General features: G+C 70.6%; 57 protein-coding genes and 2 pseudogenes (1 of these 59 cut by a window edge). 22 read left to right on the forward strand and 37 right to left on the reverse strand.

Going from position 1 to position 56,093, the window contains the following annotated elements; all coding sequences use genetic code 11:
* The 4 genes in view from asnB to AMK27_RS38415 are tightly spaced (at most 31 nt apart) and all read right to left on the reverse strand, a layout consistent with a single transcriptional unit that may run on beyond the window.
* On the reverse strand, positions 1-145 hold the 5' end (the start) of the coding sequence (asnB, locus tag AMK27_RS38400) for an asparagine synthase (glutamine-hydrolyzing) (protein WP_073918853.1). The gene continues 1,697 nt to the left of window position 1, outside the view; the window shows 145 of its 1,842 coding nt (coding positions 1-145); it begins with the start codon at positions 143-145; its stop codon lies off the left edge, out of view.
* Positions 146-176: 31 nt separating this feature from the next.
* On the reverse strand, positions 177-1,133 hold the full coding sequence (locus tag AMK27_RS38405; protein ID WP_073918855.1) for a PLP-dependent cysteine synthase family protein: 957 nt from the start codon (positions 1,131-1,133) through the stop codon (positions 177-179).
* Between the two features lie 26 nt (positions 1,134-1,159).
* Positions 1,160-1,954, reverse strand: coding sequence for an HpcH/HpaI aldolase family protein (locus AMK27_RS38410; protein WP_073918858.1), 795 nt, complete (start codon positions 1,952-1,954; stop codon positions 1,160-1,162).
* Between the two features lie 2 nt (positions 1,955-1,956).
* Entirely contained in the window at positions 1,957-2,817 is an 861-nt protein-coding gene (locus tag AMK27_RS38415) for a TauD/TfdA dioxygenase family protein (protein ID WP_073918860.1), read from the reverse strand.
* 357 nt (positions 2,818-3,174) lie between these two features.
* Here AMK27_RS38415 and AMK27_RS38420 point away from each other — a divergent pair, with 357 nt between their 5' ends.
* The 4 genes from AMK27_RS38420 (at position 3,175) to AMK27_RS38435 (ending at position 6,351) form a co-directional block, all read left to right on the forward strand.
* Positions 3,175-3,381, forward strand: coding sequence for a tautomerase family protein (locus AMK27_RS38420; RefSeq protein WP_073918862.1), 207 nt, complete (start codon positions 3,175-3,177; stop codon positions 3,379-3,381).
* Entirely contained in the window at positions 3,378-4,640 is a 1,263-nt protein-coding gene (locus AMK27_RS38425; RefSeq protein ID WP_073918864.1) for an MFS transporter, read from the forward strand. The genes AMK27_RS38420 and AMK27_RS38425 overlap by 4 nt, the downstream gene beginning before the upstream one ends.
* Positions 4,641-4,731: 91 nt before the next feature.
* Positions 4,732-5,943: a methionine adenosyltransferase gene (metK, locus tag AMK27_RS38430; RefSeq protein WP_073919009.1), complete on the forward strand. Its 1,212-nt coding sequence runs from the start codon at positions 4,732-4,734 to the stop codon at positions 5,941-5,943.
* Positions 5,944-5,970: 27 nt separating this feature from the next.
* Entirely contained in the window at positions 5,971-6,351 is a 381-nt protein-coding gene (locus AMK27_RS38435; RefSeq protein ID WP_073918866.1) for a hypothetical protein, read from the forward strand.
* 67 nt (positions 6,352-6,418) lie between these two features.
* On the opposite strand, the gene AMK27_RS38440 is transcribed toward AMK27_RS38435, so the two are convergent.
* From AMK27_RS38440 to AMK27_RS38460, 5 genes are all read right to left on the reverse strand, one after another.
* Entirely contained in the window at positions 6,419-7,417 is a 999-nt protein-coding gene (locus tag AMK27_RS38440) for a hypothetical protein (RefSeq protein WP_073918868.1), read from the reverse strand.
* Between the two features lie 134 nt (positions 7,418-7,551).
* Positions 7,552-7,776 (reverse strand): hypothetical protein, encoded by a 225-nt coding sequence (locus tag AMK27_RS38445; RefSeq protein ID WP_241847750.1) that lies wholly within the window; start codon positions 7,774-7,776, stop codon positions 7,552-7,554.
* Positions 7,773-8,738 carry an oxidoreductase gene (locus AMK27_RS38450; protein WP_073918872.1) on the reverse strand — a complete coding sequence of 322 codons (966 nt, stop codon included), beginning with the start codon at positions 8,736-8,738 and terminating at the stop codon, positions 7,773-7,775. Before AMK27_RS38450 ends, AMK27_RS38445 begins: the two co-directional genes overlap by 4 nt.
* Positions 8,739-8,781: 43 nt before the next feature.
* Positions 8,782-9,324 carry a carboxymuconolactone decarboxylase family protein gene (locus AMK27_RS38455; RefSeq protein WP_073918874.1) on the reverse strand — a complete coding sequence of 181 codons (543 nt, stop codon included), beginning with the start codon at positions 9,322-9,324 and terminating at the stop codon, positions 8,782-8,784.
* 239 nt (positions 9,325-9,563) lie between these two features.
* Positions 9,564-9,839, reverse strand: coding sequence for a hypothetical protein (locus AMK27_RS38460; RefSeq protein WP_073918876.1), 276 nt, complete (start codon positions 9,837-9,839; stop codon positions 9,564-9,566).
* Between the two features lie 110 nt (positions 9,840-9,949).
* On the opposite strand from AMK27_RS38460, the gene AMK27_RS38465 reads away from it, so the two are divergent.
* The 8 genes from AMK27_RS38465 (at position 9,950) to AMK27_RS38500 (ending at position 18,554) form a co-directional block, all read left to right on the forward strand.
* Entirely contained in the window at positions 9,950-10,945 is a 996-nt protein-coding gene (locus tag AMK27_RS38465; RefSeq protein ID WP_073918878.1) for a hypothetical protein, read from the forward strand.
* Between the two features lie 382 nt (positions 10,946-11,327).
* Complete coding sequence (locus AMK27_RS38470) at positions 11,328-12,551, forward strand: hypothetical protein (RefSeq protein WP_079188778.1); 1,224 nt, start codon at positions 11,328-11,330, stop codon at positions 12,549-12,551.
* On the forward strand, positions 12,548-13,618 hold the full coding sequence (locus AMK27_RS38475; RefSeq protein ID WP_073918880.1) for a JmjC domain-containing protein: 1,071 nt from the start codon (positions 12,548-12,550) through the stop codon (positions 13,616-13,618). Before AMK27_RS38470 ends, AMK27_RS38475 begins: the two co-directional genes overlap by 4 nt.
* 8 nt (positions 13,619-13,626) lie before the next feature.
* Complete coding sequence (locus tag AMK27_RS38480) at positions 13,627-14,913, forward strand: MFS transporter (RefSeq protein WP_073918882.1); 1,287 nt, start codon at positions 13,627-13,629, stop codon at positions 14,911-14,913.
* The gene (locus AMK27_RS38485; RefSeq protein WP_073918884.1) at positions 14,910-15,578 is read left to right on the forward strand and encodes a 2OG-Fe(II) oxygenase; all 669 of its coding nucleotides are present in this window, start codon (positions 14,910-14,912) and stop codon (positions 15,576-15,578) included. The genes AMK27_RS38480 and AMK27_RS38485 overlap by 4 nt, the downstream gene beginning before the upstream one ends.
* The gene (gene rsgA / locus AMK27_RS38490; RefSeq protein WP_073918886.1) at positions 15,575-16,615 is read left to right on the forward strand and encodes a ribosome small subunit-dependent GTPase A; all 1,041 of its coding nucleotides are present in this window, start codon (positions 15,575-15,577) and stop codon (positions 16,613-16,615) included. Before AMK27_RS38485 ends, rsgA begins: the two co-directional genes overlap by 4 nt.
* Before the next feature lie 92 nt (positions 16,616-16,707).
* Positions 16,708-17,247 carry a carboxymuconolactone decarboxylase family protein gene (locus AMK27_RS38495; protein ID WP_073918888.1) on the forward strand — a complete coding sequence of 180 codons (540 nt, stop codon included), beginning with the start codon at positions 16,708-16,710 and terminating at the stop codon, positions 17,245-17,247.
* 17 nt (positions 17,248-17,264) lie between these two features.
* The gene (locus tag AMK27_RS38500) at positions 17,265-18,554 is read left to right on the forward strand and encodes an MFS transporter (RefSeq protein ID WP_073918890.1); all 1,290 of its coding nucleotides are present in this window, start codon (positions 17,265-17,267) and stop codon (positions 18,552-18,554) included.
* A 67-nt stretch (positions 18,555-18,621) separates the two neighbouring features.
* Here AMK27_RS38500 and AMK27_RS38505 read toward each other — a convergent pair whose 3' ends face one another.
* The 4 genes from AMK27_RS38505 to AMK27_RS38520 form a co-directional block, all read right to left on the reverse strand.
* Positions 18,622-18,909, reverse strand: a complete 288-nt coding sequence (locus AMK27_RS38505) for a DUF4287 domain-containing protein (protein WP_073819553.1) — start codon at positions 18,907-18,909, stop codon at positions 18,622-18,624.
* Positions 18,910-19,021: 112 nt separating this feature from the next.
* On the reverse strand, positions 19,022-19,576 hold the full coding sequence (locus AMK27_RS38510) for a carboxymuconolactone decarboxylase family protein (protein WP_073918892.1): 555 nt from the start codon (positions 19,574-19,576) through the stop codon (positions 19,022-19,024).
* Positions 19,577-19,593: 17 nt separating this feature from the next.
* Positions 19,594-20,595: a hypothetical protein gene (locus AMK27_RS38515; RefSeq protein WP_073918894.1), complete on the reverse strand. Its 1,002-nt coding sequence runs from the start codon at positions 20,593-20,595 to the stop codon at positions 19,594-19,596.
* 711 nt (positions 20,596-21,306) lie between these two features.
* On the reverse strand, positions 21,307-21,753 hold the full coding sequence (locus AMK27_RS38520; protein WP_073918896.1) for a hypothetical protein: 447 nt from the start codon (positions 21,751-21,753) through the stop codon (positions 21,307-21,309).
* A gap of 443 nt (positions 21,754-22,196) precedes the next feature.
* Between AMK27_RS38520 and AMK27_RS38525 the strand changes: the two genes are divergently transcribed.
* On the forward strand, positions 22,197-23,132 hold the full coding sequence (locus tag AMK27_RS38525; RefSeq protein WP_241847751.1) for an FG-GAP repeat domain-containing protein: 936 nt from the start codon (positions 22,197-22,199) through the stop codon (positions 23,130-23,132).
* 619 nt (positions 23,133-23,751) lie between these two features.
* Positions 23,752-24,018 (forward strand): annotated as a pseudogene (locus AMK27_RS43905) (hypothetical protein); the annotation flags it as partial.
* 563 nt (positions 24,019-24,581) lie between these two features.
* On the opposite strand, the gene AMK27_RS42145 reads toward AMK27_RS43905, so the two are convergent.
* The 19 genes from AMK27_RS42145 to AMK27_RS38620 form a co-directional block, all read right to left on the reverse strand.
* Positions 24,582-25,385, reverse strand: a complete 804-nt coding sequence (locus AMK27_RS42145; RefSeq protein ID WP_241847753.1) for a RapZ C-terminal domain-containing protein — start codon at positions 25,383-25,385, stop codon at positions 24,582-24,584.
* A gap of 9 nt (positions 25,386-25,394) precedes the next feature.
* Positions 25,395-25,904, reverse strand: a complete 510-nt coding sequence (locus tag AMK27_RS38540) for a WhiB family transcriptional regulator (protein WP_073918900.1) — start codon at positions 25,902-25,904, stop codon at positions 25,395-25,397.
* Positions 25,901-26,362 (reverse strand): hypothetical protein, encoded by a 462-nt coding sequence (locus AMK27_RS38545; RefSeq protein WP_073918902.1) that lies wholly within the window; start codon positions 26,360-26,362, stop codon positions 25,901-25,903. The genes AMK27_RS38540 and AMK27_RS38545 overlap by 4 nt, the downstream gene beginning before the upstream one ends.
* Positions 26,359-27,030, reverse strand: a complete 672-nt coding sequence (locus AMK27_RS38550; RefSeq protein ID WP_241847754.1) for a GGDEF domain-containing protein — start codon at positions 27,028-27,030, stop codon at positions 26,359-26,361. The genes AMK27_RS38545 and AMK27_RS38550 overlap by 4 nt, the downstream gene beginning before the upstream one ends.
* A gap of 322 nt (positions 27,031-27,352) precedes the next feature.
* Complete coding sequence (locus tag AMK27_RS38555; protein WP_241847755.1) at positions 27,353-27,775, reverse strand: hypothetical protein; 423 nt, start codon at positions 27,773-27,775, stop codon at positions 27,353-27,355.
* Between the two features lie 17 nt (positions 27,776-27,792).
* On the reverse strand, positions 27,793-28,101 hold the full coding sequence (locus tag AMK27_RS44415; protein WP_338014371.1) for an RRQRL motif-containing zinc-binding protein: 309 nt from the start codon (positions 28,099-28,101) through the stop codon (positions 27,793-27,795).
* A 392-nt stretch (positions 28,102-28,493) separates the two neighbouring features.
* Entirely contained in the window at positions 28,494-28,829 is a 336-nt protein-coding gene (locus AMK27_RS38565; RefSeq protein WP_073918906.1) for a hypothetical protein, read from the reverse strand.
* A gap of 127 nt (positions 28,830-28,956) precedes the next feature.
* The gene (locus tag AMK27_RS44265; RefSeq protein ID WP_274535764.1) at positions 28,957-29,091 is read right to left on the reverse strand and encodes a hypothetical protein; all 135 of its coding nucleotides are present in this window, start codon (positions 29,089-29,091) and stop codon (positions 28,957-28,959) included.
* Between the two features lie 4 nt (positions 29,092-29,095).
* Entirely contained in the window at positions 29,096-29,572 is a 477-nt protein-coding gene (locus AMK27_RS38570; RefSeq protein WP_241847757.1) for a DUF6197 family protein, read from the reverse strand.
* Positions 29,569-31,788 (reverse strand): type IV secretory system conjugative DNA transfer family protein, encoded by a 2,220-nt coding sequence (locus tag AMK27_RS38575; RefSeq protein WP_073918910.1) that lies wholly within the window; start codon positions 31,786-31,788, stop codon positions 29,569-29,571. Before AMK27_RS38575 ends, AMK27_RS38570 begins: the two co-directional genes overlap by 4 nt.
* A gap of 15 nt (positions 31,789-31,803) precedes the next feature.
* Complete coding sequence (locus AMK27_RS38580; RefSeq protein ID WP_012477055.1) at positions 31,804-32,196, reverse strand: hypothetical protein; 393 nt, start codon at positions 32,194-32,196, stop codon at positions 31,804-31,806.
* A gap of 17 nt (positions 32,197-32,213) precedes the next feature.
* Positions 32,214-32,792, reverse strand: a complete 579-nt coding sequence (locus AMK27_RS38585; RefSeq protein ID WP_241847758.1) for a hypothetical protein — start codon at positions 32,790-32,792, stop codon at positions 32,214-32,216.
* A gap of 720 nt (positions 32,793-33,512) precedes the next feature.
* Entirely contained in the window at positions 33,513-33,731 is a 219-nt protein-coding gene (locus AMK27_RS38595) for a hypothetical protein (RefSeq protein WP_012477053.1), read from the reverse strand.
* Position 33,732: 1 nt separating this feature from the next.
* Positions 33,733-34,380 (reverse strand): hypothetical protein, encoded by a 648-nt coding sequence (locus AMK27_RS38600; protein WP_073918916.1) that lies wholly within the window; start codon positions 34,378-34,380, stop codon positions 33,733-33,735.
* 201 nt (positions 34,381-34,581) lie between these two features.
* A complete protein-coding gene (locus AMK27_RS38605; RefSeq protein WP_073918918.1) occupies positions 34,582-36,795 on the reverse strand; it encodes a DUF2637 domain-containing protein in 2,214 nt (737 codons plus the stop codon).
* 138 nt (positions 36,796-36,933) lie between these two features.
* A complete protein-coding gene (locus AMK27_RS42850) occupies positions 36,934-37,095 on the reverse strand; it encodes a hypothetical protein (protein ID WP_158076962.1) in 162 nt (53 codons plus the stop codon).
* A 287-nt stretch (positions 37,096-37,382) separates the two neighbouring features.
* A complete protein-coding gene (locus AMK27_RS38610) occupies positions 37,383-37,652 on the reverse strand; it encodes a WhiB family transcriptional regulator (protein ID WP_073919018.1) in 270 nt (89 codons plus the stop codon).
* Positions 37,653-37,891: 239 nt separating this feature from the next.
* Positions 37,892-38,380, reverse strand: coding sequence for a hypothetical protein (locus tag AMK27_RS38615; RefSeq protein ID WP_073918920.1), 489 nt, complete (start codon positions 38,378-38,380; stop codon positions 37,892-37,894).
* 108 nt (positions 38,381-38,488) lie between these two features.
* Positions 38,489-39,349 (reverse strand): hypothetical protein, encoded by an 861-nt coding sequence (locus AMK27_RS38620; RefSeq protein ID WP_241847759.1) that lies wholly within the window; start codon positions 39,347-39,349, stop codon positions 38,489-38,491.
* A 403-nt stretch (positions 39,350-39,752) separates the two neighbouring features.
* Here AMK27_RS38620 and AMK27_RS38625 point away from each other — a divergent pair, with 403 nt between their 5' ends.
* The 6 genes and pseudogenes from AMK27_RS38625 to AMK27_RS38650 all read left to right on the forward strand — a co-directional run bounded on the left by AMK27_RS38625 (position 39,753) and on the right by AMK27_RS38650 (position 47,360).
* Positions 39,753-40,085: a GntR family transcriptional regulator gene (locus AMK27_RS38625; protein ID WP_158076963.1), complete on the forward strand. Its 333-nt coding sequence runs from the start codon at positions 39,753-39,755 to the stop codon at positions 40,083-40,085.
* A gap of 131 nt (positions 40,086-40,216) precedes the next feature.
* Entirely contained in the window at positions 40,217-41,638 is a 1,422-nt protein-coding gene (locus AMK27_RS41445) for a helix-turn-helix domain-containing protein (RefSeq protein ID WP_079188780.1), read from the forward strand.
* A 29-nt stretch (positions 41,639-41,667) separates the two neighbouring features.
* Positions 41,668-42,875, forward strand: a pseudogene (locus AMK27_RS38635) (dihydrofolate reductase family protein).
* 124 nt (positions 42,876-42,999) lie between these two features.
* On the forward strand, positions 43,000-43,296 hold the full coding sequence (locus tag AMK27_RS38640) for a helix-turn-helix domain-containing protein (RefSeq protein ID WP_073918924.1): 297 nt from the start codon (positions 43,000-43,002) through the stop codon (positions 43,294-43,296).
* A gap of 939 nt (positions 43,297-44,235) precedes the next feature.
* On the forward strand, positions 44,236-46,719 hold the full coding sequence (locus AMK27_RS43165; RefSeq protein ID WP_241847760.1) for a hypothetical protein: 2,484 nt from the start codon (positions 44,236-44,238) through the stop codon (positions 46,717-46,719).
* Positions 46,716-47,360 (forward strand): DciA family protein, encoded by a 645-nt coding sequence (locus AMK27_RS38650; RefSeq protein ID WP_241847761.1) that lies wholly within the window; start codon positions 46,716-46,718, stop codon positions 47,358-47,360. Before AMK27_RS43165 ends, AMK27_RS38650 begins: the two co-directional genes overlap by 4 nt.
* A 216-nt stretch (positions 47,361-47,576) precedes the next feature.
* Here AMK27_RS38650 and AMK27_RS42155 read toward each other — a convergent pair whose 3' ends face one another.
* The 3 genes from AMK27_RS42155 to AMK27_RS38665 all read right to left on the reverse strand — a co-directional run bounded on the left by AMK27_RS42155 (position 47,577) and on the right by AMK27_RS38665 (position 50,612).
* On the reverse strand, positions 47,577-49,478 hold the full coding sequence (locus tag AMK27_RS42155) for a hypothetical protein (protein WP_073918926.1): 1,902 nt from the start codon (positions 49,476-49,478) through the stop codon (positions 47,577-47,579).
* 151 nt (positions 49,479-49,629) lie between these two features.
* The gene (locus AMK27_RS38660; RefSeq protein WP_073918928.1) at positions 49,630-50,043 is read right to left on the reverse strand and encodes a hypothetical protein; all 414 of its coding nucleotides are present in this window, start codon (positions 50,041-50,043) and stop codon (positions 49,630-49,632) included.
* Between the two features lie 113 nt (positions 50,044-50,156).
* A complete protein-coding gene (locus AMK27_RS38665) occupies positions 50,157-50,612 on the reverse strand; it encodes a hypothetical protein (protein ID WP_073918930.1) in 456 nt (151 codons plus the stop codon).
* A 393-nt stretch (positions 50,613-51,005) separates the two neighbouring features.
* Between AMK27_RS38665 and AMK27_RS38670 the strand changes: the two genes are divergently transcribed.
* Both AMK27_RS38670 and AMK27_RS43915 read left to right on the forward strand, forming a co-directional pair.
* Positions 51,006-52,910 carry a pentapeptide repeat-containing protein gene (locus AMK27_RS38670; protein WP_073918932.1) on the forward strand — a complete coding sequence of 635 codons (1,905 nt, stop codon included), beginning with the start codon at positions 51,006-51,008 and terminating at the stop codon, positions 52,908-52,910.
* A 695-nt stretch (positions 52,911-53,605) separates the two neighbouring features.
* Positions 53,606-54,187 (forward strand): hypothetical protein, encoded by a 582-nt coding sequence (locus tag AMK27_RS43915; RefSeq protein WP_241847762.1) that lies wholly within the window; start codon positions 53,606-53,608, stop codon positions 54,185-54,187.
* A 225-nt stretch (positions 54,188-54,412) separates the two neighbouring features.
* Here the strand turns inward: AMK27_RS43915 and AMK27_RS38685 are convergent, their stop codons facing one another.
* Both AMK27_RS38685 and AMK27_RS38690 read right to left on the reverse strand, forming a co-directional pair.
* Entirely contained in the window at positions 54,413-55,093 is a 681-nt protein-coding gene (locus AMK27_RS38685; protein ID WP_073919026.1) for an HNH endonuclease family protein, read from the reverse strand.
* A 218-nt stretch (positions 55,094-55,311) separates the two neighbouring features.
* The gene (locus AMK27_RS38690; protein ID WP_073918936.1) at positions 55,312-55,446 is read right to left on the reverse strand and encodes an acetyltransferase; all 135 of its coding nucleotides are present in this window, start codon (positions 55,444-55,446) and stop codon (positions 55,312-55,314) included.
* Positions 55,447-56,093 lie beyond the last annotated feature (647 nt).

The following is a 56,093-nucleotide window of genomic DNA, read 5'->3' on the forward strand; positions in this document are numbered from 1 at the left end:
CCGCGAGCCTGTTGTTGCCCAGGCCCCAGCCGGGCACCTGGACCATGCCCGTCGCGTCCGGGCCCCCGTGCCTCTGGAGGGCGGCGACGGTCCGCATCTCGTGCGGCGTCGCCACCGCGTTGAAGTAGCCGAAGATCCGGCACATGGCTGCCTGTCTTTCGTGAGGAGGCGACGGATCAGCGGGCCGTCGAGAGATAGCGCTCCCCGCTGTCGGGGAAGACGGTGACGACCGTGGCGCCCGCCCAGCGCGGGTCGGAGGCCACGGTGCGGCTGGCCCAGGCGGCGGCTCCCGAGGAGAGTCCGACGGAGAGGCCGGTGACCCGGGTGATCTCCCGGGTGGTGGTGGCCGCGGCTTCATCCGGAACCGCGACGACCTGGTCCATCAGAGAGAGGTCGGTGATGTCGGAGACGTAGCCGGCACCGATGCCGGGGATGCCGTGCGGGCCGGGTTCGCCCCCGGACATCACGGCGCTGCGGGCGGGTTCGACGGCCACTACGTGCAGGGCCGTGCGTTCCTTCAGATAGCGGGCCGTGCCCGTCAGCGTCCCGCCGGTGCCGACCCCGCACACCAGGACGTCGACGCGGCCCCGCGTGGCCTCCCAGATCTCCGGGCCCGTGGTCTCGTAGTGCGCCCGTACGTTGGCTGGGTTGCGGTCCTGATGCGGAACCCACGAGCCGGGCAGGGTGCGCTGGAGTTCCTCCGCGTACGCCCATGCGGCCATGAGACCGTCCTGGGCCGGCACGAGATGCACCTCTGCGCCCAGCTCACGGAGGATCAGACGGCGTTCCTCGGTGGCGTTGTCGGGCATCACGATGACGCAACGGTGGCCGCGGCGGGCGCACAGCGCGGCCAGCGAGATGCCAGTGCTGCCGGAGGAGCACTCTATGACCGTGCCTCCCGTAGTCGGGAGCAGCCCCGCCTCCTCCGCGGCCCGCACCATGAACAGCGCGGCCCGGTCCTTCACGCTCGAGAGAGGATTGGCCATTTCCACCTTGGCGAGCAGGCGCACCGAGCCGGGCAGTCCCGACAGCGGGACCTCCAGCAGCGGCGTACGCCCGACCAGGTCTTCAAGCGATCGGGCCGGCGGCGCCACGGTGGCGCCCCCGGGCCGGGTACCCAGGTCTGTCGTCACGGTTCCCCTCCTCGTCCAGTTCCCGCTCACGCGGGGCCGGATCCCCGGGCCGCCGACAGATGCTCGGCGGCGATCTGCTGCAGGTGGGTGATGTCGCTGGAGACGGTGGCGAAGGTGAACCCCTCGGCGAGCCGCTTGGCGGCGCTCGCCCCGTCCAGCACGTGGATGCCGCAGGCGATGCCGTGCCTGCGGGCGGCTTCCGTGATCCGGACCAGAGCGGCCTCCAGCGCGTCGGCGGTGGCCGGGTCGCCGAACCAGCGCGCGCCGAGCGCGGCCGACAGGTCGGCGGGTCCGACGTACACCGCGTCGAGGCCCTCCGTTGCGCAGATGGCCTCCAGATCGTCCAGCGCGGCGGCCGTCTCGATCATCACGACGCATGCCACCCGGTCGTCGATCTCGGCGGGCACCGAGCCCACGCGGATCTCGGCCCGGACCGGACCGCCGAGGCTGCGCGTCCCCGCCGGATGGTGCCGGCAGGCCCGCACCATGGTCCGCGCCTGCTCGGCGCTCTCGACCATCGGGACGACGACGCCGCGCGCCCCTGTGTCGAGCGCGATCCCGATCGCGACGGGATCCGGCGAGGGCACCCGGATGATTCCGGCGGAGCGGCCGCGGGCATCCACTGCGAGCATCGCCGCCTGCCAGCCGGGCTGGTGCAACACGCCGTGCTGACCGTCCACTCCGATGTAGTCGTAGCCGAGTCCGGCGATCCGCTCGGTCCCGGCAGGGTTGTCCAGGGCTATCCAGTAGCCGATCAGGTGCTCACGACCGCGCAGTCGCGCGGCGAACGCGTCCGGGTCGTGGGGCGAGGAGTTCTCCATGCTCACTCGCCCGTCTTCAGCGCGTAGCTCTGCTTGCCGTCGAGGCCGACGGGCACGTCGCCGGTGATGGACACCCGGTGCAGCACCCTCTGGTGCTGCCCGTAGTCGTTGACCGCGTAGTGCTGCGTGCTGCGGTTGTCGAAGATGAGGACGTCGCCGGGCCGCCAGGTCCAGCGCGCGGTGTTCTCCGGCCGGCGCACGTACGACTGGAGCACGTCGATGATCGGCCTGGACTCGCGCGGCTCCAGGCCCACGAGCCACTGCGCGAAACCGCCGAGGAACAGGCTCGGCTCGCCGGACTCCGGGTGCACCCGCACCACAGGGTGCGCGGCCTCGAACCGGCGGGCCAGGAAAGCCTCGCGGACCTTGTCCCCGCGGTCGGTCCCCAGCCGCGGCTGCTCCGCGTGATTGGTGTGCACGGCCCAGAGCCGGTCGGCTATCTCACGGAGTTCGGCTGGCAGGTCCTTGTAGCCGGCGGCCGCGTTCGCGACCAGTGTGTCGCCGCCGTACGGGGGCAGCACCATGCTGCGGAGGGTCGTGCCCAGCGACGGGGTGGTGGTGAAGCTGATGTCGGTGTGCCAGTGGTCGGCACGCTGGTCCTCTCCGTCGACCGGGATGACCTGGGGAGTTCCGTCGACCGTCCGCATCATCGGGTGCGGCTGGGTGAGCGGGCCGAACCGTGCGGCGAAGGCGAGCTGGTGCTCGTCGTTGATGTCCTGGTCCCGGAAGAACAGGACCTTGTGCTCCAGGAACGCCGCGTGGATCTGCCCGAAGACGGATTCCGACAACTCTGTCGAGAGGTCGACGCCTGTCACCTCCGCGCCGATCTTTCCGCCGATTCTGCGTATGTCGAAGAGGGACACCGGCATTCCTTCCGAACCTGTCAGGAGACCTGTGCTCCCGTGATGGGCGGGCCGCGCGGGTATCGGGCGCGAGACGCCCGGCACGGGAGAAGTACCCGGCAGTCGGACGGGACCGGCCGGGCAGGACGGCGCCGATCACATCACGGCCGGAAAACGACGGCAACAGGACAGGGAATTGCGTCGCTACTTCACCAACTCGCTTCCGGCACGTGAGAAAGAGGGGCCGGGGGACCGGCTGACTTGTTCAAGTCGTTCTCCTTCCGCTGCCCCCGCTTGCCTGTCCTTCGGCGTTCCGGGGATTCTCGTACCGCCGCGCTCGCGCCCTTGAATCGTCATCTGCAGAAAAGGACCGCCGACATGCCGGTGATCACCGTCAACTGGTGGCAGGGCAATGACCGAGAAGCCCGGAGAGAGCTGGTGGCGGGCATCACCGATGTCGTCACACGCGTCTCCGGCTGCCCGGACGACGCCGTCACCGTCATCGTCCGTGACGTGGCCCCGGACCACTGGGGCAAGGGCGGTCGACTCGTCGACGAGTCCCATATCCCGAGGGGCCTGCGATGACGCTGAGCTCCCTGCACCCGAACATCCGGCTGCGGATCGCCGTCGGCTTCGTCCAGCGGCTGCTGTCCGTCATGCTTATGCCGCTCCTCGTCATCCACCTGGCGAACCTGTACGGGCCGGCGGTAGCCGGTGTGCTGACCGTCTGTGTCGCGGCGGCCGGCATCGCCTCCAACTTCCTCGGCGGGCACTTCGCCGACGTGTACGGCCGCCGTCCCGTCATGGTGGCGGGCGAGCTGGGCGCCACCCTCACCTTCGGGCTGCTCGCGCTGGCGAACTCGCCCTGGTGGACGTCCGGCACCGCCACGTTCGCCCTGTTCCTGCTCAACACGTGCTGCTCACAACTCGCCACCCCGGCCGCCGACGCGATGATGGTCGACGTCTCCACCCCCGAGAACCGGCCGCTCGTCTACACGATCAACTACTGGTCGATCAACCTCGCCTTCACCGGCGGCGCGCTGCTCGGCGGCTTCCTCTACGACGGCCACTTTCTCCAGCTGCTGACCGGCGCGGCCGCGCTGTGTCTGGTGACCACTGCGGTGATGTGGCGCTGGATCAGCGAGACCGCCCCGACCAGCGGCAAGGCGGTCGCGACCGGGCCGGCCGCGATGCTGCGCGGCTACCTCGGCGTCGCCCGGGACCGGGTCTTCCTGCGCCAGCTGGTCGCCGCCGCGCTGATCGCGGCCGTCGAGATGCAGATCGGCTACTACATCGCCGTCCGCCTCGCCCGTGAGTTCCCCGAACAGACGCTTCTGGCTGTGGGCGACTGGTCCGTGGACGTCGACGGTGTGGCGATCCTCGGAGTCCTGCGGGCCGTCAACGCGGCCTTGGTCGTCGCCCTCATCCTCGTCGCCAAGACGCTGCTGGCGCGCGTGTCCGAGCGCGTCAGGCTGTACGGCGGCATCGCGGTCTTCACCGTCGGATACATGGTCTGGGCCGTGAGCGACGTGGGCTGGATCCTCATTGCCGCTGCGGTCCTGCTCACCTTCGGCGAGATCGCCAGTGTCCCGGTGCGCCAGGCGCTCCTGGCCGACCTGATCGACGCAGAGGCCCGTACCAAGTACATGGCGGCGTACGCGCTCAACGCCCGGATCGGCCTGCTCGTCGCCGCTCTGTGCGTCACCCTCGGCGCGTTTGTCCCCTCCCTCGCCATGGGGCTGCTGTACGGGACGGCCGGGCTCGCCGCGATCCTGCTCTACCAGTCCCTGGTCGGCGAACGCGCTGTCCGCGAAGCCGAGAAGGTCACCGTCCCGGCGGCCTGAGATGACCAAGCAGCGCCGGATCCGCGGCACCTCCGGTGACTCGGCCAAGTCCGCTTGCGAGGCGGGAGCGGACGCGGATCTGATGCGCTCCATGACGAAACGGCTGTTCACCTCGGAGTCGGTGACCGAGGGCCATCCTGACAAGATCGCTGACCAGATCAGCGACACCATCCTCGACGCGCTGCTGGGCAAGGATCCGGCAGCCCGTGTGGCCGTGGAGACGCTGATCACGACCGGTCAGGTCCACGTCGCGGGCGAGGTCACCACGTCCGCGTACGCGCCGATCGCCCAACTGGTGCGGGACAAGATCCTGGAGATCGGTTACGACTCCTCGATGAAGGGCTTCGACGGCGCCTCCTGCGGCGTGTCGGTTTCCATCGGGTCTCAGTCCCCGGACATCGCCCAGGGCGTGGACACCGCGTACGAGCAGCGGGTCGAGGGCGACGAGGACGAGCTGGACAAGCAGGGCGCCGGCGACCAGGGCCTGATGTTCGGCTACGCCTCGGACGAGACCCCCGAGCTGATGCCGCTGCCGATCCACATCGCGCACCGGCTCTCCCGCCGGCTGACCGAGGTCCGCAAGAACGGCACCATCCCGTACCTGCGCCCCGACGGCAAGACCCAGGTCACCATCGAGTACGACGGCGACAAGGCCGTCCGCCTCGACACGGTCGTCGTCTCCTCGCAGCACGCCTCCGACATCGACCTGGAGTCGCTGCTCGCGCCCGACATCCGCGAGTTCGTCGTCGAGCACGTGCTCAAGCAGCTCGTCGAGGACGGCATCAAGCTCGACACCGACGGCTACCGCCTCCTGGTGAACCCGACCGGCCGCTTCGAGATCGGCGGCCCGATGGGCGACGCCGGCCTCACCGGCCGCAAGATCATCATCGACACCTACGGCGGCATGGCCCGCCACGGTGGCGGCGCGTTCTCCGGCAAGGACCCGTCCAAGGTCGACCGCTCGGCCGCCTACGCCATGCGCTGGGTCGCCAAGAACGTCGTCGCCGCCGGCCTCGCCGCGCGCTGCGAGGTCCAGGTCGCCTACGCGATCGGCAAGGCCGAGCCCGTGGGTCTCTTCGTCGAGACCTTCGGCACCGAGGAGATCCCCCTCGACCTCATCGAGCAGGCCATCGCCGAGGTCTTCGACCTCCGCCCAGCCGCGATCATCCGTGACCTCGACCTGCTCCGCCCGATCTACTCCCAGACCGCCGCCTACGGCCACTTCGGCCGGGAGCTGCCGGACTTCACCTGGGAACGCACCGACCGCGCCACCGCCCTGCGCGCCGCGGCCGGCCTCGACTGACCACCTATCCCTCCGAGAGGAACCATCGTGTCCACGATCACCACCCCGTCCGAGACCAGCCTCTTCCTGGAGCCCGTCGCCACCGAGCGGGCCCGCCGTCGCGTCGAGGAACTCATGGCCGACTTCCGTAGCGGCACCTGGCGTCCCACTCGGCTCGAGGGCCGTGTCGCCGAGCTGCTTCTCGCTTCGACCGCCGGAGACGGCATGCTCACCCCCCGCCGTATCCGCGCGGCCCTGTGGGAAGGAAACCTCGCGCTGACCTACGAGAACGACGGCCGTTTCGCCCAGGTCCTTGCCGACCTCGTTCCCGTCCTGGACGACCCCCAGCTCACCGCCCTCGACATCGTCGACGCGGCGGGCGAGCTCGTCGGCGCCGTGGCCTCCACCGCCGTCGCCGTCGCAGCCTGACCCCTCTCCACGCGTGTGGCCCGGCCGGAGGAGCTCCGGCCGGGCCACACACGCGTACGGGGCCCGATCAGGCCGCCCAGGGCGCCATCGGGTACCAGATCAGGTCACGGCGGGCCAGGATCCGCAGGTCCCAGTAGAGGACCATGAAGACACCCGCCGCGATGAACGCCGCTGCCATCAGCGCTGCGGCGCGGCTCGGCCGCTTCGTCATCCACCGGTGCAGCCGGTCCCCGAAGAGGCCGGTCACCAGCAGGAACAGAACCGACATGATCAGGATGTTGCCCAGGGTCTGGAGACTGAAGGCCACCGACCCGTACAGCACGTTGTGACTCTCGGCCGTGTCCCGGAACAGCTGACGGAAGAGCGGGAAGGGACGCCCGACGAGGAACGCCCCGATCAGACCGCCCATGAACAGCATCGGCGCGCTCGGGTACTGCTCCGACAACTTCGCCAGCGGGTCGCGCACGATGCCCAGCGCCGCCAGGCCGAGGTACGTCATGACCAAGCCGATGAGGCCGTAGACCACCATCGCCTGGATCAGCCGGCCGGAGAGGCCACCGCCGCCCTGACTTTGGTCGAACTGGGGCATGCCCGTCCCCGACATCGCGACCAGCATGCCGTACACGGCGGACACGACGACCGCACCGGCCGCCAGCTGACCCAGCGGACGCAGCGCGGCGGCCATCCGGCCCCGGCGTGAGAGGGAGCGCCCGCCGGTCAGCGGCGCCAACGCGCTGAAGACGGCGATGTTGCACGCGGTGAACGTACCGGCGATGCCCGTGACCAGGGCGAAGAGGATACCGGCCAGGGCGCCCGGGATCGGGGTTCCCTTGGCGGTGTGGCCCAACAGTGTGTCCGCCACCGTATCGCCGATGGTCTTGTCGACGAACTCCGCCGACCACACCACCGTCAGGGCGAAACCGAACAGCGCGCTCACCGCGAGAACCAGCCCACGGCGGCGAGGCACATGGCCGTTGAAGAAGAAGGAGGGGGTGGGACCTTCGGCGGTCGCGGCCTGGTCCGGCCGTGAACCGGCGGGGGCGGGCCGCTGTGCTGTCTGCGCCATGACATGCCGTCTTCCATGAGGGGGTGGGGGATACGCGGCGACACGCTAGGCGCGACGGCGCACCACCGGGGGCTCCGCCCGTGTGTCCAGCACAGCGGAAGAAGGCCCCGCGTCCACTTCGTGAGGTCCAGCCCTCACCAGGGTCCGTGAACCGTGAAGCGGGCGTACCCCTCCGCCTCCGCCGCCCGCGCGGGCTGAGCCGCGGTGTCCGTCTGCCAGGCAGCGCCCGTCACGTCCGGCAGCACGGCGTCGAAGTTCCGCCACATCCACGCCCAGGCCGCGACCGGCCGGAAACGCTCCTGTCTGTCCCCTCCCGTTCCCACACCGGCGACGACGCCGTCCTCCGGGACGGCGCTCACCCTCGCGCCCCCGTCACCGGACACACCGCGCCGGAAGACTCCGCCTCCGCCCGCGCCGACGGGAAGGCGTAACGCACGCCCGTCAGCCCCTCGGACAGTTGCCAGAGGCGGTGCTGCGCCGCCACGTCCCGTGAGACCCGGCTGGAGCGGGCCGGAGCGGGCGTGCCCCGGCTCTCGAAGAACTGCGACGGGCCGAGGTATGCACCGCCCGGCACGTGCGGGTCCGTCGCCGCGCTTAGTGCCGGCCACGCCGCCCGGTCCGCGGGCTGGGCCAGCCACCGCAGCCCCGCCCCGGCCACCGGCCGCAGCAAACGGGGCACATCGCCCTGCCACAGGCCGGTCGGAGAGAGGCCCGGATGCGCGGCGAACGAGGCAGTGGCCGCACCCGCTGTGGCAAGCCGGTGGTGCAACTCCCGTGCGAACAGCAGGTTGGCGAGCTTGGAACGTCCGTACGCCGTCAGCGACCGTCGCCCGGCCGACGACCGGGCCCCGCCCTCGTCCAAGGCCCCGAGGCCCGCCCGGTGCGTGAGGCTGGCGACGGTGACGATCCGGGAGCCGGGCACCGCTGTCATCAGGTCGAGCAGCAGGCCCGTCAGCGCGAAGTGCCCGAGGTGGTTGACACCGAAGTGCGCCTCGAAGCCGTCCTCGGTGCGCCGGTACGGAGGGAACATCACCCCGGCGTTGTTGACGAGCAGGTCCAGGCGCTCGTGGCGGGCATGCACCCACGCCGACGCCTCCCGTACCGAGTCCAGGCACGCCAGGTCCAGGCGTACGACCTCGGTGCTGCCGCCGATGCGGGCGGCTGCGGCCCTGCCCCGCCCCACGTTGCGGCAGGCGAGGAGGACGTGCGCCCCCCGGTCTGCGAGCACGCGGGCGGTCTCCAGACCGATGCCGCCAGAGGCGCCGGTGATCAGAGCGGTCCTGCCGCTCTGGTCGGGAATGTGTGCGGGGGACCAGGCCATGTCACCCTCCTGAGGAAGACGGGACGCCTGCGGGCGGGGTGCGTCAGTGCGCGGCACCGTAGCCGTGCTGGACGATGAGCTCCGCCGCCACGCCGTAGAAGGCCGGGTCGGACGGGACGTCCGTGGCCAGACCGTTCACGTAGCGGTTGAACATCGCGAACGCGGCCGCGATCAGGACCGTGTCGTGGATGTGGGTGTCCGTGGCGCCCTCGGCTCGGGCGGCGGCGATCGCCTCGTCGGAGACGGGGGCCGCCTCGGCCTGCACCTCGGCGGCCACCTTCAGCAGCGACCGGAGCAGCGGAGTGATCGCCGCCGTGTCGGGGCCGGCGAGCACGGACGCCACGAGCTCGGCGCCACCCTCCAGCTGCGCGGCCGCGAACGCGCTGTGGGAACCGGCGCAGAAAGCGGTGCAGTTCAGGTGCGACACGTACGCGGCGATCAGTTCGCGCTCGCCCCGGCTCAGCGGCGAAGGACCGCTGCGCAGCAGGGTCTCGGCAAGGTCCGACAGTACGCCCGCGGTGTCCGGGCGCTGGGCGAAGAGCCCGCTGATTCCGGGAAGGTCATGGGTGATCTCGATGTGGGGCACCGCTGAGTCCTCGTCTTCGCTTGGGGTACGGACGGGCTCATCGTCGGGACCCGCGGGCCGGCCGGCCAACTTCCAGCGTGCGGACCTCGCCCCGAGCAGTCCCCGTCAGCTCCGCACTCAGAGAGAAGCGTCGCGCCGCCCGCTAGTCCAAGAATGAGGACGTGGCAAGGAACATCTCGCGGTACGAGGAGACTTGGGCAGGTGGTCGCGTCGGTACGGGCACGTACCGCCGCCCGGCGTCATGCCTCCACGGTTCCGGCGAGCTGCCAGCCGCCCAGTGCGGGCGACAGCACCAGGGCCCGCCGACACAGGGCACGGCACCGCCGCACGGCGCTCGCCTCGTCCGGAGCCAGCAGGAAGGCGACCCCCCGGGCACCGGCCCGGCTCGCATGCACGCGTACGTGCTCGACGCCGTCGTCCGGGCGGCATGCCGCCCACAGCTCGGCCAGCAGAACGTCGGAGGACAGATCCGGCGCTTGCGGCGGCTTGGCGAAGGCGAACTCGACGAGGTGCACACACCGAGTCTGCCGCACACCACCGGCCCCGCCCCAGCCCCGGCGAGGCCACGAACATGCCGTGGCACGCATGTGCCCCGGTGCCCACACACGACCGCGGGGGGACGCTGATGCTGCGCGTACTCGGACTCGACTTCAGCACGGAGGCCGTCTACCGGTTGATGCTGGAGCACCCTTCGTGGGGCGTGGACCGCCTCGCGGAGGAGCTGGACACCGACCGTCGCACGGTCGCCCGGGCACTGGACACGCTGGCCGACCTCGCGCTGCTGCGCGCAACGACGACCGCCGACTCCTCCGGCGGCCTGCGATTGGTGCCGCCCCGGGCCGGACTCGGCGCGCTGCTCGAACGACGGCAGAACGAGCTCGCCCGCACTCAGCTGGAGATCGACGCGAGCCGCGCGGCGGTCGCCGACCTCCTCACCGACTACACGGCGCTCGGCCGAGACTCCCTGGGCGGTGCGGTGGAACGCTTCACCGGAGACGAGTCCGTCCGGCGGATCCACACAGACGTCACCGGACAGGCCCGCGGCGAACTCCTCGCCCTCGCCCCCACCACTGCCTCCGGAGGCGGCCCCTGGGAGATCGACGCCCCCCTCCACGTCGACCTGCTCTCCCGGGGAGTGAGGGTCCGCATCCTCCACCTCGACAGCACCGACGGAACACCCGAGCGTCGACGGGCGGTCCGAGAGCTGACACAGGCCGGCGCCGAGATCCGCACCCTGCCCTCCCTCCCTCTGCAGCTGCGGATCGTCGACGGGGCGAGCGCCGTCCTTCCCCTCGATCCGGAAGTCCCTGATGAGGGAGCCGTGCTTCTGCGCGAACCAGGCGCCCTCACGGGCCTGCGCGCCCTGTTCACGCATCTGTGGGACGAGGCGGAACCCCTCCCGGACGGAGGCGTCGAGGACGAGGAGCCCGACGCCTACACGCCGCAGGAACGCGCCCTGCTGAAGTTCCTGGCCGAGGGACTCACCGACGAGGCCGCGGCCCGCAGGCTCGGCATCTCCCTGCGCAGCGAGCGCCGCATGATCTCCGGTCTCTCCGAACGATTCGGTGCCCACAGCCGCTTCCAGCTCGGTCTCCAGGCCGCCCGCATCGGCCTGGTGTGACACAACAATGCCAAGGTCATTCTGTGCCACGGAAAATTGCTGACACGGCTTGTGAGGCCATGTCAGAGTAATTTCCAGAACGGACCGGAAAGCACAAAGAATCCCGAGCCGAACGGACCGCTCAATTCCAACTGAATTGCCCAGGCATAACTCCCGTCGCGCCAGCGGGAGAACACTCATGAATCGATCGGAAAGGAAATACCGACATGGAGAACGAGAAGAACCTCGTCATGGAGATCCTCGAGGACGACAACTACGACTTCGAGGCCGAGTTCAGCCCGCGTCAGGACGTCGGCCACTGAGCCCCGCACCGTAACGCGGCCGGTCGTCCCCACGGACAGCCGGCCGCGTCGGCCGTTTCCCCGAACGAGTGGTGAGTTGGATGAGCATCGACACGCAGACCTGGAAGGCGTTCGCGGCGGACCACGCCCCGGACTTCGCCCGCACCGTGTTCCTCCCCGGCCTCGTCGCCGACCCCGGACACCTCGCCCGGTTGATCGACGACGGCCTGCGCACAGCGACCCGTCAGGCGCCCGGCGACCTGCGCCTGCGTGCCTTCCGCCCCGGCGCCTTCGACTACCGGCTGACCAAGCGCTTCGTGGACACCCCCGTCGCCGACGAAGAGAGCGCCGTTGACTGGCTGGCCCGCACGGCCGACAGCGACGAGGAGTGCCTTGCCGTCAACGACATCTCATCCTGGAACCTCGACCTGGCCACCGAGGTCGCCCGACTCGTAGCGGAGCTCATCGCCGACGGCACCCACGAACTGCCTTCCGGAACCGACGTGTACACCTTCGTCGCCCACTCCGGCTGGACCCCGTTCGGCATCCACAAAGACTCGGAGCCCTCCCTCATCTTCCACCTCGGACCGTCCCCCAAGGAGGTCTGGGTCTGGCACGACAACCCGTTCGACGCATCCGCCATCACGCCCAACCCCTCGTTCGGCCGCATCACCTTCGACGTCGAGGAGCACCTCGCCTCCGCCGAGCGACACCTGCTCCAGCCCGGCGACTTCCTCTGCATCCCCCAGGACACGTACCACGTGTTCCGAAACCTCGGCCCCTCCACGTTCCTCGGACTGACCGTCTACCCGGTCAGGGCCCGGCCACTGATCACGGAAGCCCTGTGGCGCGCCGCCCACCCGGCCGAACCCCTCGCCGCCTACCCGGCCGCCGACCAGGTCACCGATCGCGCCCGCAGAATCCTCACCGACGACACCGCCGGCACCTCGCTCGCCGACCGTGTCGCCCACGAGATCGCCCTCGGGCAGCTCCGCCTGCGCACCAACGGCTACCTCAGCCGACCGCACCAGGCCGCGCTGCCCCGTACGGCCCCCCACCCCCACGCCTCGCTGCGCTGGGCCCGCCCCGGGGTGGTCACCGCCGCCCCCCATCACGGTGGCACCACCCTCGTCGCCCGCGGCCGTACCCTCATCGTCCCCGGCCCCGACCCCACCGACTTCACCGACCTGGAGAAGGCGACAGCCTCGGACTCGCCCTTCACCCTTGACGAGCTCACCGCCGTCCTACCCAAGGGCCTCGCGCCGGAACGCCGCGAGGAGATCGCTCTCAGCCTCTGCGGCGTGGGCGCGGTGGTCGCGCCATGACCGGATACGACGCCTTCGCCCACGCCCAGGCGCTCCTCACCGGCCTCGGCGACCAGGAGCCACCCACCGGCGGTGTCCGACTCCACGAGCCCGCCGCGGGCAGCGAGAACACCGCCCACGAGGCCCTGCTCGCCGGCGTATGGTCCGCCCTCGCACGGCCCGGAGCCCTCGCCACCAACTTCCGGCTCGTCGAGTCCGGCCGGCAGGTCGACCGAAGCCGCTGGATGCGCTCGCGCGTCGGCGATGGAGAGGTCCTGCACACCGCCCTCGTCCCCACCTACCTGCATAGCGCCGTCGAGCGCGGCGCGACCCTTGTCATCAGCCACCTCGAAGCCCTCGACGAGCGAGTCATGCTGCTGTGCGAGGCCCTCGAATACCTGCTGCGCGCCCGCGCCTGGGTCAACTGCTACATCACCGCAGGCGAGAACTCCGCCTTTGATGTTCACAGCGACGACCACGATGCCCTCATCCTGCAACTCCTCGGCCGCAAGCACTGGGAGGTCGACTCCCGCACAGGCGCGCGCTCCCACGACCTGGCCCCGGGCAGTCTCGACCGCGTCCTCACACCTGGCATGTGCCTGTCCGTGCCGCGCGACACCGCCCACCGCGTCTCCGGCACCGGGGAACTCACCGTGCACCTCACAGTCGGGTACGAGCCCTACGCCGACGTGCGCGAGGAGAGCCGCGCCGCCCACGAACTCGTCGGCCGCACCGCACCCGACCCCGACCCCGAATGGCTCACCACCCGCCTGGCCCTGCGCCCCGACCGCCGCGCCGGAGCGTCCCTGCGCAGCGCCCTGACCGGCGAGGTCGGATCCGGCACCCGAATCCGCTGGGCCAGCCGCTTTCCCCCGCACGTTGCCACCGGCGAAGAGCACCTGACGATCACCACCATGGGCCGGCGCATCCGTCTCGACCGCCGCCTGGAGCACCCCATCACCCTTCTCACCAGGGGCGGCGCCCTGACCTACGACGAATTGGCCGCCGACAGCGACCTGCCCGACGCCGACCTGCGCGCCCTGGTCGCCTTCGGCGCCCGCAACGACTTCCTGATCTGCGAAGGATGACTCGCCCCGTGCTCACCGCCACCCTCAAGGACCAGGCCGCGATGTTCCGCGAGCGCCGCTTCGCGACGTTCTTCACGGGCCACGTCGTCTCCAGGCTCGGCGACGCCCCCGTCCCCGTCGCCTTCGCCCTCGCCGCGTACCAGGTCTCCCACTCGGCGGCCGCGCTCACCTGGGTCCTGCTGTCGCTGTGGGGGGCACGCTTCTTCCTCGTCGCCACCGGTGGCCGGCTCGCCGACCGCTACGACCGGGTGAAGGTGATGATCGGCGCCGACCTGCTGAGGCTGCTCGCCCAGGGCGCCCTCGCCGTCATCGTGGTCAGCCCCCTGGCACTGCAGAGCTGGCACCTGTGCCTGTCCGCCGCGCTGTACGGCGCGGGAACCGCCCTGTACAACCCCGCGCAGATCGGTCTGACCCCCGAACTCGTCGCTGAGGACCGTCTCCAGCGGGCCAACGGCCTGCTCTCTCTCGTCGCCGACGTCGGTTTCCTCCTCGGCCCCGTCCTCGCGGGCGTCTTGATGAGCACCGTCGGCTTCTCGTGGATCCTCTGGCTCGACGTGGCTTCCTTCGCCGTCAACCTCGTCTGCCTCCTGCGTCTGGTCCGGCTGCACACCCCCCTCCGCCGCACCGCCCCCTTCCAGGCCGCCGCCCCTTCCACGAGCGGTACCTCCGCAGACGATGCAGCTCCTGCCGCCGACACCGACCACCGCTTCCGCGCCGGATTCGCCGTCATGGCTCGCTATCCGTGGTTCTCCTTCGGCATGGCCCTGTGGTTCGTCGTCTCTCTCGGCATCGGCCTGACCGCTGTCGCCGGGCCCGTCATCGCCGTCGAGTCCCTCGGCGGCGCCGGAGCCTGGTCCGTCCTCGCGACCTGCCTCGCGATCGGCTCCCTCCTCGGCTCGCTCGCCGTCATGTCGACGACCAAGCACCACCCCTGGAAAGCCGCTTCCGTCGTCGTCACCCTCGGCGCCGTCCTGCAGTTCGTCGCCCTGACCCTGCGCGACGAGCTGCCCACCGCCGTCCTCGGCGCGAGCTTCGCCCTGTGCGCCTTGACGACCGCCGCCTGCGGCATCGTGTGGGACACCGCCTACCAGAGCGAGATCCCCGAGCGCTATATATCCCGCCTCGGTTCCGTGGACAACTTCGTCAACGCCGCCGGAATCCCCGCCGGCATGCTCCTCGGCGGCCTGTTCGCCGACCACTACGACACCGTCTTCCTGGGCGTCAGCGTTCTGCTCGTCCTGCTCTGCGTCCCCGCCGCCCGTCTCGCCGGACACGGAAAGAAAGCGACCGCATGAACCTGGCCACCCTCCTCGCCACACCCGCGACCAACCCCGACGCCCGCGTCCACTCCCGCGGCGACCGGTACGTCGTCATCGACGACCTCCTGCCCGAGGCCGACTTCGAGGCCACCGCGGACAGCTTCGCCCACACCCGCCTCAAGCCGGTCCTCAGCACCATCGCGCCGGTGTACGACGGCTTCGCCCACCGCGGGGGAGAGGACAAGCAGCGCTTGGCGCACAGCGAAGACGACGCACCGCGCTGGCAGCGGGCGGTGAAGGAACAGATCGGCGCCCATCTCGACCTGCTGGCCGCCCCTGGTGGGGCGGACCGCCTCTCCCTCACCCTCAGCGCCTGGGGCTACCCCGCCGGTTCCCGCCTGAGCTGGCACAACGACGCCGGCGCCGGCCGCATCGGCGCGTATGTCTACTTCACCCACCGCACCTGGAGCGCCGACTGGGGAGGCGGCCTCGCCCTGATCGACGAGGAGTCCCGCGCCGACGGCGCCGACGGTGACGCCCTCGTCCACAGTGCCACCCACCCGACGCTCGTCCTGCCGCGCCCCAACCGCCTGGTCGTCTTCCGCGCCCACACCATGCACGCCGTCCAGCGCGTCGACCCGACCGCCGGCGACCGGCTGCGCAGCACCTGGACCGGCTTCATCACCGAGGACACCCCGTGACCGACACACTCACCACCCCGGACGCCCTCACCCGACTGGGCTGGACCGACACCGATACCCCCCACAGGACTGGCACCACCACCCTCGCGCGCGTCGTCGTCCACCATGGCACCGTCTGCGATGTCCTGCGCCCCGAAACCGACGGCACCCTCACCGCGCACACCGCGACCATCACCCCGGCCCTGCCCGTCACGCCCGTCGCCGGCGACTGGGTCGAACTGGGCGCCGACAGCCGCATCCACGCCGTCGCCCCCCGCCGCGCCGTCCTCACCCGATCCGGCGTCGGCCACGGCCGCCAGATCCTCGCGGCCAACATCGACACCGTCCTCGTCGTAGTGCCGCTCGCCGGCGGCCTCAACGCCGCCATGGTCGAGCGCCTCTCCGTCATGGCCTGGGACAGCGGAGCCCAGCCCGTTCTCGTTCTGACCAAGAGCGACACCACCGACGACGCGGGCGCCGCGGACACCGAAGCCGCCGAACTCCTCAGCCCCGGAGTTCCGGTGATCTCCGTCAGTGTCCTGTCCGGCGACGGCCTCGACACTCTCCGCTCCCACCTCGGCCCCGGCACGACCGCAGTCATGCTCGGCCCCTCCGGGGCAGGCAAGACCTCCCTGCTCAACGCCCTTGAGGGCACCACCGAAGCTGTCGCCGCCGTGGGGCGCAGCGGAGGCCGCCACACCACCACCACGCGCCGCCTCCACCTCCTCGCCTCGGGCGGAGTCCTCCTCGACATCCCCGGCATCCGTTCCCTGGAGGTCGCCGCCGGCCCCGACGCCGTCGACGACGTCTTCACCGACGTCGCAGCCCTCGCGGCCCACTGCCGGTACGGCGACTGCGGTCACGACGGTGACGGCGGCTGTGCCGTCACCGAGGCCGCCCGCACCGGCGCACTGTCCCCGGACCGCCTTGCCACCTGGCGCAAGCTCCAGGGCGAGATCGCCTACCGCCGCCGCCGTGAGGACCCCGCCGAGATGGCCGACATACGCCGCCAGTGGAAGGCCGTCAGCAAGCAGGCCCGCCGCAACGGCCGCCGCTGAACGGCACCACAGATCCGCACGAGAGGAGTTGGCCGAGTGCTCCGCGGCTGCCAACGATGAGGCGACGACACCTCCCAACCGAAGGACGGCCCGTGCCGCACATCCGGATCGCCAATGACCTCCCGGGTATCAGGGGACTGATGACCGACCGCCCCGACACTGCAGCCCCGCTCAACGCCATCGCCGACGCCCTGCTGCGCGGCGACTCGCCCCTCACCCGCGGCGAACGCGAACTGATCGCCGCGTACGTGTCGGAGCTCAACACCACCCGTTTCTGCGCCGACACCCACGGCGCGGCAGCGGCCGCCCAGCTCGACGGCGGTATCGACCTGGTCAAGGCCGTGCAGCACGACGCCGACACCGCCCCGCTCACCCCCCTGCTGCGGGCCCTCCTTCGCATAGCCGCCGAGGTCCAGGCACAGGCCGCGCCCGTCCGCGACGAGACCATCGCCGCCGCCCGTGCCGAGGGCGCCACCGACACCCACATCCACGACACCGTGCTCATCGCGGCCGCCTTCTGCATGTACAACCGCTACGTCAGTGGCCTGGCCACCGCGCTGCCCACCGGGCCCGGCTACTACGAGGAGGCGGGCCGTCGGATCACCACCCACGGCTACGCCACCGCCGTCTGAAGGAGAAACGGCCCATCATGTCTGCGCACTCACAGAAGAAGGCCCACCGCAGAGCGGTCACCGCCACGGTGGTCGGCAACTTCATCGAGTCCTTCGACTGGCTCGGCTACGGTCTCTTCGCGCCCCTGTTCGCCGCCCAGTTCTTCCCCTCAGGGAACTCCCTCACCTCCATCCTCGGAGCCTTCGCGGTCCTCGGTGTCGGTGTCCTCATGCGCCCTCTCGGCGGAATCCTCCTCGGCCGCTACGCCGACCGCCGAGGCCGCCGCCCCGCCCTCATGCTGGCCATCTCCCTCATGGCCAGCGGCTCGCTCCTCATCGGCGTCACCCCCTCCTACGCGCACATCGGCCTGCTCGCCCCCGTGCTGCTGCTCCTGGCCCGCATGGCGCAGGGCGTGTCCCACGGCGGTGAATGGCCCGCCGCCGCCGCGTACCTGATGGAAGTCGCCCCCGAGAAGCGCAAGGCCACCTACGGCAGCCTGTTCTCCCTCACCACCTGTGCCGGCGCCTTCAGCGCCTCTCTCCTTGGCGGCGGTCTGACCGCCGCTCTCGGGCCCGCCGCCATGGCCGACTGGGGCTGGCGTGTGCCGTTCCTCGTCGGCGGCGTCCTCGGCCTGGTCCTGCTGGTGCTGCGCTCCCGGCTCGCCGAGACCGAGGTCTTCCAGCGCCAGGTCCAGGGCCGCCGGGACCGGGGCTCGCTCCGTCAGGTTCTCGTCGCCCACCGTCGCAACGTCCTCCTGGCCGTCCTGTTCGTCGCCGGATCCGGCGCCGTCGGCGGCACGTGGACCGCAGTCGTCCCCGCGCTTGGAGGCCGCCTCGCACCCCCCGGAATGATGTTCTGGGTCGTCGTGACCGCCACCGCGCTGATGATGACGCTGAACGTCCCGATCGGTCTGCTCGCCGACAAGATCGGCGCCGCCCGCCTCCTCGTCGCGGCCAGTGCTCTGTTCGCCGTCGCCGGATCCGTCTCCTACCTCACCATGACCGGCACCTTCGCCAGCCTGCTGTTCACCTACGGCTCCGGAGTGGTCTACCTGGTCTGCGCGACGACCGTGCTGCCCAAGCTCCTCACCGAGATCTTCCCGCCCGAGGTCAGGGCCCTGGGCGTGGGCCTTCCCAACGCCGTCACCAGCGCCGTCCTCGGCGGCGTCGCCCCCGCCTCCGCCGCCTTCGCCGCAGAACACAACGCCTCCGGCTGGTTCATCGCCGGCGTCATGGCCGCCGTCCTCATGTCGATTCCGGCGTCCCTGCTGGCCCGGACCGTGCGTCCGACCGAAACCCGCGTGTCCGAGCAGGTCCTGGCCGCCTGACACAGAAGAACGCCGGTTCCCCTCCCAACCCGGAGGGGAGCCGGCGTTCTTCGTGGCAGGTACGACCTCAGGGGCGGTTGTTCTTCCCCTCGAGCCACAGCGTGTCGGAGTCGTCGGCGTGCGTGCCGCCCGAACCGACGTGCTTGTCCGAGATCTGCGCGCCGTTCTTGAACACGTGTACGAGCGCCATCCCGTGGCCACGGCCCAGGCCGTAGTCCTCCTTGAGCCACTCCAGGACCGGGCCCGCCTTCAGCTTCGGTCCCTCGAAGCCGCGCTCCTTCGCCAGGTCGATGAACTGCCGGGGCGTCAGGCCCGTCTTGTCCTCGATATTGTCCAGATATGCCTGAAAGGACATGTGCTCCTCGCTTCCCACATCGGTGGCACCGGTCGGGGCGCCTCTGTCAAGCCTGCACGGGCGCGGGGCGCGGACCGGGCTCCCGCGCGATCCTCGCCACGACTTAGCCACGTCATACGGACGCGGAGCGACCCTGCGGCAGGTATCCGTCGGCCACCAGCGTCGCCCCGATCCCGTCAAAGACCTCAGGATCCTCCGGAGTGATCGCCGCCAGCCCGTCGACGTACCGGTTGAACATGCAGAACGCGGCCGCGATGAGCACCGTGTCATGCACGGCCTCGTCGTCCGCGCCCGCGACCCGGGCGCCGGCGACGTCCTGCTCCGTCACCGCACGGGCATTTCCCCGCACCTTGTCGGCGATCGCCAGCAAAGCCCGCATCCGCTCGCTCACCGGCGCCGTCGCCGGATCACGCTGCACGGCCTGCACCAGGGCGTAGTCACCGCCGAACGCGTGCGCGGCGGCAGCCGTGTGCGAGCCCGTGCAGTAAGGGGTGCCATTCCGGTAGGACACGTACGCGGCGATCAGCTCCCGCTCGGCCACGGTCAGCGGCGAAGGCGCGCGCAACAGCTGCTCGGCCAGTTCACTGAGCCTGCGGCCCGAGGCCGGCTTGGCGGCCATCAGCCCGCGGATCCCCGGCACCGGCGCCGGGACGGCAATGTGCGGCATGGTCCCTCCTCCCCTGCCTACTTGTTGAACCAAGGAGTGGACGTGGGGTCCGTCGAGAGCTGGCCCAGGAGGAGGTTCGCGACCTTCTGCTGACCGGTCGCGGACGGGTGCACCCGGTCCGACACCAGGTCCGAGCACGCCCACTCCAGACCGTCGCTGCGACCCGGCGTTCCGCCGGCCACGCCGTCCGCGCCCAGACCGTCCGCCCACATGTACGGGCCCCACGACAGCCACGGCGCGACGCCACCCGCCCCGTACGTCAGGTCCGAGGCACCGTTGATCTGGTCCTGGATCAGCTTCTTCACTGCCCAGCCCTGCTGATAGGCACCCGCGCTGCGCGCCGGGTTGTAGGTGTAGATACGGCTCGCGACATAGCCGAGTGCCAGGTTCGGGTGCTGCGCGCGCGCGTTGCGGGATATCGCGGCGAGTGAGTCACGCAGGTTCTGCGCGCCCTGGGGGAAGGCTCCGAGGTTGTCCCCGACGTACTGCTCCTTGAGCCACATCGCCTGCACCTGAGCGGGAGTCACCCCGGCATTCGACAGCCGGGTGGCGAGCACCGACCACGTGGTGTCCGCCGGGTTCGCCCAGGCGCTGGCGTCCTTGCCGCCCTGCGCACCGTCGACGATCACGAGCTTGTCATTCAGGTTCGCGTACGAGCTCGACGTCGCGATGAACCTCTGGAACTCCTGGGTGGTGTTGGACATGCCGATCGAGATCAGCACGACCTTGCCGTTCACTAGGTCCACCTGCCCGGAGGCGTTGCGCGGCAGCACCTGGTTCTGCGCGATGTTCACACCGGCGTTCGTGTGCGCGGTCGGCCGAACATTGCTGCCGCCCGGGTAGAGACCACCGGTCAGACCGTTGTACGTACCCGTGCCCAGGTCGTTCAGCGGAACAAGACCGCTGTGCGTGTACGTGCAGTCCGTCTGCGCGGCGGACGCACCGGGCTGCGGGATCAGGGCGACACCGAACGCGGTGACGGCGGCCGTCAGGTAGACGCCGAGACGTCCGGGCTTCATGACTGCTCCTTCGGCAGAACAACGATCAGGCCGGTCGGCCCGGGCCGATACTCGCCATCCGGACAACCACTCCGCACCTCCTGCCGTGCGCTCCCTCCTCTCGAAATCCTCTGCCGCATCGCACCTGAACGAACCCAGGCCCGTGTGGTGTGTTCCAGCCACGTGGCATCAGGACCGTCACGGATGAGACCCGAGCTCGTCCCGCTCGGCCATATGCTCCCTCGAGCGGCGTACCCCGCCGCTCTCCGCGACCTCGCTCCCCCCGTAACGAGGTCGCGCCCCAGGGGCCCCGGCAGTGCAGACACCTGCCGGGGCCCTCGCAAGCTAGACGGCGGGTGCGGACTGGGCGAGAGGACCAGCCCGGCCGGCCGTCCGGCCGCTGGCATGCACCGGCGCGGGCCCAGCCGGCTACGAGTCGGGGTCGGAAGCGGGTTCAGGCGTAGGTTGCGGCGACGCTGGACCACGGCGGAGACGGGTCGGACGAGTCGGAACTCATCGGTGCCGGCACGGTGACCGGTGGCCGGTCCGGCGCAGTGGTGCAAGGGGCGGTCACGCCACTGAGGCGCCATTTGCCCGGCAGCGCCGAAACGAATCGGTCAACTCGCCAGCGGCAACCAGCGTGACCGCTCACCCGGCCGGACAAGCCCACAGAAGGCCAACCTGGGGCGGCAGGCCTGGGCAACCCTGGGCTGGACGCGGGCAGCAACTGCCTCACGGGCCGATACAGCCGAACGCCGCTCCGCGCTCATCCAGCAGAGCCCTCAACGCCGCCCGGTCCGCCTCGCTCTCCTCCAGCCGCCTAAGCAACTCCGCCACATCGGGCACCAAAGGCAGCTCCAGGTCTTCCGCCAAACCTCCGGACGCCAGCGTTTCCACATACTGCTCAGGATTCTTGCTGTGGCGGAGGCGAGCGACGGCCTCTTGGAACCTGCGTTCCACACCCCGGCGACGCGCAGACTCTGCGGTTACCTTCCGCTGAAGCCGGTCGATCTCCAGCCGATACCGCTCGACGACATCCCGGCAGGCTCTGCTCACGTTCTCCGGCTGCGCCGGGATGAAGGCCCCCGATATCGCGCCGGCCGGCCGGGCCAAGACCTCGCCCTGCGCCGTGGCTGGGTTCAGCGCGATCTTGAAGGCCCGGAGCACCTCGTTCTCCATGAGCCCACCTCCCTCCACACTGGCTTGGTAGCCCATCACCTTGGCAGGACGCTACAGGAACCCCACTGACCACGCTCCTGACCTGCATCAGAGGCACGCCCTCGCAGGCGCGCCATACAGAGCGGCCTTGTACGCGGAGGAGCCGTCGGCGAATGGCCCTGGCGGGGGAACTGGACCAGCCGGGGACAAAAAGGGCTGGTTCGTTCCGCGGCCCTGAACGCGTCTGGTCGAACCGGCCGGAAATCGAGTCCGCCGTTCCGATGCCCCCGGACCAGCCAACGGCTCACTCGCACCGGTGCCGAGACAGCCTCTGCCTGGATCGGGCGGACCCGCCCGAATTCCGAGCGAGAACCTCTCATAGTCTCTGGGCACCAGAGCCGTCCGTATCACAGGGCGCTCATGTCAGATCAGTCGCTCGGCATGTCGTGCGCGTGAGATACCGCGTGACTGGTTCCCCCGACTATCCGGAGTTTCTTTTGCTGCAAATTGCTCTCCACAGACGTGGACTCGCACGCCTGGCAGCCGCGGCCACAGCCGTTGCCCTGGCCGCCACGGTCACTGGTACCGCCGTCGCGGACGCCCCCGCGGCGCCCGGCGCGACGCAGAAGTTCCTCTCGAGTGCTCAGGCCGTGGCCGCGCTCGATCCGACACCCACCGCGCCCTCATTCTTTCTGAGCGGGATACTCCCGTCGGGTCAGATGTACGTCTACATGCGGGACGGACGAGGCGGTTTCGACTCCAGGTCGGGTGCCTACGTCTGGCGTGGGCTCACGTACTGCGTCGCGGTCGATCCCGACCTGACCGGTCACCAGGACGGCGCGTACCACGTCATGTCCAACGGCGTGGTCAACCAGTGGCGCGGCGGTCGGCTCAAGCAGGTGGCCACCGGCTGGCAGCAGTACAGCCGCGTCCTGTCGCCGGGGACTCTGGCACGCGCTGCCCACCCCGACCTGCTGGCTCGTGACCGGCAGGGTGTCCTGTGGCGCGTCCCGATCAGATCGGACGGGACACTGGCCCCGAGAGTGAAGGTCGGCGGCGGCTGGAATGCCTACACCCAGATCGCCGGGGTCGGGGACTATTCCGGGGACACCAAAGCGGACATCGTCGCCCGCGACACGCAGGGCATTCTCTGGCTGTACAAGGGCACAGGAGACGGGCGCAAGCCGTTCGCCCCGCGGCTGCGGGTCGGCAGCGGATGGAACGAGTTCAATAAGCTGGTGTCCGCCGGTGATGTCGATGCCGACCGCCGCAGCGACCTGCTCGCCCGGGACCCCAAGGGCGGCCTGTGGCTCTACAAGGGCACCGGCAAGGCATCCGCGCCGTTCAAGCCCCGCGTCAAGATCGGTACCGGCTTCCAGCAGTACCGGGACCTCTTCTGAGATCCCTCGCACGCTTGGCGAGCTGAGGCCCTGCTGGCCCGTCGCCTCGTCCATGTAAGTGGGGGCAACCCCGCGAACATGCCGGCGGTCTGGCATGCAGGCCCAGGTCGCGGTCAGGAGACTGCAGCCGGGCCCGTCCTCGTCCTCGTCGATGTAGCGCAGCTGATCACGTCCCAGGCCCTGGCAGGGGCCCAGGACCTTTCGACGGGCAGCCATCGGCCACGTCCGGAATCGATTTGCCCCTCTGGATGCCCCTGCGGGCTCGGACGGACGCGGGGAACGCGAGGGGTCACCTCGGCGGCGTCGTCTCCGTGGCAGAGGCACCACTTCACGGTGTCCTCCCTCGCTGCTGGGGTGGTGCCCGGCGGCGGCATCGGCTTCAAGGATGGGCGCCGCCGGGCCCGAACAGGGTGGCACGGGGCACGGACAGGCTCGTGGTGGCTGGCGCCCGGACGCGCTACGGCCTCCCACCGGGAGCCGGGCGCGTGGCCTTGATCATGCAGCGCCAACGCTGCGCCATCGGCTCGATGCTCGCCACGACGTCTCCACCCCACCGTGCCGTCACGACTGTGCCAAGTTGGATCCCCGACCCGCCCCGACCCCCTGGCACGATGGCCCCATGCCCATGCCACGCCTCCGCGGATCGTTCCTCTCGATCGGCTCGAAAGAATCGATACTCTCCATCGGTTCCGTCGGATCCGTGCTTTCCATCGGTTCCGTCGGCAGCGTCCTCTCGATCGGTTCGGTGGGCAGCGTTCTGTCCGCCGGCTCTATCGGCTCCGCCCTCTCCCTCCTCTCCACCGCCTCCTGGCTGAGTACGGGCTCCTTGCTCTCCGCCCAGTCCCGCTGGTCGGTCCTTTGCTGGCGCGCCCACCACGGCTTCCGCACGGCGAGCCGAACGCCGCCCCATACCCCTCGGCGTCTTGGCGCATGCGAACGTCGACGGTGGTGCCCGGTACGGCGGTGAAGCCGAACCGAGCGCGGACGTCGACCATGAGGCCGGGCGCGGTGGCGGCGTTCTTGCGGGCCTTGGCCCGGATCTGCGGCGCCGTACCTCAACGGCCGTCCTCTCGGAGAGCTCGGCCTGCGGCTTTCCGATCTGGTCGCTGACGTAGCGCTCGATGGTGCGCTGCGAGGTGCCTCCTTTGTGCTGCCGTGGTGCTGCTTGACGAGGTAGAAAACCCGGGCGGAGGTTGCGCCAGCTGCGGACGCAGGCCGCTTAGGCCGTGGCGGTTTCGATGATGTCGGCCCACCTCTAGGGACTGACGACCAGGAAGCGGACCGGGTGGGGGCGTTGGTCGGGCTGTCGATCCCGGTGGCCTACAGGCCCCGGTGGGCGATGGAGCCGCTCTCAACTGCGGCCTCGCCGGGCGTCCAGAGCTGGCTCGACGAGGTGCGCGGCGCCGTCGTCGCCTTTGCTGGACACGACGTCGTACAGGCCAGTGGCAGTCATGCGCTCGCGCGGGTCCCGGGGTCGGACTGCTTGAGGACGCGGGGGAGATGGACGTGAAGGTGCTCGACGTCGACCTGGCGGCCGCGGGCACGGAGTTCCCGAGCAAGGAGTTCGGTGAGTCCGGATGCCCTGTGCTTCCCGCCTGCACAACCGATGGCGATGCGGCGGGGACCGGCGGGTAGGGCGGCGTAGCCGGTTAGGTTGGCGAGCAGCTCGCGGGCGCCGGGCGTCGCGAGGACGATGTCCTGGACACGGGGGTTGAGACCGTCGAGGTCGAGGATGTCGCGGGCGGCAGCCGGGTCGCGGAGCCGATCACGGACGTCCTCGACCCGGTCAGCGGCGGGCGGGACGGGGCAGCCGTCCGGGCCGGTGGGCAAGTGCAGATAGCCGAACGAGATCAGGCGAATCGCTGTGAAGGGCACGTCGATCACCGGGGTCGCGGAGGGGTCGGCGCGGGGCAGTTCGAGGACCTTGTCGGCGATGAGGTCGCTCAGCTCGGTCTCGGTCAGGCCGGTGGTCTCGCGGATGGCCTGCTCGCTGGCGCCGTCGGCGTGCATCGACAGGGCGATGGACTGGTGTGCGGAAAGGTTGCCGGTGCTGGTCATGGTGGCGGGTTCTCCGGTTTCCGGGAGGGGGTGGGTGGTGGCGGGCAGTCCGAGGACGTACAGGAGGGGCGTCTGGTCGGTGGTGTCGCGGGCGTGACGCGTGACGGTCCGCGCGGCGGCGGCGAGCTCAAGCACCGGGTTGGGGTTCACGGCCGGCGCCGCAGCCTGGGCGCTGACGGTACGGTCGGTGAACACGCGTATCTGCTACGCGGCCTTGAGGCCGGCCTCGAGCCGGGAGCGGTTGAGGCACTGCTCCTCGGCGGTGAGCCGCAGCAGTGGGCGAAGGGGCCCGTTGAGTTCGCGGTCGAGGTGGACGATGCGGGCCTGGGGCACGGGCAGCGGGGTGTGCCGGGCGGCCTTGGCCCGCTCTCGGCGGGCCTGGTCCCGGGCGGCCAGGACGTCGACCCAGTCGGGTCCGAGCCGGTCGGCCAGGCGGCGGCGCAGGACGCGGCGCTGGGTCGGGGTGGTGCTTGCGAAGACGTTCTCCGTCGTCTCGTTGACCAGCGCCCACCGTAGGCAGGCGGTGACGACCGGGCAGGCGGAGCAGGCACGCCGCGCCTGCTCGAGCCTCTCTTGGGCCGCCTTCTTCGTGGCGCCGCTGAGGTCGCCTAAGCCGAGGTCGAACAGCTCGGGGCGCGTGCGGCAGCGGGTCGGGGAGGAGGTGTGCGGGAAGGGGAAGCGGGGGTCGGGGTCGGTGTGGTGGGTGCGGCTCATGACGCGGACTCCGGGGTGAGCTGGGGGAGCTGGAGGCGGACCTGGTCGACGAGGTGCTGTGTCGGCTTCCAGGCGCCGAGCTGCCCGCGGTAGGCGGGGATCGGCAGCGGGAGCTCGTGGACGTCGGCCAGGACCAGGTGCCAGGCATCGGCCTGGGCCCAGGGGGAGCAGGGCGGGGTGCCGGCCGGGTCCTGGTGGCAGTCGGTCAGGCGGGCGATGCCGACGACGGCGCCGGTGTGCAGGTCGCGGCCGCGGATCGCGGTGGCGACCAGCGGGTCGCGCAGCGGGGCGCGTTCGGTGGTCTGCCTGGCGTGCAGGAGGAGCCAGCCGCGCCACGGCCAGTGCACGGGCCGGTTCTCGATGTTCTTCCCGGCGAGGAGGCAGGTGGCCCAGGGCTGGCGGACCGTGATGCCCCGAACCCAGGTGCCCGGGTCAGCGGGCAGGGACGAGTTACTCATGCGGCACGCTCCAGCGCGGTGCCGGGGCGGCCCTGCCGGCGGCCGTTGACGGTCGGCGTCTGGAGGTCCTCGATCTCCGCCCAGCCGTAGTGGCCGGAGTGCTTGGTTCGGTACATCGAGACGTCCGCGCCGCGCATCAGGGCGGGCAGGGCGTGGATGCCGAGGTAGTCGGGGACGGCGGCGCCGACCGACGCGGCGACCGCGACGGGCCCGGCGTCGGTGTACACGTGTTCGTGCAGGGCGTCGACGAGGGCTTGGAGGTGTTGCCGGATTGCGTCCCCGCCGACGAGGGTGTCCGTGCGGGTGGCGACGGCGAACTCGTCTCCGCCCAGGCGGCCGACGACTCCGTGGGGTCCGGCCCAGCGGGCAAGGCGCTCGCCGGTGGCGGCGAGCGCGGCGTCGCCGGCGGCGTGGCCGTGGGTGTCGTTCAGACTCTTGAAGTGGTCGAGGTCGACCAGGCAGAGCAGGGAGTCCTGCCGGTGGCGGACGAGGAGGCGCTGGGCGCGTCGCTCGAAGGCGGCGCGGCGCTGGGCGCCGGTCAGCGGGTCGCGGCGCTCGGCCGTGAGGCGCCGGTGGAGTGTGAGCGCGTGGAGGGTCCAGCCGGTGAGCGGGACCGCGAGGGTGGTGATGAGGAGCGCGCGCTGGCCGATCGGGCCTTGAACACGCATGACGGGGGCCATACTTGGATCTCCCTCTCGTCTCGTACGGGATGGGTGGCCCGGGGCAGGCGGACTGGTTTGGACGCCGATGTGCGCCTGTCCCGAGGCGGAGTTACAGGGCGAAGTGGCTTCGGGCCGTGCAACTGAGCGCGTTGTGCCAGGGGCCAGCCGTCGCGGCCCGTCCACTTCAGCAAGGTGGTTCGTCGTGCGCGGCCGGGTGGCGCGGGTGGGGGAGAGGCTGGTTACCGGGTCTTCGCGCCGATGGTGGTGATCACGGCGGCGAACGTCTCCCAGCCGTGGTGCCAGGCGCTGTCGAGATGGAAGGCTCCGTTCATGCCGAAGTCCGCGAGCTTGTAGAAGCCGCCCCTGCCGGTGTTGGTGGCGATCTTCTCCAGCAAGCCCTTGGCCGGGACGCGCCGGTCGGCGGCGTAGGCGTGCTGAAGGACACCGCGAGGGCGGCTGCGGCGGCGGCCGGGTGGACGCGGATGCCGAGCGCGCGGGCGCCGAGCCCGGCGACGATGGCCTGCGTGGCCGCGTAGGTCAGGCAGTGCTCCAGGCACGCCTTACGGCCATCGGCCGTGCCGTGGACCGTCTTCTTCTCGGTGACCGGGTCCTCGTAGGTGACCGGGTGGTCGTCGGACGCGCCCTTCACCTGGGCGCAGAAGTCCGACTGCACCCAGAAGTCTCCGAGCGAGCTACCGGCACGGGTCAGTCCGAGCAGGGCGGCGAAGACGGCGGGACGGTGAGCCTGCATGAGGTGGTCCTCTCGGTTCAGGCGGCCAGCAGGTGCGGGGCCGGGGGAGCGGTGTATGAGGCGGGGTCGGCGGGCCTGCCGTCGTAGCACTCCAGGCACGCGCCCAAGGTCTGCAGGGGGATGCAGTGGAAGTAGCGCCGCCGGCAGGTGCAGCAGCTCTGGCGGGCGGCCATCGCGGCGTCGAGCGCCGCTTCCTTGGCGAGGGTCATCGCGACCTTGGGCTTCGCCAGGTCGATCCGGTACAGCCACGCGAACCGCTTGCCGCCGCGGCACTCGGTGCGGGCGGCGGGCGCCTGGCCGCCGAGGCGCAGACTTATCTCGCGCAGCCGACGACGGGTTGCGGGCCCGCCGGCCTGGCGCCACCGGAAGACCGGTAAGGAGCCGTCGCCGGGGTCATTGCGGGTCGACGTCGACCAGGTCCTGGTCGACCATCAGCCGGTCCAGGATCCGGGAAGCCGGGCGGGGCGCTGCGGGGGGCGGAGGCCGGGGCGCTGCGGACGCGGGCGCCCGATCCGGCAGCGCGGACGGGGGACGAGCACGGGATGTCCTCCAGCAGGTGCGAGTTCGGGCAGTGGCGCGCCCCGTCGACGGGCGGTCCGTCGACGGGGCGTGAGGTGAGGGCGGGTGGCCGGTCGGCCTGCCCAGTCACCGGGACCACCGCCACCGAAGTACGGGGCGGGGCGGTGCCGGTGGCCAGGCGGGTCGGTCGGAGCCTGTGTCAGAGGACGGCGGTGACGGCGAGGGCGAAGAGGGCGACTGACCCGCCGATCAGGAGTGCGGAGCCGGCGCGGGCCCACCAGTAGTGGCCCATCGTCTTCTCGTCGCGCAGGTCGCTGAGACCGTCGGCGACGCGGGCGTGGAGCACGGCAAGCGGGGACAGGGCGGCGTACCAGCGGCCCAGGCGGTCTATCTCGCCGGCGAGTTCGTGGTCGGGGAAGTGGCCGCCGTGGACGGCCTGGCGGTGGACGTCGCCTTCGGAGTCCAGGTCGTCGGGGTTGAGGACGACGGGGCTGGTGGTGCGGCAGATGGTGCAGCGGTAGCGGTATCGGCGCACGGTGGTTGGTCTCCCGAGAGGGTGGTGTGTGGGCAGGGAACGGCGACGCCCCGCCCGGAAGGGAGGTTCCGGGCGGGGCGGGAGTCGAGCTGGGTGTGGGTGTCTCTGCGTCAGGGCGGGGAGCGGGTTAGGTGTTGGGCTGTCTGCTGACGTCGTCGACACGGCGGAGGGTCTCGTGGGCCATGTCGGTGATGGTCTGGAGCTGCCTGTCGATGTCGGCCGCGTCCGAGCCGGTGAACGAGAACGGCACAGGCAGCTCCACCGGGTCAGATGTTCATGTGGTGGGCGCGCCGGATGGCGGCCTCCCACACGCTACGTACCTGTGCTCCGCTGTGGGAGTCGTTCCAGGACGGGATGGTCTGCCACTTCTTGCCGTGCTGGCGGCGGGCCTCGTCCAGGAGGAGGTTCCCGGCGTCGCAGTAGGCGGTGTTGCGGGCGCCGGCGGCGGCGCGCAGGGCGCCGATGGAGCAGCGGGCGCCCTCGGTGTTGATGAGGCTGTACCTGGTCCAGCCGTGGGTGTCGAGGAACGCGAGCGCGTCGGTCAGGGTCTTCTCGACCGGGCCGGTCAGGCGCGCGGGCTGGACGGCGATGAGAGGTGCCTGCGTGGGCGCCGTGGGGGCCGCAGGGGCGGCGGTGGCGGCGGGTTCCGGGGTGGGGTCGGGGTCGAGGCGTCGGAACGCGGCCGCGTAAAGGTCCTGGTCGATGGGGGTGAAGTCGGTACCGCTGTTGGTGCGGGTGTTCATGCTGCCCTCCACAGGCCGTTTTCGTTGGTGATCTCGCCTCGCTTCTTCAGCTCGGACAACCTGGGTTTGATGTTCTTCGCGGGGGTCTCGAGCTTCCTGGCGATGGTTTCGGCGGTCATGGGGATGGAGTGCTCCTGGAGGAGCTCGAGGATGCGCGGTTTGATCAGCTCCTGTCCTTCGGGCGCCGCCGGGGCTCCCTCCGACCGGGCGGGCCCGGTGGCGGCGTGGGGACCGGCGGGGATGTGGTGGGCCGCCGGCTCCTGTGAGGAGGGGGAGCCCTCGGCCGCGGCAAGGAGGTCGGCGAGACTGCCGACCAAGTTCTTGCCGCGCTTGTCGACCATCGGCGTCCTTGCGATCGCGTCGCGCTCGCGCCAGGCGTCGCAGTGCTCGATCCCGACCGGCCGCTCGCCTCCGGCAAGCGAGACCGGCGGCACGTCCAGGTGGAGGGAGCGGAACTGGACGGCCTGGCTGCCGGGGGTGAGGAGGTAGCCCAGGCCGAAGGTGCCGTCCTCGGGAGCGGCGGCGGCCTCGGTGGCCAGGCCGCTCATGTCCCGGTCGGCGACCTTGGCGTACTGGCCTGGCCACTGCGAGGGGATCATCGACAGGTCGATGCCCTCCGCGCCCTCCACTGCGTTCGCGCCGACCAGGGAACCCTGGCCCTTGGCGCAGCGCAGGAAGACCGCGCCGCCGCCGATGAGGAGCTGGGACCGGATGACGGTTGAGTTGCCGAGGTCTTCGGCGAGCGGGGTCTGGGTGGCCAGGACCACGCCGATGCCCCGCTTGAGGGACCGGCGGGTCAGCTGCTCCACGATCGCCTTCGCCTCCAGGTGGTATGGCGAGGAGGACGACAGCAGCATGTGCGCCTCGTCGATGACGAACAGGACCAGCGGGTCGGTGAACGGGAAGGCGGGGGAGCGGTAGCGGGCCTCGCGGTCGAGCATCATCGCGTAGGCCAGGCGCAGCGCTCCCATCGCCTCGTCCAGGCCGTCGCCGAGGTAGGCGGACAGCGAGGCGCCGGTGATGGTCCCGGCCTGCGGGGAGGCGAGGATCACCGCGATGCCGGAGCGGTGGGCGGAGAGCAGGATCTGCTCCAGCAGCCCCGACTTGCCTGACCGCGACCCGCCGACGAGGTAGAGGTGGCGGGCGCCGGACCCGGGCTGCGCGAGCGGCAGGAGCGCGGCCCGGCCATCCACGTAGGTGCCGGCGCGGACGTAGCCGCGCGAGTCCATCGCCAGCTCGTCCAGGACCGAGGAGAGCATCGTGCCGTGCATCAGCGCGTGCTCCCGCATCACCCGGATCCCCATCTGCGACGGCTTGCCGCCGGGGGCCAGGGCGATCTGGATCGTCTCCAGGTCGAGATTGCCCGCGAGGTCCTGCAGGTTGACGGTGCCGATCGCCCGGCGGTCGCGGGTGGCGATGCCTTCCCAGTCCAGCGGCCCGTCGTAGCGGGTGACGGTCAGGGATGTGCCGGGCATCGCGCCCTCCGGCACGCCGACGTACGCGGCCCACAGCTCCTGGGGAGTCGTGGGGGCGCCGACCGCGATCTGCGGCTGCGCCGCCGGTACCTTCAGGTGCACGGTGACGGGCAGGGCGTTGGGCGCGTAGTGCTTCGGGTCGCCAAGCTCGATCTGGGAGACGGGGATCTGGTAGACGGAGGCGATGTCGGCGGCCTTCACCCGCACCTGCTGCCCCTGGGGCAGGGTGATGATCCCGGTGAACGCCACGTGGTCGCTGTCGATCTCGAGGCCGAGGTGCTCCAGGTGGGCCCCGGCCTGGATGAGGACGCGGCCCTCGGTCTGCGTGGGTCCCGAGATGTACTCGCGCCACCAGGCGGTGATGAGCTGGGCCTGCGACGTCTGCCCGGTGCTCGTCCCCCCGCCCGTGGCCGGGGTCGCGGGCGTGAGCGCGGCGGCGGGCATGTGGCCGGCGAGGTTGCGGTGGTGGGCCAGGGCAGCCGCCCCGGCCGGGACTGCGAGCCCGAGGGCGATCAGCGGGTTCATGCCGCTGGCGAGAACCTCGTTGGCGGCGATGCCGCAGCCGGTGGTCGTGAGCCCGCACGCGATCAGGGACCGCAGAACAGGAGCGGAGGCGCCAACGGCCCACGCTCCCGCTCCGGCCGCCGCAGCGGCGAGGGCGGACCAGGGGCCGACCACGAGAGGCACCACCGCGAGCGCGGCAGGCGCGTACTGGACGAACTGAGCTCGGGTCGGCCCCATGATCCTTCGTTCTCCTTAACTCTGGGCGTAGAAGCCGGCTTCGGCCATGTCGACGGGGGAGGTGGCGACGGCGTCGGCGATGCCGCCGTGGTCGTTCTCGGTGGTGGTCTTCGCGTCGTCGGCGGCCGCGGAGGCGCTGTCGGCGGCGGAGGTGTAGGCGCCGGCCGCGTCCTTGACGCCGGTCATGGTCAGCGCGGCGTCGGCGAACTCGGAGGTCGTGGCATCGTCGACGGCCAGCGCCTTCATCGTTTCGGAGGCGTCCAGCATCTGCTCGGCGGCGTCGTCGACGTCGGCGGCGAGCTTGGTGACGGTCTGGGCGTGCGCGTGGACCTTGTGGGTGAGCCAGGCCAGCTTGGTGCGCAGGGCCGCGTAGTTCGCGGCGTCCTTCAGGGTCTCGGTGGCGCTCATGAACGGCTGCTCCTCTTCTATCGGGCGTTGTAGAAGTCGCGCTCGGCGGGCTTGGTCAGAGGGCTGTCGGCGACGGCCCGGAAGATGCCGCCGTGCCGGGCCTCGGCGTTCGCGGACGCGGTGCGGCACGCCTCCTCGCCGCCCTGGATCTTGTCGTGGACGTCCTTGGCGGCGGCGGCCTGGAGGTCGAGCTGCTCCTTGAGGACCTCGCACTTGGCGATGAGGTTCGCGCCGACGCCCTTGGCGGTGATGTCGGCGATGAGGGTGTCGCAGTCGGTGGCCAGCTCCAGGGCCTCGTCCATGAGTTCCAGGGCGGTGTCGGTGCTGGCCTGGCACAGGGTGGCCGAGCCCTCGGCGAGGTCGATGACCTGGGTGAGGGTCATGACCTCACCGCCACTGTAGGTACGGGACTTGCCTGTGGCGGTCGTGACGTGGATGCCCTTGTCGTCGACGGTCGCGGAGTGCGGGACGGGCGGGTTGGGCTGCATCGCGGGGTCCTTCCGGATGTTGTCGGGCAGCTTGACGGTGCGGGGCCGCGGGATGGTGCCGGCCGGGGGAACCGCGGACCCCGGCGGCACCGTCACCGGCGGAGTCATCGGTGGGGGAGTCGCCGGCGGCGGTGGCGGGGTTGTCGGGGGAGGGGGCGCCGTCGGAGGGGTTGTTGGGGGAGAGGGCGCCGTCGGAGGTGGCGGTGGCGGTGGCGGTGCGAACGGCGGTGGAGGCGTTGCCGGCGAAGTTGCCGAGGACGGGGCCGACGAGGCCGGCGCCCCCGTCGGCGGGGGCGTCGAGGACGGGGTTCCCGTCGGCGGCGTGGCCGAGGCTGAGGTCCCCGCTGCCGGCGTCGTCGAGGACGAGGACCCTGTCGGCGGGGTGGCCGCAGAAGGGCCTCCGGAGGTGGAAAAGGAAGGCTTCCCGGTCGGCTTTTTGAGGTAGGCCGATCGCCATCCGTCGCGCAGGCCACCAGCCATATGAGTGCCTGCCAGAAGCCCGTAATGCGTTTTCGCCGCGATGTTGTACGGCGTGTTTCGGAATGTGTCCGGCGCCCGGGTCGGATTCCATTTATCTTTCGTTTTTGCAGGTGGTTTCTTGATTCCTGCCTGTTCGTATTTCCCGTGTGTTTTCTCCACGCCGAACACGTAGCTGATGGCGAGGAGCAAGAGGAGTTCCATGACCCTCCCTTCTGTGACTCTGTGTGTTTGCGGTCGGTTACCGGTTACTGGTTACAGGCCCCTGAGAGCCCGGTTCGGGTCGCCTGTGGGGCGGTTCCGGGGATGTTCGGGGGCTGTAACCGGTAACCGGTAACCGCGCTTGGTAACTCAGTGCGACGACGAGCCGATGTTGTTGACGGTCGTGTTCGCGGTGTTGAACACGGACTCCAGCGTGGTGCGGATCTGCTCGCTGAACGGGGTGTACGGCAGGAAGATCCCGGAGACGATCAGCATGATGCAGATCGCCATCTGCTTTCCCTTGGTCTTCTTGAAGGTGAAGAAGAGGGCCCAGCAGAACAGGGCGAGGGCGAAGAATTGAAGCGTCATTTCACGCACCCTTCTCGAAGGTGAATCCCTTGTTGTTCATGGGGGTTACCGCGCCCGAACCGGAGGGCACGGAAAGCTTCTTGTAGGCGATGAATCCGCCGCCTCCGACGAGCGCCACCCACAGCCAGGGGCTGGAGGTGATGCCGCTGCCGGAGCTGGCGCCGGCGGGCTGCTGGGCCTTGGTGGAGGTGCCGCTGAAGACCGGGGCGTTGCACTCGGGGATCCTGGAGACGTCGTAGCTGGACGCCTTGGCGACGGCCGCCGCGCGGCCCTTCATGCACTCGCGGTAGACGGTCATCTCCCGCTCGTACGCGGCCTTGGCGGCGTCCTCCTCGGTCTGCGCCCGCTGCTTGTCGGCCTCCGCCGCGACCAGGGCGTTCGCGGCGTCCTCCCTGGCGCGCGCACGCTCCTGGGCGGCCCGGTCGGCCTGCATGTTGGTGACGGCGATGACCGTGCCGCACACGGCGACGACGGCGATGGTGCCGCACACGGCGAGCGCCGCGGTGTTGCGGCGCATCCCGTCGACCGCGGCGGAGAAACGCGAGTTCGCGGGCTTCTCTGGCTTCTCCGGAGCCTCGGGCGTCGGGGGGTTCGGGGGCGTCTGGGGGTTCATGAGGCTGAACTCCTTGTCCCAGTCGATGCCGGACATGGCTGCTGACTCCTTCTCGGTGTGGTTCGCGCCCGCTCAAGCCCGTCTCCGGCAGGCCGGGGACGAAGTTCAGCGGCGGAATGCGTCGGTGAGCGGCCTGCCGGCCGTGGCCGTCACCGCTCCGCGCTCACGCTCGGGAGCGTGAGCGCGGAGCGGTGGCGACCATGAGCGGCAGGGGCGGGTCGGGCGGCGGGGACGCGCTCAGGCGCTCGCCGGGGCGCTCGCCGGGGCGCTCGCCGGGGCGCTCGCCTTCACGCTCACCAGGGCGTCCTGGGCGCTCTCTTCGACCTGCTCACGCAAGCGCTGGGCGGTGGGGCGAGAGACGGGCTCGTCGGACAGGCCCGCCTCGGTGAGCGCGTCGCGGATCTCCGTCCACTGCGGGCGGCGCCCGAGCTCGGTGTAGAGGAGACGGATGCGGTCGTGGCGGCGCTCGGTAAGCGCGTCCCGCTCGCTGCGCGTACGGGGACTGTCCGCTCGGTGACCGTCTTCGTCCCCAGTGGCGCGCTCATCGGCGTGAGCGCCCGTGGTGAGCGCCAGGCGCTCACGCTCACCGTCAGCGTCCCCAGAGGCGAGCGCGCTCACCTCGGAGTGAGCGCCGCTCGGTTCCGGGTGAGCGTCGTGAGCGCCGCCGATCTCTTCGACGCGCTCGATGGTGTGAGCGTCGTCGGGGGTGAGCGTGTCGGCGAGCGCGGCGGGCGCGGAGCCGAGCTTGAGCGCCATCCGCTGCTCCAACGGAGCCTTCCGCCGCCACAGCAGGCCGTACTCCTCACGCAGCCGCGCTCGCAGCCAGGTCTCCTGCTGGAGGCGGGTGAGCGCCTCGTCGTAGGAGGTGATCTCCCACAAGATCATCCGGCGGCGAAGCCGAGCGGTGGGGATCGGGGCAAGGATCCAGCGCGAGCGCCGCACCGTCTCCATCCGCACCTTGCCGGTGACCGCGCCGATCCTCGTGGCATACACGTGGGAGGCGATCTCCGAGAAGACGACCCAGAGCAGGGTGAGGGCGGCGTGCCCGATGCGGCCCGAGGCGGAGTCCGACGCGTTCCAGTTCAGGTACACGGTCACCGCCGTCAGTACTCGGGGAACCCAGCGGATCCAGCGCAGTTCCATGCCCATCCGGATCAGGATCAGGTTGGCGCCGGTGAACGCGGGGATCGCGACGTCGATGCCGACCGGCAGCAGCCACGGCCACTCCCAGCCCCACGCGGCGGCCTTGGCCTCCAGCGCGGTGTAGGAGGAGAGCAGGCCGAGGGTGGAGACGACCGCGGCCGCCAGGACGATCCCGACGACCAGGAGCAGCTCCTGCCCGGACAGCGGCGGGACACCGCCGGCGGGCCGGGCGTCGTTGCGGGCCTGGCGGCGCTTGGCGCGCGACTCCGCCTTGATCTCCCGGCGGCGGGACCGCTGCATGGTGCGCTGCGTCGCTGCCTCGAGGATCCGCTCCGCCTCGGCTCGCGCCTGCGCGGCAGCGGCCAGGTCGACCGTGGCCTTGGCCGCCGCCTCCCGGGCCGTCTTCGCGTCCGTCTCCGCCTGCTCGCGGAGCCGGGCGACGTCCTTGTCGGTGACGGACCGCAGCTCCTCGGCGGAGGATCGGGCGTCGTTCAGGGCGCGTTCGGCGTCCTGGCGAAGGCCGCCAGCGGCCTTCTCGGCGCCAGCTCGCACCTGCGTGGCCTGGTCGTCCGCGCTCTCGCGCATCCGGTCGGCCTCGCCGCGCGCACGCTGGAGGAACTGTTCGGCGTCGGTGGCGGCACGGGTGCGGGTCTGGGCCGCGGTGCACTCAGCAGCCGCGAGCAGCTCGGCGCGCTTGGCCTCCGCGTCGGCGAGGGCCTTCTCGGCGGCCTGCGCGGCCTGGGCCTCCACCTCGCCGGCCTGCGCGGCCGCCGTGGTGGTGACCTCCTCCGCCTGGCGGCGGGCGTCGACGAGCAGCTGCTCGGCAGACGCCTTGGCGTCGGCCAGGACCTGCTCGGCCTCCGCGGTCGCGGTCGTCATGACGGTGTCGGCCTGGCCGCGCGCCTTGGCGAGTACCTGCTCGGCGTCCGCGGCCACGCTGTTGGCGACCTCCTCGCGCATCCGGTCGGCGTCGACCGCCGCAGCGGCCAGAAGCCGGGTCTGCTCGGCCGTGGCCACCTCGGTGATCGAAGCGGCCTCGCTCCGGGCGCCGCCCAGCAGTTCAGCGGCCCGCTGCTCGCCGTCGGCAAGAATCCGCGCGACCTCGTCGGCGGCCAGGTCCCGCAGATCGGCCGCGCGGTCGGCGGCGTCGGCCGGGACCGGGTCGGCCTCCTGGAGCACCAGCGGCACGCTCGTCTCGGGGGTAGCGGCCTGGGCGGGGACGGCGTCCAGCGGCGTCGGCGTCTTGGCGCCTCGGGGCTTCGCGGCCGGAGCGGGCTTGCGCCTGCGCCGGGTGGTGGTGTTGGCCACGGGGTCTCCTCTCTTTCCGGCGCCTCGTGCAAGAGGTCACCGCGGATCGGCGTCGGTCGGTAGGGTCGTGACCAGGCCCTCCGAGGCCCCGACAGCTCTCATGCCAGGGGCTCGGAGGGTTGTCTGCGTGAGCAGTGGTCAGCGCTGCCAGGCGCGCAGCGTGCGCCAGGCCCGGCGAAGCGGGTGCCACCGGCGGGCCCGGGTCACCAGGACGGCGGCGTCGCGGTGCCCGAGCTGGTGGAGGATCTGCTCGGAGTCGTAGTCGGCGGCGGTCCAGCCGTCGCGGCAGATGGTGCGCATGGTGCCTCCTGGATGACGGGCGTCGGCACAAGCCGATGCCCGGTAGAGGGCGTGCGAAAGGCCGGCCACCCGTCAGGCGGGCCGCCGGTCAAGGCGCGTGCGGTCAGGCGGGAAGGGAACTCGGTCGGGCTCCCGGCGGCCGGGCACGGCGGCCAGGAGCCCGACAGTCGGCAGAAGCTCGGTGTCAGATCAGCAGACCGGGCACTGCGGGCTCTCGTACCAGCCGCTGCACCTGGAGCACTGCCACAGGTGCCGCAGAGGAGCGGCCAGGACGGCCAGGAGGGTCTTCATGCCGCCGCCCCTTTTCCGCCGCGGGCCCGGTTGCGGGCGGCGCGGCGCTTCATCGCCCGCCGCTCCGTCTCCGACAGACCGCCCCAGACGCCCTCGTCCTGCCCGGACTCCAACGCCCACTGCAGGCACGCCTCCAAGACCGGGCAGCGACGGCAGACGGCCTTGGCTTCCTCGATCTGCAGCAGAGCCGGGCCGGTGTCCCCGATGGGAAAGAACAACTCGGGGTCAGCCTCAGCGCGGCAGACCGCATTGTGGCGCCAGTCCATCGCGGTCACTTCCCCTGCCGGACGCGGCGCAGCGCCTCGTCCATGTCCGTGTCGGAGTCGCCGTTGTTCCATGCGATGCTGTCCTGCATCAGGTCCTCCACATAGGTCCTGGACAGCCTCGGGGGCCCAATCCCCGGGGCTGTCGCTCGTTTTGGCGAGTCGTACGACCGGCCACGACCAGCGGCCACCCCCCTGGTGCAGTAGGGGTTGGCCGCTGATCGTGAGCGTCCGTCCGGTGCCTAGCCGGCCAGGCGGTGCGCTTGTGCGAAGACCATCGGGTTGGTCTTGCCGTTGCCCTTGCCTCCTCCGAGGAGGGCGTTGGCGTACATGGGGCGGCATCCGGAAGGGATCGTCCGACGCAGGCGTTCGGCGTGGGGGAGGAGGACGTCGACCAGGCGCTCGCGGACGCGGGCGGTGATGGTCGGGTCGGCGGCGAGGATGTCGCGGCTGGCATCGACGCGTGCGGTGATCTCCGCGCCGTGCGCGAGGGCGAGCTCGTGGCGGCGGCCGGGCAGGACGGTCAGGACTGCGGCCGCGTACCGGCGCATCTCCCGGGCGGTGCCCGCGGGCTCGTGCATCTCCAGCGGCGTACCGAAGGCGATGTCGAGGTCGACGTTGAAGTCGGCGGAGAGCGGGATGTCGAGCTCGTCCAGGAGCGCGAGGGTCTCGGCGTCGAACACCTCACCGGTGCTGAACCGGTGGGACGTCAGGGTCGGGGCGGCGGGCATCAGGACCTCCAGGTTGCAGCGCGTCAGGCGGGACGGGAGCAGAAGGCCCCGGCCTCGTCCCCCGCACGAAGCGGGAGCCGGGACCGGGGCCGTGGGCCGTTGTGCGGATCAGGCGGCGAGCGCAGCCCTGTTGCAGCGGGCGGTATACGCGCCGGCGGTCTCGCCCGGGGCCGGGTCGGGCAGCGCGGCCCTGACCGCGGCCACCAGCGCGGTGTGCGCGGGCTGGTCCGCCGGGGTCAGGGGGCGGCGCCAGACCGTGGCCAGGTGCGTGTAGGCAGCGCGGGTGAGGTGCTCCTCGAGGACGTCGCTCGCGAAGCGGTCCCGGCTGGCGTCGACCAGGGCGCGGAGAGTGCCGGTGGCCAGAGCGCGGACGGATCGGCGGTCCCCGGCGGTCTGGGGGGTCATGGCCATTGGGGCGCCGGCGGGTCCGTCGACGGCCCGACCGCGCGTGGTGGGGATCGCGTCGGCAGGCACCGTACGGGCGGCGTCGGCTCGGCGGGCGGCTGGCACCGCACGCTCCCACTGGGCTCGCCGGTCGGCGGCGCGCTCCTGGGGCTGGGCGACCTTGAGGGTCTGGACGGTGGCGCGGCGGTGGCGGGTGACGTCGACGGCGAGACGCTCCTCGCGCGCCCAGTCGCTGTACTGGCGGCGCCAGGCGTAGTCGGTGATGTCCACGTCGACGAGGCGGTTGCTGGAGCTGCAGCGGATCGAGGCGTCGACGCCAGCCTTGCCGGTGTGGTGTGGGACGAGCTTGAGCAGGTAGGTACCGCGGTTGGGGGTCAGGGCCACCCAGGTGCCGCAGTCCGGGCACACCAGCGAGATGCGGCGGGTCTGCGTGGTCTCCACGGTCCGCATGTCGATGTGTCCGGGCGACAGTGTGGAGAGAACAATTGCGTCGAGGGGGCTGACGCGGGAAGTGCGGGTGCGACCCTTGCGCTTGGCAGCCTTGGGCACGGTGAGCTCAGGCATGGCGACTCCTCGGTAGGAGAGGGGGAGGGGGGTTCACGGGGCGGATGCTCTCTCCACCCACCAGGTCCACGAGCCAATGGCCCGCGTCCCGGCGGATAGACAGCGCATCAGCGCTGAGGCCGTACAGCAGTCCGGCCGGCCGGGGGGTTTGGTCGTGCTACCGCCTCCGACCGCCTGTCCGCCTCCAGAGAGACGAGCTGCGGAACTGCGATGTTGCAGGTGGCGTAGTCCTTGCTCAGCGGAGCGTTACGGCTATCGCTATCGCCTAGTAGAGAGCCTTGCCGGCCAATCCACTTCGTCGACATAACTAACTTAGCTGATACAGTCAGGCTCGTGTCAAGCAGTTCGTTGATGAAGCTAGGAAAGTTAGCTAAGTCGAGGGGGTCGTCTTACGATGTCGCTCATGAGTAGCGAGGCCACGCAGCCGTTCCAGCGGATCGTCCAGGACTACAGCGAGAAGATCCGTCAGGGGCGCCTCGTAGCTGGTACGAGGCTCCCTGGCATCCGGGAGCTTTCGGAGGAGTACGGCGTCGCGACGGGGACGGTGCAGCGCGCTCTGACCGAGCTGCGCAACGAGGGGCTGATCTACTCCCATCAGGGGCGCGGCTCCTTCGTCAGCGATTCCTCGGGCAGTGACGACCAGGACCCAACTACGCTCGCCATCAGAGCGCTTGAATCTCAGGTCGCCGAGCTCCGTGCACGTCTGGACAAGCTCGAACAGGGGGGCGATGAATGACATCGACTCCCTCGTTCCACTTCGCATGTCCGTCCCTCCCTCAGTGGCTCTCGGCTTCGCCACGACAGTTGTAGGCCCACCTGAGGGGTGCGTTCTAGTTCTGGCTTGTGTCCAGCGCCTGGACACAACGAATGGAGACATGGAGGGGGATCAGCGTGGGGCAGAAGCCGAACGTCCTAACTCCCGAAGCATCGCCCCTAGACCGCTTCGGCTACACGGTGAGGGAACTCCGAGAGAGGAGCGGTCACACCCTCCGCAGCCTCTCGGAAGTGACGTTCTCCTCGTACTCCAAGCTGTGGAAATGGGAGAACGGCAGGCGAGCCCCAAAGCACCGCTCCGAAGTCGAAGAGCTCGATCGCCTCCTAAATGGCCGCGGGTTACTGGTCGAGCTGTGGGAGCGCATCGGCAACGGTGATTCCCCCCAGGGCCATGTGTCCGTTTCGGAGCTCCATGTGTCCGAATCATTGACGCACCTGGCCAGCGCAGCCTTGGGGCAGGCAGGCTCGAACGATGACGACACGGACACGGTCGTCGTCCCCTGCCGCGTCCACGGAAGGATCCTGTTCGTGCCCGTGCCCCGCCGCGTCGTCCTTGCCTCCGGTCTCGCCGGACTTGCCGCGACCGCGCTTCCGGCCCCAACGGCCACCGCCAGCGCCATGTCCGCAGACATGGCCTCCCCTATCGACCACTTTGCGCAGCTCCGCCGGGTGATGATCCAGACCGACAACCTGATCGGCCCCCGGCATGTCCTACCGGCTCTCCAGCAGCATCTCGCTCGGCTCGCCGCCCGCCGTCGCGCTTCCCGCGGCGCTGACGCTGCGGAGCTCCTCGCGCTGGAAACCCGCTACGAGGAGCTGGCCGGCTGGCTCGCCCAGGACGTCGGCGATGAGCGCACTGCCCAGGGCCACACCGCGAAGGCTCTGGACGCTTCTCACATCACGGGCGACACCGACCTCACCGCGTACATCCTCGGACGGAAGGCCCAGCTGGCTGGCGACACCGGCCATCCCTCCGACGCCCTCGGGCTCGCGGCCGCCGCTCGACGCACCGCCCGGCCCGGAAGCCGTCTCGAGGTCATCGCTGTCATGCACCAGGCCCACGCGCACGCGGTCCTCGGCGACGGCACCGAAGCCCTGAACACGTACGACGCCGCGCTGACGCTCCTCGGCCGCGCGGAATCCGACGGCATCTGGGGCTCATGGCTCGACGAGGCATACATCCACACCGCCCGCGCCCGCTCCCTCGCCGCGCTCGGTGAGTACGAGCAGGCCGCCGTCGGCTTCGACACCGCCATCGCCGCGCTCCCGCCCACCTACCGGCGCGACCGTGGCGTCTACCTCGCCCGCGCCGCCCGTGCCCACGCCGGTACCGGCAACGTGCCACTCGCCGCCCGGATTGGACTTCAGGCAGTCGGTATCGCCGCCGAGACCGGGTCCGCTCGGATCATCGGGCAGCTCGACCGTCTCGACCAGGCGCTCGCCCCCGCTACCCGGGAGGCTGGTGTCGCCGAATTCCGCGCTGCACTCGACCACATCGTCCTGCACCCCGCCTGACCCCCGCCCACCACCTCATGGAGTTCTCCGTGCCTCGCCCGTACGTCCTGCTGTCCGCCGCTGTCTCCCTTGATGGCTACCTCGACACAAGGCCGGGCGAAGACCGGCTTCTTCTCTCCAACGCCGCCGACTTCGACCGCGTCGACTCCGTACGCGCGAGCGTCGACGCGATCCTCGTCGGCTCTGGCACCCTCCGCGCCGACAATCCCCGCCTCCTGGTCAACTCTGAGGAACGTCGTGCGGCGCGGGTGACGGCCGGCCAGTCGGAGTACCCCCTGAAGGTGACCATCACCGGAACCGGCGAACTCGACCCCGACTGGAAGTTCTGGCACCACGGGGGCGAGAAGCTCGTCCTGGCCGTCGGCAACAAGGCTGCGGAGAAGGCCCGCTCCAACCTCGGCGACCTCGCCACCATCCAGGGCGTCCCCACCGAGGCCACCTGGCAGACCACGCTCGACATCCTCGGTGACGTGTACAACGTCCAGCGGCTCATGGTCGAGGGCGGCGGCACCATCCACACCCAGCTCCTCGAAGAGGCGCTCGCCGACGAGCTCCAGCTAGTCATCGCACCGCTTCTCGTCGGCCAGCCCGACGCCGTCCGCATGATCGGCCCCGCCAACTACCTCGGCGGCCCCACCGCGCGCCTCCGTCTCTTGGAGACCCGCCAGATCGGCGACGTAGTACTTCTGCGCTACGCCCCCAAGGACGTCTCCACGGAGCCCCGATGAGCACCGCCTCCGCACCCGGCAGCGCAAACACCCCCGGTGCTGGCCGCGAACCCACCACTGCGGACCGAGCCTGGCTAGCGCTCGCCTGCGAGCTCGCCGCCCTCTGCCCGCCCTCGACGACTGCGTTCTCCGTGGGCGCGGTCATCGTTGCCGCTGACGGAGCCGAACTGGCCCGTGGCTACTCCCGCGAGGACAATCCGCTCGACCACGCCGAGGAAGCCGCGCTCGCTAAGCTCCCGGCTGGAGATCCCCGGCTCGACAGCGCCACCATCTACAGCTCCCTCGAGCCCTGCGCCAAGCGGGCTTCCCGGCCGCTCACTTGCGCGCAGCTCATCCGAAACGCCGGGATCCGCCGCGTCGTCACCGCTTGGCGCGAGCCCGACACCTTCGTGCTCGGCGCTGACGGAACCGAGCTCCTCCAGGACGCCGGCGTCACGGTCGTCGAACTCCCCGAGCTCGCGGACGCTGCGCAGACGCCGAACCGCCATCTCATCGACGGTGATCGGTAGTGCGGCGCGTATACGTGATCTGCGAGAAGAGCGTCGCTCGCAGCGCCCTTCTGGTGTCAGCATCCCCCGAATAGCATCGCTGCGTGTATCTTTCAGGGAACCATCGATCTTGAGAGGCTGCGCTATGTCCGACCCGGACCGCTTGAAGCGGGTCGACGCCCTGCTGGACGACCTCCTGCCGCCGCCGCGCGTGCGCGCGAAGCTGCGTATCGCTGCGGGCCTCACGCAGCAGGAGGTCGCTGAGGCCGTGGGCGTGAAGCGCCTTGCCGTGGCCCGTTGGGAGCTGGGGGAGACTCACCCCCGCCGACCGCACCGAGCGGTCTACTTGCACCTACTCAACCGGCTCGCGGAGCGGTATCCCGAGGCTGCGGTTCCGGATGAGGACATGCCGACGCCGACCTCCGAGGGGGGATCGGGATGACCTAGTGGCCATCGGCCGCGCGCGCCAATAGGTGGATTGGCATCCACTCGGCCCCGCGCGGCCCGTCTCGCCGACCAGACACATTGTCTGGTCGGCGCCCAGAACCCGGTTCGAGCCGGTTCTGGGCTCCAGCTCATTGAGCTGGGTCTGTTTTCCGCAAAACCCCGCTTCGGCAAGCGGGTCTAGCAACACCCCGCCTTGGCAGGCGGGCTGCTCACTGCTCCACCCGGTCCGCGAGGACCAGGCACCACCAGTGCTCCACCCGGAACCGCAGTTGTCCCTTTGGCAAGGGCCTCTGCTGTTCCGGCGCACCACCCCCAGGTCCGACGGCTTTGGCAGGCCGTTGAGCTCGGGGCCACATCCGTACAGAGCGCTCGTCCGTGATCGGGTCCCTTGGCAGGGCCGGTCGCGGTCGGGGGCGATCCATATGGAAGTTGGTGTCCCCGCCATAGTGCATCACCTCGCCTCCCCTTGTCAGCTCGGCCGTGCCCGATTCACGCCGGTTCGGGCCGTCGACACTTCCCGTGTGACGGGATTGACTGCCCCTGTTTGCCCTTTTCGCGCTATTGGTCACGAAAACTCTTGGGGGCGGAGTGTCACACACCCCATGGTCCGGCGTACCTATATCCAGAGGGGGGCCCGTGTCCTTCTGACGGCGCCGGCCACCGCAGTGCTCTGGAGCTCCGCCCCATGCGGCAGGACGCGATCCGAAGCTTCTGCCCGCCGGGCGGGAGGGAACTGGGCTCCCGCCGCTTCGCCGACTCTGTCCACGGGCTGCTTGCACGAGGCTGCCGAGATGATCTCCATCTCGTACCTTCGGGCGAGCCGGTGAGCGCCGTGGCGGCTCCGGCCGCCGCGCTTCCGCGCCCTCGTGCGGAGTTCGCCGGCGGGGCTTCGCGCGGTCGGCTGCGGTCGGTCCCGGCGCAGGCCGGTCCGGTCGTGCGGTTGGAGCTGGGCAACCCGCTCCAGCTGTCGAAAACGATGCGCGCCCGGCTACTGGCCGCAGTGCGCGCGCTGGTGACGTCTCCGGCGCTGGCCGGGGCGTCGGACGGCGCGCGGCTGGCCTCGGTCGTGCTGACGGCGAAGGCGAAGGTCCGCAACGACTACCAGGCGAAGATCTGGGCGGCGGAGCTCGGCCGGTGGCTGGGGGTCTCCCAGTCGACGGTCGCGCACACGGTGCTGCCCGAGCTGCGCGCTGCCGGATTCCTGGGCTCGAACGTCGCGACGAACGCCTTCGGGCACGCGACGGGCCTGGAGTGCTGGGTGATCCCGATGTACCGGGCTCAGCAGGCTGGCGACCGGCGGCATGCTCTGGCTCTGTCCCGTTCGGAGCTGGCGGTGCTGCTGAGCCTGTGCGAGGTGCTGTTCGGTCCGGGGTGGGCGCCGAAGGACAAGGAGCCGATCCCGGCCGGGCTGCTCGCTGGGCGTGCGGGCCGAGGTGCTGCGACGGACCGGCTCGGGCTGCTGCTGATGGTGCTGACGACGGGTTCGGCGGGCTGGCTGCAGCTGTGCCCCGGGTCGGTGGACACCGGCCGGGGTCGTCCGGCGGCGACGGTCGCGCGGTTGCTGGGCTGCTCGGCTGCGGCCGGGGCGAAGGTCCTCAAGCGGCTCCAGGAGCACGGCGTCGCGGAGGTGGTACGCAAGGAGACCGGCTCGGGCCTGAACGCGCAGTCGCGGGTACGCCTGGTGCCGGTGGCCAAGGCCCACGGGGTGGCTGTGCGGGAGGCCCGCCGGGTCGCGAGGTCAGCCTTTTCAGACCTCGCCGGTACTGCATCCGGAGATCTTGAGACCGACGAGACGGGTGAGACCCTTGTCGCTACTGGGATCGAGGACACCGGGCGGGGTGAGACGGCCGGTTTGGCAGACCTCACCGCTACCACACAGCACCACGCTGTCCACGCTTCTGGGGTTTCTGCTGGTGATTCGCTCTCGCTCTCTGGTGGCTTTTCCGGCGAAGGCCGTGAAGGTGGAGGCTGTCGGCCGGGACGCGCGTGCCTGCGCGAGGACCAGGCCGTCGACGGCGAGACCGCCGTGGCAGAGTCCGGGAGCTCGGTGGCCGGGGTCGGCCCGCTTCGCGGTGAAAAGCCCACCAAGTCACCGGTCGACGAGCAGGAACAGGCAGGCGGCATTGCCGCTGGTGCTGATGCCCGGCTAACGGTCGTCGGCGGTCGAAAGACGCAGCAGCAGGGGCGGTCGGAACTTCCTGCCGATCTTGACCTGCGGGTGGCTCTGACGCCGGTGTCCTGGCTGTGGACGAAGTTGAACCGCTGGCAGCAGGACCACGTCGTGAAGGCCGCGGAGACGGAGCTCGCCCAGCTGCGGCAGGTGCTGGAGTGGGCGGGGCAGGCCCCGTCGGCGCTGGCCGTGCGGCTGACGTCCCGCCTCCAGGAGACCGGCGGCGAGGCCCAGATCGCCCGCCCGTTCGGCTGGATCACCCACCGCGGTCTGGTGCGCCGGCCGGCGTGCTCGGACGTGCGGTGCGACGACGGCGTCCGGCTCGACACCGGCGCCGACTGCGACAACTGCGCCAACGTGCTGCACTCACGCAGGGCGTGGCGGGTGCGGATCGCGGCTGAGGTCGACCAAGAGCTGCCCGGCCTGGAGACGAACTCGCAGTACCAGGAGATCGAGGCTCGGATGCGCCATCACGCCGAGGCCGAGGGCGCGAACTTCGTGGCCCGTCAGGCCGAGGCCCGGGCGCGAGCGGAGCGGCGTGCGACGGCCCGTGCCGAGGCCGAAGCGCAGGCCCTGGTCGAGCGGGCGCGGGCGGCGGCCGAGGCGGCGGTCCGGCAGGCCGTGGCGTGCGAGGACTGCGGCCGGGAGCGTTCGGCCGGGCTGTGCGAGGCGTGCGACCACCGGCGGCAGGCCGAGGTCCTGATCGGTGAAGCCGGTCTCCTCGCGGCCACTTGGTCGGCCGACCTGACCAACCCGGTCGCCGTCGCGGCCGTCGCCGCCAAGGTTCGTACGGCCATCGAGGACGCCATCGCCGCCGAGTGGGCGGAGTTCCAGCAGATCACCAACCCGGCCACCCTGGCGGTAGCCGGCCGGGGCGCCCTCGAGGATGCCGCCGCGCACACCGCCACGCTGACCGCCGAGAGTGCGGCCGCGGAGTACCGGCACGAGGCCCTCGTGATGCTCGGCCGCAGCGAGGATGCCCAGGCCGAGGCCCGCAAGGCGTACGCGACCGAGCTCGCCAAGCCCTGGTTCCAGGCCCTGCCCGACAGCGACGACGCCCAGCGCGCCGCGACCGAGGCCGCCGCGCGGGCGCAGACCCGCACCGCCGAGCACCTGCTCGCCGTGCGGCTGGAGCAGCTGCGCACCCAGGCCCGTCCCGAACAGGTCCGGCCCGCTCCGTGGTCGCGGCGTCTGCCCGAGCTCGCCGACCGCCCGCTGGACGGCGAGTCCCTGGAGGTGATCGCGTGAGCACCGTCCCGGAGCTGTCCGGCGTCGACCTAGCCCGCCAGGCCCTGCTCACGGCCCGGGAGGCGGCGAAGAACAACGGCGCCGCCCGGCAGAAGCCGAAGCGGCGCACCGGCACTGCCGTACGCCCGGATGGCCGCGAGCCGCTCGGGCTGGGCGTGGCGATCAGCATGATGATGACCGAACGCGGCCTGGTCGCCCCAGCCGCCGGCGGCAGCGTCCTGGCCCAGTGGGAGACCATCCTCGCCGCGGCCGCGCCCGAACTCGCCGGGCATGTGAAGGCCACGGGGCTCGACGAGGAGTCTGGGCGCCTGGACGTCGTTCCCGACGCCCCCGCGTACGGCACAAGGGTCCGCTGGATCACACCGAGGCTTATCGCGGCCATCAACAGCGCGGTACCTGAGGCGAACGTCCGGGCCGTGCACGTCCTGGCACCCGCAGCCCTTGCCACCACCACGGTGTTGTCCTCGGCGGCCGCCGAGGCCCCGCCCCCGCAGCGGGTCGTTCCGGCTGGGCCGGTGAAGACACGGGAGAGCGCGTCGGCCGGCTATCGCCGTGCTCTCGCCGCTCACCGCGCGGTCGCCCCGCCCGGAAGCCCCGGCCCTGACCGCCGCCGTCGTACGGCAGGAGCAGATCCGCCGTGAGCTCGCCGCCACCGCTTTCCCTGACATTGAGCAGGACCAGGAGAGCAAGGTGCCGATGTCGCTCGAAGACGTCCGTGCCCAGCAGCGTCAAACCGCCGAAGCCGTGCGTGCGGCCGCGATCTGCCGCGCCCGTGCCGAGCGTGCCGGGCAGGCCGGTGCAACCAGCTCTCCTGCGCTGCGCCAGGCTGGGTGAGCTCGTGCTCCGGCGGGCCGGTTTCAGCGGAAGCGCCAGTCGCTGAAGACCTGTTCGGCGTCGGCTTCGACAACGTCCCGCAGGTCTTCGTCATCGCTCGGGGCGTCGAGGCCGAGCGTGGTGAGGACGTGCCGGTAGTACTGGTAGGCGAAGTGCGGGTCGCCCGCTGCCAGCAGGGACGACAGGAGCGGCTCGTCGTCGGCCGTTGGGCGGTCGACCTGGACGAGCACCTGGACGCGTTCGTTGCTGGTGAGAAATGGGAGTGCGGAGCCGAGCTGCTGCTCCAGCCGGTTCCAGCTGGTCGTGGTCCGTTCCCGCGCCGCCTTCTTCAAGGCTCCGCGGACAGCCGCCACGGTGGGAACGAGACGGTCCGGCAGCTTGGCGGGCTCCGTGATCGCGTCCAGTTGTGGCTGCGCGGCCGGAGAGGTCTTCTGGGCCGTGCCCGGCTCTTCTACGGGGGCAGCGACCCTCTCCACCCACCCGTTCACCTTGTGCTGCTCAGCCTCGGACAGGTGGTCCCCAGCCTCCTTCGCCGCAAGAACCAGCTCCTCGACGAGTTGCTTCTGCTGCTGGGCGGACAGCTCTTCACGGCGTAAGCGGCCGGTGATGCTCTGGACCAGTCCTCGCGCCCTGTTGCGTGCTTTGCGCTCCTGGGCTTGCGTCACGGGCTGCGCTTGCGGTTCCTGAGCCTGGTCCGCGCGGCGCCTCCTGCGCTCTTCGGCCTCTGCCTCTCGGCGTTCTCCCCATTCCAGAGCCCGTCGTTCTTCCCGTTCGCGGGCCGCTGCCGCACGACGTTCGTCCGCTGCCTGCCGTTTCTGGGCAGCCTGCTGACGTGCTTCTCGAAGGAGTGTGTCGGCCGCCTGGAGGATGCCCGCTTCCTGCGGCGTGGTCGCCGTGTCGCTCTGGATAAATCCTCTGACCTGCGGGGTCAGCGTAGTGACCTTGAATATGTGACCGTGCCGGGTCGCTTCGCTGAGTTGGGCGAAGAGCCGGCGGCGGACACGGTCCTGCTGGTCGAGCAGCCCGTTCGCATGGTCGATCGCGCGTTGCAGGTGCTCGAGCGCCTGCCCTTCACAGCGAGGCACCTGGAGCTGGGCGGTGTCCCTTAACTCGCGGACGGTGGTGGTCTCCTTCTTCTGTACAGCGGTGTTGATGAGCCGGGTCAGTGTGCCGATCTGCACCGGCGCTTCCGGCTTCTCGCTGCGCGGCCGTGGTACCGGGGCTCGTTCCGCGGCGGCGCGCGCGGCCTCGATGCGGGTGACGACGGGGGTGATGAGCCGGCCGTGCCTATCGACGGTGCAGTCCGTCAGCTCGAAATCCCAGTCGGTGCCCACATGCGGGAGCTCAGTGCCGAGCATCATGACCCGCTGATTGCCCTCGCTGACGAACTTGACGCGATTGACGTAGCCCCGGCGTACCAGAGTGTGGTGGTTGACCTGTACGCCGGGGCCGAGGACGATATCGCCGGCCTGCGCTGCGTCCCAGTCGGGAGGCGTCGCGGGGTCCATGTGCAGCAGCAGCGTGTGTCCGTCCAGCTCGATCTCCACGAGGGATCCGACCGGGGCGTCGTCGCGGTCGATGTAGCGGTAGCGCGGGGTGTGGCCCTGGCGGCGCAGCCACGTCTGGGTGGCTGCCCGTACGTATAGGTGGTCCGCGCTCGCGATACCTCGGGAACGTCGGCCGCATTCGGGCAGCAGCCCGTCGGGGTCCGGGAAGTGGGCGAAGTGGCTGACGCGGACGTTGCCCCGTCTCGTCAGAAGCTGGCCGCCACACCCGCCTAGCAGGATCCCGCACCAGAACGTCGTCCCGGCGAACTCCTCGCGGAACTCATCGAGCTCGTCGGCATCTGTCGGGCAGACCACCGGATCGTCGGACTCGGGATCCGCCAGAACGGCTGTCTGAATCTGCCGGTTGTCAACGCCCATCGCCAGCCCTTCGCCAGCACAGTCCACCTGTCCCGCCTGCGGGAAGTGTTCTGCGGGCGAGGGGGGAGGGGGAGGAAGATGACCTTCAGTCGTTCAGCCTAACGAGCGTCACGGAGAGTTGCGTCAAAATGCGAGAAACGTAGCCATCCCCTCAGCCGGCGGCGTGCTCGTCGAGGAGTTCCTGGAACAGGGCCCCGTCCGCTTCGGTGAGCCCGAAGTCGCCCCAGGTCCGGCCAGCGTCCGCGAGCATCTTGGCTGCGGTCGACCTGCCAGGGAAGCGGGCCTCGAGCCGCTCCAGTTCCGGGTACGCCGTCTGGATCCTGGCCAGGGCGTCGATCTCGTCCCGGCTCCGTTTTGCCGTGGCGACCACCTTCGCATGCTCGGCCCTCGCGGCCGCCAGGATGCGCGACGTGTCCTGCTGGTTGCCCTCGAGCACGGCGCAGACGATCTCGAGGGCGTCGCGCATATCGAGGTCCGGCCGCTCGGTGTGAACCTGGCGGACCTGGTCCTCGACGAGCCTGACCGCAGACAGCGGCAGCAGGGTCTCCAGGTCAATCATGAACACGGCAAGGCGAGTCTGAAAGTCGGAAGAGTTACTCATGGACTGGCAACGAGCCAGGGGAGGGCTGGTGTTGGCCTCGGGTCTGACGGTCGAGACCACCACTGGCTAGGGCCGTCTTAGCCCTCGTTAAGCACTTCGTGCACAGTGTGGACGTAGGCCGTACGAGATGTCAGTACGTCGTTCATGTGGCGGATTTCGGCGTGCACAAAACGGTGGACGGCTTGCTGATATAGACCTGCGGCCACGATGACTTCATGAGGCCCTTCGATCTCGATCAGACCGAAAGCTGCGAAGACCTCCTTACCATCGCCAATGGGCCTTTCCTTTTGCCACTGGTCTGCGGCCGTCAGGAACGCCGCGTACGTCTCCCGACGCCGTTCATCCGCCCGGGCCCGACGCTGTTCGTCGAGGGTGGCCTGGACAGTCGATATCAGCGCGGCCGCCTGTGCCTGGCCTGCGGTCTCGGCCGCAGCGGCTTGCCGGTGGCCAGCCTTCCACGCGAAGAACCCCGTCACTGCACTGCCCAGGATGGCCGCTCCAGCGGCGATCAGGGCGATCCCCCACTCATTCATACGGCGGACCCTGCCCATGGGGCCACGTGGGAATGCGGGGTGTTGGTCTCGGGTCTGACGGTCAGGGGCGGGCTGTGGAGTCCTATGGGTTCGCGATGGCGTTCTGGGCAGCCTGGGTGAATGCGGCACGGGCGTCAGCGTGCGGTCAGGGTGGTGGTTGGGGCGCTCTGTCTGTTGAACGGCCCGCGCTGGGTAGTGAGGGGCTGTCAGTCTAGGCGGGGTGAAGGGGGATGGGCTGACGAGGTTCCGGCGGGCGCGGCGGGTTCTGGCTTGTGTGCGTCGGGCCGCTGGGCCGACCTGGGCTCATCGGACCCGGCCGCACCCACACTCCTGATGTCCGTCACCCGTCCGGCGACCGCCGGCACGGAGCTTCCTGCCTGGAGTCGTCCCGCCATGAGTACACCCCAGCCCCCGACAGGTGCTCCTACCTGGCCGTACTGCGCTCACGGCGCCGATCCAGTCACCGATCCCATCGGCTGCCGCGGCATCCACGTCCCAGGGCGCACCGATTGTCTCGCACACCTGAACGATGCCGACCGCACCTCGTACTTCACAGCCCTGGCCCCGGGCACCGACGTCGACCACCGAGGCACCCCCTTTACCGAAAGCCTCCTCAACAAGTTGCTGACCGCCCTCATCGACCCCTCTACCCGGGACCCCCACTTCGGCGCTGCCGAGTTCGGCGGGGCGCAGTTTTCCGGCGCCGCTGAGTTCGACGACGTTCAGTTCTCTGGCCGCGCCGGGTTCGATGGGGCGCAGTTCTTCGGCCGCGCCGGGTTCGACGGGGCGCAGTTCGCCCGCGCCGCTGAGTTCGACGACGTTCAGTTCTCCGGCGTTGCCTGGTTCCGCTGGGCGCAGTTCTCCGGCCGCGCCGGGTTCGGCGGGGCGCAGTTCTCCGACCACGCCGAGTTCCACGAGGCGCAGTTCTCCGGTTCCGCCGATTTCGACGGGGCGCAGTTCGCCCGTGATGCCGCGTTCGACAAGGTCCAGTTCTCCGGAAACGCCTACTTCCGCAGGGCGCAGTTCTCTGGCCACGCCACGTTCGGTGAGGCACAGTTTTCCCGCCCTGCCTCGTTCCGCAGGGCGCAGTTCTCCGAGAATTCCTGGTTCCGCGAGGCACTGTTTTCCCGCGGTGCGGATTTCGGCGGAGCACACTTCTTGACATCTGCCGAGTTGGGGCCATTGGTGTGTGCGGGAAGGGTGGATCTGTCGCGTGCAGTGTTCGGGGCTCCAGTGACGCTGGAGATCGCGGCAAGGGCCTTGTCATTCGTGCGGACGCGATGGGAGTCGACGGCCACGGTGCGTGTACGGCGGGCCGAGGTGGATCTCGGCTATACGGTGCTGGCAGCCCCGGTCGCGGTCACCGCACACCCCGCCCCCTTCAGCACCGGCAACGGCAACGTGGACGAGAGCCCGCTGACCTGCCCCGACCGAGTGCGGGTGACGTCGGTGCAGGGCGTGGACGCTGCGCATCTGGTCCTGACCGACACCGACCTGTCCGACTGCCTGTTCTCCGGCGCCTTCCATCTCGACCAGCTCCGCCTGGAGGGCCGCACCACGCTCGCCCCCACCCCCACCGGCTGGCACCGCAAGGGCGTATCCCCGATCCGATGGACCCGCCGGCGCACCCTGGTCGAGGAGCACCACTGGCGCGCTCAGAGCGCTGGACAGCCTTCCATACCCGCCGGTGCCATGCCCGAGCCTCGCCGGTGGCGTACGGGACCGCACCACCCCGACCCTGCCCGCACCCCCGACCCCGACGATGTCGCCGCCCTTTACCGACAGCTCCGCAAGGCGTTCGAGGACGGCAAGAACGAACCCGGCGCCGCCGACTTCTACTACGGCGAGTGCGAGATGCGCCGCCACGACCACACCGGTACCCCCAAGACCGAACGCCGCCTGCTCTGGGCGTACTGGGCGCTCTCCGGCTACGGCCTGCGCGCCTCCCGCGCCCTGGGCTGGCTCGCCGCCGCCATGCTCACCACGATCCTGCTGCTGATGGCCTTCGGCCTGCCCGCCTCCTCCCCGAAGCAGGAAGCCACCGGCACCGTCCCGGCCGGCGGCGGGAAGGTCACCTTCACCATCGACAAGCAGGATCCGAAGAACCCCGTGAAGGACCGGTTCACCAGCAAACGCTTCGACAAGGCCGTGAGCGTGACCCTGAACTCTGTCGTCTTCCGCTCCAGCGGTCAGGACCTCACCACCGCCGGCACCTACATCGAGATGACCTCCCGCATCCTCGAACCCGCCCTCCTCGCCCTCGCCGTCCTTGCCATCCGCGGACGCATCAAACGCTGACGGTCCCGCCTGGAGGACAGGCCGCCCGGCCTGGAAGCGGAGCTGGAGGCCTACGAGCAGCAGGCCTTGGCGCCAGGGTGAGGTCGGGTGGCCTCGGGCCTGACGGTCGAGGCCACCACGCAAAACCGTCGGACGGAGTCAGTCGTCACTCAGCCCCAGTGCCTGTCGCACGGCGGTGACGTAGGCCGTTCGCGCCGTCAACGCCTGCCGGAACAGGTTCTGCCCAGAGCAGTGGTGTCGAAGGACGTCTAGCGTCTCCGTCCAGGCCCAAGCAACGCTTGAGGGGCCCTCGAGCTCGACTAGATTGTGGGCGATTTCGAGTTGAGCGAAATCGTCAGCGTCTTCCGACCGAATGCATGTGTCCACGAGGTTCAGGACCGTCGCGTAGGCGTGGAGGCGGCGCTCTTCCGCTCGTACGCGCCGCTGCTCGTCCAGGGTCGCCTGGAGTGTCCGTCCCGCACTGGAGCAGGCTGTCGTCAACGGTCCGCGGAGGCCCGTTTCGGATTGGCAGGGTTCGCCTGGGCCAGACCGAGGGTGTTGTGCACCCGCTCCGCACAGCGGCGGCGCCCGGTTTCGACTGGGCGCCGTTTTCTGTGTGTCGGGTTGGAGTAGGCGCGGCGGACGGCAAGGCTGCGGAACCAGCTTCGCTGGCCGAGTGATGCTGTCAGGATGGTCGGAAGCGTAAGGAGGCTGTCGTGACCGATCCGATGCCCGTGAACGACGGGGGCCCGAAGGTGCCGCCGTCCTACCCGCCGCGCACCCCGCCTCCGCAGAGGAAGCCTGTCGAGGCTCCTCGGCCGCAGCCGTCGACGAAGCCCGTCACCAGCTCCCTCCCGCTTCCCAGGCCCGGGCAGGCCCGCCTCGAGACCCGCCGGCCCCGTATGACGATCAGGGCCCGGCGGGCCGCGAACTGGGCGCTCACCGGGTACCCGTGGGTGGTAGGGCAGGCGGTCGGGAAGGTCACCGAGGCCGTACGGTCCTGGGGGTACGCCCACCCTTCGGATGACGCGCTGGACGAGACCGTGCGGCTCCTCGTCGGCGCGGCGGCCGCCGATGATGGCCGGCGTATCAGTGTGCACGTTGCCGACCAGGACGACATGCTCCTCATCGCTGTCCTCAGCCACACCGGCGCCGAGCCCGACGAGACGATCTTGTCCGCCCTCGCTGCCGTCCCCGGGACGTCCAGCTGCGGTACGGACGCTTCCGACGACGGCCGCCGGGTGTGGGCGGTGCTGTCCACCGAACGCCCGCGCACTCGCACCACTCCCGCGGCCTGACACCCGCTCTGCGTGGCGGCGGCCGTCAACCGGCCCGTCACCGCTCGTACGGCCACGTAGCTCGTGCGAGCGGCGGCGAACCGATACGCCGCCTGCCGGCCGCCAGCAGGCCTCTACGGTGAGTCGTGGGGAGGTCGGGCCGACTGGTACTTGACCCGCTTCCCGTGCGCCCCCGCATCCGGTGATCCCCGGTGCGGGGGCGCAATGCGTTCCTGGCCGGGGTGGCTACGGGGCGGGGGTGTAGTGGACGACGGTGGTCTCGCAGGCCTCGGCGTACACGCTCAGCGCGTCCGCCTCTCCCTGGTCGGCCGTGAGGCCCCAGCGGAGCTTCGTGGCGACCCACTCGGAGACGTAGCGGCAGTGCGCGTCGGGGAGCGGCGGCATCCACTCGGCCGGGTCCTGGTCGCTCTTGGACCGGTTCGACCGTGCGGTGACCGCGACGAGAGACGTAGCGGCGTCCTGGTCGTTGGCGTAGGCCTCCCGCCGTGCCGCGGTCCAGGCGCTGGCCCCGGAATCCCAGGCCTCGGCGAGCGGGACCATGTGGTCGATGTCGAGCTTGGCCGGGTCGTTGACCTCCTGACCGTCGTAATACGACTTCCACAGCCCGCCCGACAGCTTGCAGCCGGCCGCCACCGTCGGTACCTCGACGGCCTCGGCCAGGAGGACCTCGTTGCGGGTGTTGCAGCCGTCTGCCAGGTCCAGGCCGCGGTTCCAGTGCTTGAAGCTCTCACGCTGGTACCCGGCGCGAGACTCGTCGGCAAGGGGGACCTGCCCGACGGCATCGGCCAGGTTCAACACCCGAGCGCCCGCAGGGGTGGCCGGGGCGGCTGTGGCCGCCGAAGGGAGAGCGACCGGGGTCAGGGCAAGAGAAAGAGCGGCAGCGCCACGAATCAGGTTCTTGATCACGAACACAGGGATATCGGTCCAGCACCCTGTTCCGCTGCGTGATGAGAGTCTCCGTCAGCCGTGTGGGGGAGCACGTTCACTGCCGAATCGATCCCGCACAGGACCGCGCCCACCGGTCCCTCAGCGGGCGCCCGGGGCCGTACTGACGGACGATGAGACGGAGCCCGCCCGGGAAGCCGTCGCACGTTGCACCGGGCGGGCAACTCACTGCCTGTGGATCAGAGGCCGCGGAGCATCACGGCGTACACCGGGGAGTCGGCGAAGGGCTGGCGTTCGCCGATCTTGCGGTAGCCCCAGCTCTCGTAGAGGGCCTGGAGCAGGTTGCACGTGTCGTCGGTGGCGGGGCCACGCATAGCGGGGCGCGTCAACGTCACACCTGGCCCGCAGTCCGGCGGTCGACATGCCACCTTGACCGCCGCAAGCACCCTGGCAGCACGCACACCGCGCACATCACCGTGCACCACATCCAGGGGGAGGGCAGCCGACAGGTGACCGTCCTGGCCATGATCAATCTCAGCGTCAACGGCTGTGCCGGCCCGAGGCCGACCACCGATTCCTCGACCACTGCCAGCCGCTGGACGGCACCCTGGCCCTCCCGGCGGTCCCGGCTCAGCGCAAAGCCCGCCCCGAGTACGAGAACAGGATCAGCGCGCTCGCATCGATCAAACCTTGATCGTTCTCACCGATTACGACGGTTCTGTTGATCCCCGAGGCCGTGATCGTGCTCGCCCTGCTGTCCTCGGCTACGTCCTGCAGACCGTCCCGTTTTGCGCGAGACCATCGGCGCCCTCGTCCCCCACCGCCGCGTCCGGCATCGCGGCCCTGACGTGCACCAGGACGACTGGCCTCGCGCTACTTGCCGTCGCCTTCGCGTCGTTCCTCGGGCTGCGCCAGGCCGTCCGCGGCAAGTAGGCCCCGCACCGATTCCAGTGCCCACCCCGATCCTTCGGGGCGGGGCACTGCGTCTCGACCGCGCCGACAGATCGGTTGCGGGGCTTGC

Source organism: Streptomyces sp. CB02009 (assembly GCF_001905825.1).
Classification (GTDB): domain Bacteria; phylum Actinomycetota; class Actinomycetes; order Streptomycetales; family Streptomycetaceae; genus Streptomyces.

Bases quoted from the DNA above. Each gene is read 5' to 3' on its own strand.
- AMK27_RS38410 (WP_073918858.1), bottom strand. From the start codon at position 1,954: ATGGAGAACTCCTCGCCCCACGACCCGGACGCGTTCGCCGCGCGACTG.
- AMK27_RS38420 (WP_073918862.1), top strand. From the start codon at position 3,175: ATGCCGGTGATCACCGTCAACTGGTGGCAGGGCAATGACCGAGAAGCC.
- AMK27_RS38425 (WP_073918864.1), top strand. From the start codon at position 3,378: ATGACGCTGAGCTCCCTGCACCCGAACATCCGGCTGCGGATCGCCGTC.
- metK (WP_073919009.1), top strand. From the start codon at position 4,732: ATGACGAAACGGCTGTTCACCTCGGAGTCGGTGACCGAGGGCCATCCT.
- AMK27_RS38440 (WP_073918868.1), bottom strand. From the start codon at position 7,417: ATGGCGCAGACAGCACAGCGGCCCGCCCCCGCCGGTTCACGGCCGGAC.
- AMK27_RS38450 (WP_073918872.1), bottom strand. From the start codon at position 8,738: ATGGCCTGGTCCCCCGCACACATTCCCGACCAGAGCGGCAGGACCGCT.
- AMK27_RS38465 (WP_073918878.1), top strand. From the start codon at position 9,950: ATGCTGCGCGTACTCGGACTCGACTTCAGCACGGAGGCCGTCTACCGG.
- AMK27_RS38470 (WP_079188778.1), top strand. From the start codon at position 11,328: ATGAGCATCGACACGCAGACCTGGAAGGCGTTCGCGGCGGACCACGCC.
- AMK27_RS38475 (WP_073918880.1), top strand. From the start codon at position 12,548: ATGACCGGATACGACGCCTTCGCCCACGCCCAGGCGCTCCTCACCGGC.
- AMK27_RS38485 (WP_073918884.1), top strand. From the start codon at position 14,910: ATGAACCTGGCCACCCTCCTCGCCACACCCGCGACCAACCCCGACGCC.
- AMK27_RS38500 (WP_073918890.1), top strand. From the start codon at position 17,265: ATGTCTGCGCACTCACAGAAGAAGGCCCACCGCAGAGCGGTCACCGCC.
- AMK27_RS38505 (WP_073819553.1), bottom strand. From the start codon at position 18,909: ATGTCCTTTCAGGCATATCTGGACAATATCGAGGACAAGACGGGCCTG.
- AMK27_RS38510 (WP_073918892.1), bottom strand. From the start codon at position 19,576: ATGCCGCACATTGCCGTCCCGGCGCCGGTGCCGGGGATCCGCGGGCTG.
- AMK27_RS38515 (WP_073918894.1), bottom strand. From the start codon at position 20,595: ATGAAGCCCGGACGTCTCGGCGTCTACCTGACGGCCGCCGTCACCGCG.
- AMK27_RS38520 (WP_073918896.1), bottom strand. From the start codon at position 21,753: ATGGAGAACGAGGTGCTCCGGGCCTTCAAGATCGCGCTGAACCCAGCC.
- AMK27_RS38540 (WP_073918900.1), bottom strand. From the start codon at position 25,904: ATGAGCCGCACCCACCACACCGACCCCGACCCCCGCTTCCCCTTCCCG.
- AMK27_RS38545 (WP_073918902.1), bottom strand. From the start codon at position 26,362: ATGAGTAACTCGTCCCTGCCCGCTGACCCGGGCACCTGGGTTCGGGGC.
- AMK27_RS38550 (WP_241847754.1), bottom strand. From the start codon at position 27,030: ATGCGTGTTCAAGGCCCGATCGGCCAGCGCGCGCTCCTCATCACCACC.
- AMK27_RS38555 (WP_241847755.1), bottom strand. From the start codon at position 27,775: ATGCAGGCTCACCGTCCCGCCGTCTTCGCCGCCCTGCTCGGACTGACC.
- AMK27_RS38570 (WP_241847757.1), bottom strand. From the start codon at position 29,572: ATGAACACCCGCACCAACAGCGGTACCGACTTCACCCCCATCGACCAG.
- AMK27_RS38575 (WP_073918910.1), bottom strand. From the start codon at position 31,788: ATGGGGCCGACCCGAGCTCAGTTCGTCCAGTACGCGCCTGCCGCGCTC.
- AMK27_RS38580 (WP_012477055.1), bottom strand. From the start codon at position 32,196: ATGAGCGCCACCGAGACCCTGAAGGACGCCGCGAACTACGCGGCCCTG.
- AMK27_RS38585 (WP_241847758.1), bottom strand. From the start codon at position 32,792: ATGACTCCGCCGGTGACGGTGCCGCCGGGGTCCGCGGTTCCCCCGGCC.
- AMK27_RS38595 (WP_012477053.1), bottom strand. From the start codon at position 33,731: ATGACGCTTCAATTCTTCGCCCTCGCCCTGTTCTGCTGGGCCCTCTTC.
- AMK27_RS38600 (WP_073918916.1), bottom strand. From the start codon at position 34,380: ATGTCCGGCATCGACTGGGACAAGGAGTTCAGCCTCATGAACCCCCAG.
- AMK27_RS42850 (WP_158076962.1), bottom strand. From the start codon at position 37,095: ATGCGCACCATCTGCCGCGACGGCTGGACCGCCGCCGACTACGACTCC.
- AMK27_RS38610 (WP_073919018.1), bottom strand. From the start codon at position 37,652: ATGGACTGGCGCCACAATGCGGTCTGCCGCGCTGAGGCTGACCCCGAG.
- AMK27_RS38615 (WP_073918920.1), bottom strand. From the start codon at position 38,380: ATGCCCGCCGCCCCGACCCTGACGTCCCACCGGTTCAGCACCGGTGAG.
- AMK27_RS38620 (WP_241847759.1), bottom strand. From the start codon at position 39,349: ATGCCTGAGCTCACCGTGCCCAAGGCTGCCAAGCGCAAGGGTCGCACC.
- AMK27_RS38625 (WP_158076963.1), top strand. From the start codon at position 39,753: ATGAGTAGCGAGGCCACGCAGCCGTTCCAGCGGATCGTCCAGGACTAC.
- AMK27_RS41445 (WP_079188780.1), top strand. From the start codon at position 40,217: ATGGAGACATGGAGGGGGATCAGCGTGGGGCAGAAGCCGAACGTCCTA.
- AMK27_RS38640 (WP_073918924.1), top strand. From the start codon at position 43,000: ATGTCCGACCCGGACCGCTTGAAGCGGGTCGACGCCCTGCTGGACGAC.
- AMK27_RS42155 (WP_073918926.1), bottom strand. From the start codon at position 49,478: ATGGGCGTTGACAACCGGCAGATTCAGACAGCCGTTCTGGCGGATCCC.
- AMK27_RS38665 (WP_073918930.1), bottom strand. From the start codon at position 50,612: ATGAATGAGTGGGGGATCGCCCTGATCGCCGCTGGAGCGGCCATCCTG.
- AMK27_RS38670 (WP_073918932.1), top strand. From the start codon at position 51,006: ATGAGTACACCCCAGCCCCCGACAGGTGCTCCTACCTGGCCGTACTGC.
- AMK27_RS38690 (WP_073918936.1), bottom strand. From the start codon at position 55,446: ATGCGTGGCCCCGCCACCGACGACACGTGCAACCTGCTCCAGGCCCTC.